Below are 57,671 nucleotides of genomic sequence, written 5' to 3'. Positions count from 1 at the left end.
CCGCACCGACGGCGCCCCCGCCCAGGTAGACGTCGTCGCCGACTTCGTGGCCTCGAACCCGGCGTTGGTCGTGCTGGTCGTCTTCCTGCTCGCTTTCGTCTTCTTTGCGTTCCTCTTCGTCAGGCGAACCCTCAGCGGACTCCGCGAGGGGTTCGACGAGGGCTACCGGGGGAAGTAGCCCGGGATGGTCGCGGCCGCCACCCTGGTTACGCTCGTCGTTGCCGCCCTGGCAAGCCTGTTCATGGCGTGGTCGATCGGCGCCGGCTCCTCGGGGTCGACGCCGTTCGCGCCGGCAGTTGGCGCAAACGCCATCTCGGTGATGCGAGCGGGGTTCGTCGTCGGCGTCCTCGGACTGTCCGGCGCGGTTCTCCAGGGGGCCAACGTCACCGAGGCCGTCGGGACCGAACTGGTGGTCGGGTCGGTGCTCACCGCCACCGCCTCGACGGTCGCGCTCATCGTGGCCGCGGCCCTCGTTGCGGTCGGGGTGTTCGCGGGCTACCCCATCGCGACCGCGTTCACGGTCACCGGCGCGGTGATCGGCGTCGGCCTCGCCAACGGCGGCGGCCCCGCGATCGCGAAGTACCAGCAGATCGCGTCGCTGTGGATCCTCACGCCGTTCGTCGGCGGCGGGATCGCCTTTGTCACCGCGCGACTCCTCCGGAACGAGTCGGTGCCCGAGCGCGTGGCGGTGCCGGCCCTCGCCGGCGTCGTCGGCCTGCTCGTCGCGAACATCCGGTTTGCGGTTCTGGGCGGCGAGTCCGGCCGGTCGGTGGCGGAGGTGGCCGCCGCGACCACCCCGCCGGTCCCGGTGCCCGTCGTCGGGATCGATCTCGGCGTGGTCGCGATGTCGCTGCTGTTCGCGATCGCCGCCTACGCCGCCGTCCGGCGGGAGATCCTGCTCGACCCCGCACGCGGCCAGCGGCGGTTCCTGCTCGTCCTCGGCGGGCTGGTCGCGTTCTCCGCCGGTGGCAGCCAGGTGGGGCTGGCGATCGGCCCGCTGGTCCCCCTGCTCGATGCGGTGGCGGTCCCGCTGCCCGCGCTTCTGGTCGGCGGGGGACTGGGACTGTTAGTCGGGTCGTGGACCGGCGCGCCGCGGATGATCAAGGCGATCTCACAGGACTACTCCTCGCTGGGACCGCGGCGGTCGATCGCCGCGATGATCCCCTCGTTTGCGATCGCACAGACCGCCGTCGCGCTCGGCATCCCGGTGTCGTTCAACGAGATCATCGTGAGCGCGATCATCGGCAGCGGCTACGCCGCGGGCGGCGCGGGGGTCAGCCGGGAGAAGATGGCCAAGACCGTTCTGGCGTGGGCCGGATCGCTGGCGCTCGCCTTCGGGGCCTCGTACGTGGCGTTCCTCGGTGTCGACGCCGCGGTGTAGTCGTTCGGCGCGCGGCGCTCACTCCGCCGGGTCCGACGCTGACTCGGGGGCGGGGGCAGTCTCGGGGGCTTCCGCCGTGTCGGCGTCGCTTTCCTTCCTGTCGGGCTCCTCCGGGATCGTGATCCGGGCCTTCTGGATCCGGGTGTTGTCGACCTGTTCGATCCGGATGGTGACTCCCTCGTAGGCGATCCGCTCGCCCTCCTCGACCAGCCGGCCCGCGCGGTTGAAGATGAACCCCGCGAGCGTCTCGAACTCCTCGCCCTCCGGGAGGTCGAGTCCGAGGACCTCGTTGACCTCGTCGATATTGACCTCGCCGCGGACGAGCGTCTCGCGGTCGTTGAGGTGCTCGAAGGACTCCTCCTCGTCGTCCTCGAGGATGTCGCCGACGATCTCCTCGACCATATCCTCGAGCGTGACGAGCCCCTCGGTGGTGCCGAACTCGTCGATGACGATGACCATCCGCAGCCGGTTGTCCTGGATCTCGGTCAGGAGTTCGTCGACGTTCTTCGACTCGGGAACGTGCAGGGTCGGCTGCACGAGGTCAGTCAACACCAGGTCGCCCTCGCCGTAGTTCCGCTCGCGGACGAGGTCGCGGATCGTGACGATCCCGATGATGTTGTCGAGGTTGCCGTCGTACACCGGGACCCGCTCGTGGTCCGACTGGACGCAGGTCTCGATGGCCTCGTCGATGGTGGCGTCCTTCGGGACGGCGGTCATATCCAGCCGCGGCGTCATCACCTCCTTGGCGATGGTCTGGTTGAACCGGAAGATCCGATCGAGCATCTCGCGTTCCTCCTCCTCGATCACGCCCTCCCGCTCGCCGGTCTGGATGAGGTCTTGGATCTCGTCGCGGGTGATGTAGGAGGTCTCGATCGCCGACCGGCCGCCGGTGACCCTGTTGATCGCGCGGGTCAGCCGGTCGAAGACGACGACCAGGGGGAGCAGCACGTACTCGGAGTACTTCAGCGGGCGGGCGATCCGGAGCGCCCACGACTCGGTGTTCTCGACGGCGTAGGACTTCGGCGCGCTCTCGCCGAACAGCAGCACCAGCGTCGTGATCCCGAACGTCGAGGCCAGCACCGCCGTCCCCGGGTCGAAGTAGATCCCGACGATCGCGGTCGCGATCGACGACATCGCGATGTTGACGATGTTGTTCCCGACCAGGATGGTGATCAGGAGCCGGTGGGGGTTCGCCTTGAGTTGGCTGACCACCTTCGACCCCGGGATGCCGTCCTCGACCATCGAGTCGACCCGGTGTTTCGCAAGCGAGAACATCGCGATCTCCGAGGAGGAGAAGAACGCCGAGAGGCCGATCAGGATGAGGATGACGACCGCGCCGGCGATCGTGACCGTGGCGTCGGTGATCGGGACGATCTGGAGGAGTTCGGCGGCCGATCCCGGCCGCAGGACTGGCGGGGCATCGGCGGCAGCGATCGCCGCGGGAGACCGGACGGTGAGAGGCGTGAGTGGCGGAGATAAGCCCATACAACTAACTCCGTTTGTCCGGCCCCGGAATTAAGCGTTGCCCTCCGCCGTCCCGGTATCGGGACGAACCGGGGGACGGCGGGGGGTCAGTCGTCGGCGACGACGTTCCGATCCGCGGCCGTCATCGCGAGGACGTCGTCGAAAAAGCCCAGCGAGTCGTGGGGGCCGGGGTGGGCCTCGGGGTGGTACTGTCGGGTGATCACGTCGAGGTCCTCGTTTGCGAGCCCCTCGGCGGTGCCGTCGTTGACGTTGACCTGTTTCACGTCGAGTTCGTCGCCGGGTTCGCCCACGGTGTACCCGTGGTTCTGGGTGGTCATCACGACCTGCCCGGAATCGAGGTCACGGACCGGCTGGTTGACGCCGCGGTGGCCGAACATCATCTTCTCGGTCGTGCCCCCCAGCGCGCGGGCGACGACCTGTTGGCCCAGGCAGATCCCCGCGATCGGGAGGTCGCCGACGTACTCCTCGACCAGCGTTTCGGCGGCCTCGAAGTTCGCCGGGTCGCCGGGGCCGTTCGAGATGAAGAGTAGATCGGGATCGAGGTCGGCGATGTCGCCGGGCGTGGTGTCGTACGGCAGCACGTGGACCGTGGCGTCGCGGTCGACAAGCGACTCGACGATCGACATCTTCGCGCCGCAGTCGATCAGCGCGACGTCGACCGCGCCGTCGCCGTAGGTGGTGTGCTCGACGGTGGTGACGCGCTTGCCGATGTCGACGTGTTCGCTCATCCCCTTGCACTCGCTCAGTTCGGCCTTCGCGGCCTCGGGGGTGGCGTCGTCGCCGACGGCGATGCCACACTTCATCGCGCCCTCCTCGCGGATCGAGGTGACGAGTTCCCGGGTGTCGATGTGGTCGATCGCGGGGACGCCCTCCCCTCGGAGCCACTCGGCGACGTCGTCGGTGAACTCGTGGGCGATGCCCGCACGCGGGTGGACGCGGTCGGACTCGAAGCGCTCGGTTCGGACGCCGTAGTTGCCGATCAGCGGGTACGAGAACGTCAGGACCTGCTCCTCGTAGGAGGGATCGGTCAGACTCTCCTCGTAGCCGGTGTACGCGGTCGTGAACACTAACTCACCGCGGGTCCGTCCCGGAGCGCGCCCGCGAGCTTCGATCACGCGGCCGTCCTCCAGGGCCAGATAGGCGTCCGACATTACGAGAAGCGAACGTTTTCCGGGTGCATAAGTGTTGCTTTCGTAGCTGAGTTGCGAATTTCGTAATCCGTAAGCCCCCGGGTCCCGTGGTGAGGGTATGGACGACCTCGACCGCCAGATCCTCGACATCCTGCGGCGCGACGCCCGAACCCCCTACACCGAGATCGCCGAACAGGTGGGGACCTCCGAGGGGACGGTCAGAAACCGCGTCGAGCGGCTGACCGAGGAGGGGGTGATCGAGCGGTTCACCGTCTCCACGCGGACGGGCAACATCAAGGCGATGATCGAGGTGTCGGTGAAGGTCAACGTCCACACGACGGAGATCTCCGAGCGGATGGCCGAGTGGGATCAGGTGGATTTCGTGTGGCAGGTCTCCGGCGAGGAGGACGTGGTGCTGGTGGTCGACGCCGCCGACACCGGGGCCGTGAACGAACTCATCACCCGCGCGCGGGAACTGGAGGAGGTCGAGAACACGAAGACGCGGCTGATCCTCGACGAGCGGCTGGGACGGTCGGCGTAACTAGTGTGTTGTGAGAAGCTCATCGCTCGGTATTACCTGAGAGACTACCTCGGAAGCCCCCGCGCTCTCGACTCGATGGGCTCGCTGCGGTCCTCGGCGCTCATACGTTCGCGCCTGCGGTCCTTGCGTCGCCCGTCTTCGTCGAGAACGCGGCCCCTTCCATTCCCGCCCAGGATAAATTAGCAATCAGCATCGCGCATCCGAACGTAGCCCTCGCCGCGGGAACGAATCGTTTTTGTGCGCGCTGACGGATGTTCGGGTATGGCGATCAAACCCAAATACGTCAAGCAGCTCGGGAAGCTGCTCCTCGAGAAGTATCCGGAGGCGTTCAACACCGACTTCGAGACCAACAAGGAGAGCGTCGCGACGTTGACGAACGTGGAGTCGAAGGGGGTCCGCAACCGGATCGCGGGCTACATCACCCGGAAGAACAGCGGCGGCGAGTCTTCTGCGTAGTCGGGGTCTCGGTGTCGACGACGCCCCCGTGAACGGGAGCAGTATCGGCGGCCGAGTTTGTGAGCAATGCCTTTTCCCCATACGGCCACGAGCCCGAGAACCGGGTCCCGTCCCGACGACCACAACATCCTTGCCAGGGTTGCGTCAACATAAATGACGTGACCGACCCGTCCGACCGGAACTCGTCTCCGCTTTTCGGCGTGAAAGAGTTCGACGAACCGTCCGTGTTCACACCGGAAGCGCTGCTGGACAACGCCCGTCGGCAGAAGGACCTCCCGGACCGTTCGGTTCCGGAGATCTGTATTCTCGATCCGGACGGGGACATCGTCCGCCAGCTACGGGCCACCGGGGAGGCACGGAAGGACGAAGCCTGGCCGGGGTATCACACGGATATCTATCGGTTCGAGCGGGGTAGCGAGGAGTTCGGAATCGTCGGGGACGCTGTGGGGGCATCGTTTGCTGTGCTACTTGCGGAACAGCTGTTCGCTGCCGGTTGTCGGTTCCTCATCAGTGTGACCTCTGCCGGGCAGATCGTGCCGAAGGACGACCCGCCGTACTTCGTCCTCATCGAACGTGCGCTCCGCGACGAGGGAACGAGTCATCACTATCGGCCTACGGGTCGCTATGCGACGCTCGACGACGAACTCGGCGCTTCAGTCGAGGAAGCCTGCGAACCCGTCTCCCGTCCCGTTTATACGGGATCGACGTGGACGACGGACGCCCCGTTTCGGGAAACTGAGACCGCGATCGAGCGTGCACGATCGGAAGAGGTCCTCGCAGTCGAGATGGAAGCGGCGGCGCTGTATACGTTCGCAGCGGTTCGGGAGCAGCCGGTCGTGTGCTTCGCGCACGTGACCAACCAGATGGGACAGACCGCGGACGACTTCGAGAAAGGGAAAGCGGACGGAAGCCGGGACGCGTTGGAGGTGATCGGCGCGGCTGCTACCGCCTGGCGATCCGCTGATTGAACGGTCCTCCCTCCGGACAAGGGCTACTCGAAGTGTGGGTTGCGGCGGTGGAACCCGTCACCGGGTGGATCGCGACGAACCCGGAGGGATCAGAACCGCTCTATGCGCCCCGCAGCCGTCCACTTCTCGGGTGGGGCGCCGTCGGGCACCCGCCGGAGCCGCCGACCGGTCGTGGCGTCGACGCGGCTCGCGAAGGTCCACCTCTCGCCGTCCCACGTCGGCTCCGACTCCCGGGCGGCCGCTGCGGCCGCTGCGGCCCGTTCGGTGTCCCGGAGGTGTGCCGCGACCGCCGCCGCGATCGCTGCGGCCTCCTCGTCGTCGGCGTCGTCGGGCAGCGACAGCCGGTCGGTGAGGTCCGACATCGCGTCAGATCGGGAGGTTCCCGTGTTTCTTCTCCGGGAGGGACTCCCGCTTCGACCGGAGCATCTCCAGGTCGGAGACGAGCCGCGAGCGGGTCTCCGGCGGTTCGATCACGGCGTCGACGAACCCCCGGTCGGCGGCGGTGTAGGGGTTCGCGAACTCCTCGCGGTACTCCTCGATGAGCTCCTCCCGGCGAGCTTCGGGGTCGTCTGCGGCCGCGAGTTCGTCGCTGTAGAGGATGTTGACCGCGCCCTTCGGCCCCATCACTGCAATCTCGGCGGTCGGCCACGCGTAGTTGACGTCGGCGCCGAGGTGCTTCGAGGCCATCACGTCGTAGGCGCCGCCGTACGCCTTCCGCGTGATCACCGTCAGAAGCGGCACCGTGGCCTCGGAGTAGGCGTACAACAGCTTCGCTCCGTGGCGGATGATCCCGCCGTGTTCCTGGTCGGTGCCGGGGAGGAAGCCGGGCACGTCGACGAAGGTGACGATCGGGACGTTGAACGCGTCGCAGACGCGGACGAACCGCGAGGCCTTCTCGGAGGCCTCGATGTCGAGGGTGCCGGCGTTGACGCGGGGCTGGTTGGCGACGACGCCGACCGAGTGGCCGTCGAGCCGGGCGAACCCCACGAGCACGTTCTTGGCGAACTCCTCGTGAACCTCGAAGAACGACCCCTCGTCGAGGACGCCCTCGAAGACGTCCCGCATATCGTACGGCTTCCGCGGCTGTTCGGGGACGACCGTGTTCAGCGACTCGTCGGCGCGCTCGGGGTCGTCCCACGGCTCGACGCGCGGGGGGTCCTCGACGTTGTTCGGCGGGAGGTACGACAGCAGCCGCCGGATGTCGTCTAAGGCCGCCTCCTCGGAGTCGCAGGCGAACTGCGCGACGCCGGAGGTCGAAGCGTGGGTGACCGCGCCGCCGAGTTCCTCGAAGGTGACCTCCTCGCCGGTGACGGTCTCGATGACGTCGGGCCCGGTGATGAACATGTGGCTGGAGTCTTTCACCATAAACGTGAAATCGGTGAGCGCGGGCGAGTAGACCGCACCGCCCGCACACGGCCCCATGATCGCCGAGATCTGGGGGACCACGCCCGACGCCTCGGTGTTGCGCCGGAAGATCTCGCCGAACCCGCCGAGCGACTGGACGCCCTCCTGGATCCGGGCGCCCGCGGAGTCGTTGAGCCCGACGATCGGCGCGCCGACCTCCACCGCAGTGTCCATCACTTTCGCGATCTTCTCGGCGAAGACCTCGCCGAGGGAGCCGCCGAAGACGGTGAAGTCGTGGGCGAACACGAACGTCTTCCGGCCGTCGACCTCGCCGTAACCGGTGATGACGCCGTCGCCCGGGAGCTGTTTCTCCTCCATCCCGAAGTTGTGGTTGCGGTGGGTCCGGAGCTGATCGAACTCGTAGAACGTCCCGTCGTCGAGGAAGTAGTCGATGCGCTCGCGGGCGGTCATCTTCCCCTTGTCGTGTTGGGCGTCGATGCGGTCCTGCCCGCCGCCTTTGAGCGCTCGCTCGCGCTTTTCCCGCAGTTCCTCGATCCGGTCCTCCATCGTCACGTCGGACCACCTCCGATCATTGTCGTGGACGTGCCGACGGGGGGCAAAAGGGTTTCCGCAATCCGACAACCCCGGGTTCGTCGAACGTCGATACTCGTCGCGTCGGCAGGTACCGGTCGAGGAGCGTGCCGCCTCGGTTGACCTCCTCCCGCGGCTGAAGACGCGGGAATCAGAGCAACGCCCGCTCGGTCCTGAGTCCCGCGACGGCCGCCGCGCCGACGACGACGGCGACGAGAACCGTCGGCCAGAAGCCGAGACCGGCGTCGACGCCGACCGTCGTGAGCAGCGTGAAGACGAGAAAGACCGGGAGGACGGCGCCGACCGCGAGGAGCCACGGCGTGGCGACCGCCGCGCTCGGGCCGCCGGCGCCGGAACGGAGTTCCGCGAGTGCGTCCCGGCCCATCACCCACCCGACGAAGAGCAATACGGCGATGAGCCCCACCGTGAGCAGCGTGTCCACGAGCGGCCCGGCAACGAAACCGAAGACCGCCGTGCCCGCGATGGTGGGGTTGAACGCGCAGAGCCCGCCAGTGGCGACGACCCCGGCGGCGACCAGCGCCACGGCGCGCCGACGGCCGAGGCCGTACTCGTCGACGAGAAAGGACACCGGGATCTCGAGCATACTGATCGACGAGGACAGCGCCGCGAGCACGACGACGCCGAAGAACGCCGTCGCGATCACGACGCCGCCGGGGAGTTGTGCGAACGCGCCCGCGAGTCCGACGAACAGCGCCCCGGGACCGGGAGACGTCTGCGCCGGATCGACGCCGAGCGAGAACAAAAGCGGGAACACCACGAGCCCCGCGAGGACGCCGACGAGCGTGTTGAGGGCCGCGATCACCGTCGCGTCGAAGGGCAGCGAGCGGTCCTCGTCGATGTAGGAGGCGTAGGTGATCATCGTCCCCGCGCCGAGCGAGAGCGTGAAGAGCGCCTGGCCGGCGGCCGGCCCGAGCACGTCGAAGAAGTTCGCCCGGACCGTCGCGACGTCGAACGCGAGGTAGAACGCGTATGCCGCGGCCGCGCCGGGGCGTGCGCCGGCCCAGACGGCGAGTCCGACCAGGAGCACGAGCACGGCCGGCATCATCACCTTCGTGCCCAGTTCGATCCCGCGGCGGACGCCGCCGAGGACGACAAGCGCCGTCAGCGCGAGAAAGAGCAGGTGAAAGCCGAAGGCGTCGGGGCCGGCCGCGACGCCGCCGAAGTACTGCCCCGGGGCGGCGAAGTACGCCGGCGGCGCGCCCACGAGCCCCGAGGCGCTCTCGCCGAAGTAGCGGAGGATCCAGCCGCCGACGACGCTGTAGAAGGAAAGCAGCGCGATCGCCGTGATCACGTAGAACACGCCCCACAGTCCCCAGCCCCGCGACCCCGAAAGGTCACGCAGCGCGCCGACCGGGCTCTTCTTTCCGCGGCGTCCGACCACGAACTCCGCGAGGAGCCCGGGGACGCCGACCAGCAGTACGATCCCGAGGTACACCGCGAGAAACGCGCTGCCGCCGTTGTCCGCCGTCACCCACGGGAACCGCCAGATGTTCCCGAGGCCGACCGCAGAGCCCGCGGCCGCGAGGATGAACCCCACCCGCGTCGCCCAGGTCTCACGTGCCATTTCGTCCCAGTCGCCCGTACCCGAGTAAGTGGCTTTCGGACCGCTCATCTCCCGGAGAACGGACACGACTGTGGTTGCTGACGGATCGGTGAATCGCCGGCGAGGTGGTCGGTCGTGAGGGGCGAGCGCCTCCGCGTTCGCCGGGGCGAGAGGGCACTACTCTCGTAGACGTTGGCTGGCTGGAAGGCCGGTATCGGGCGGGACTGGAACGGCCCGCGCTCTCGACGAAGGACGCCGAGGGAAGCCGCGAGGCGGCTTCGTCGCCTCGGCCCGTGCGAACGCTGAAAGCGCCCGTGAGCGGAGACCGCGGGAGTGAGCACAGCGAACGACGAGGACCGGAGCGGGGCCCCGAATCGGGAACGCGGGGGCTTCGGAGGTGTTCTCATACTGTCGGCGATAGTCCCGTGACGGATTTCGACACCCCGGGGTGTCGAAAACCTCCACGTAGTCATAGCCACCAGTATCATAACCGTTTCCAGCGGGTTCACGCCAACCAGTACCGGCGACAAGGCGTGCCACGAGCTACAGCGGCGGCGCGATCGCGCCGTCGAGCAACAGCGTCTGGAGACCGAGCCACAGCGTGAGGAGAACGGCGAGGATCACGACCGTTCGAGCGAGCCAGAGCCACGCAACGCCGACGCCGACGCCGAGCGACGACCCCGAGAGGAGTTCCTCGACCGCGGGGCGTCCGTACACCCAGCCCGCAAAGAGGAGGACTCCGAGCACCGAAAGCGGGAGAAGCAGCTGGTACGCCAGCGTGTCGAACCACGTGAGCCACGCGGTGTCCCACGCCGAGGGGATGCCGAGCAGGAAGATCAGCCCGCCGAGTGCGGCGGCGACCCGCGGCCGGTGGGCGCCGTAGGTGTCGACGACGTAGGCGGTGACGACTTCGAGCAGACTGATGGCCGACGACAGCGCCGCGATGAGGACGACGGCGAAGAAGACGACCCCGACGAGGCGTCCGGCAGGGAGTTCCGCGAACGCCGTCGCGAGGCTGATTAACAGCGCGCCCGCACCACCGCTGCCGGGTTCGATCCCCTGGACGAAGAGCAGCGGGATCACGACCAGCCCGGCGAGTATCCCGACGGCGCTGTTGAACACGACGACCGTGAGACCGTCACCGAAGAGGCTCTGCTCCTCACCGACGTAGGACGCGTAGGTGATCATCGCACCCATCCCGAGCGACAGCGAGAAGAACGCCTGACTGACCGCGAAGGGGATGACTGCCGTGAGGGGACCGCTGAACGATGGAAGCGGGTCGAAGGCGACCGCGAGGCTGAGCGTCGAGAGGTCCGGCGACAGGAAGTAGCCGTAGCCGGGTCCGGCGCCGGCGAGCGTAAACACCCAAACCGCGAGCGCCCCGAGGATGACGACGATGCTCGGGACCATCAGCTTCGTCGCGCGCTCGATGCCGTCCTCGATACCGCCGGCGACGATCGCGACGACGAGGAACATAAACAGCGCGTGGAGCGCCAGCGCGTCGAGGCCAGCGGAGACCGAACCGAAGTAGCTCGCCGGGTCGGCGAAGTACGCGCCGGTGAGGCTCCCGCCGATGTAGCGGAGGACCCACCCGCCCACGACGCTGTAGTACGAGAGGATCCAGAAGCCGATCGCGACGCCGAGGACGCCGACCCACTTCCAGTTCCGGTGCCCAAGCCGCTCGAAGGCGCTGATTGCGTTCAGGTTGCTCTTCCGGCCGATGACGAACTCGGCGAGTATCGTCGGAAGGCCGATGCCCAGGGCGGCGACGAGGTAGACGACGAGAAACGTCGCCCCGCCGTACTCCGACGTCTTGAACGGGAACTGCCAGATGTTCCCCAACCCCACCGCCGAACCGACCGCCGCGAGAACGAACCCCGCGCGCGTCGCCCACGTCTCTCGTTGGCCCATATCCGGACTCGGCTACACGATAATCGGTTGATAAGGGAAGCGATCGTCGCCGACTGTACCGCGAACAGCGGACGTGAAGTGGCTATCCCGGCGGGGTTCGTCCACTCGCCGCCAGGGTCGATCGGTCCCAGCGCCGTCTGATACGGATTATTGTAGTCAGTTACCGGTCATCGCTCACAGGGATCGCCGATGACCGGTAATTCGTTACAGTACTCCGTACGAGACACCGGCAGGCGGACTGGTCGGAACAGGTGTCCACGTGGCGCAGCAGTCCACGTCTCACGGAGGGTCGACGTCGCCCCCGGATTCGGGTCGCCCGACGCCACTACGGCGTCAGCACCAGCTTCCCGAGGAAGCTGTCCTCCATCACGGCGCGTTGAGCCTCGGCGGCCTCGTCGAGGCCGTAGGTCCCGTGGATCACCGGTTCGACTTCGCCGCGGGCGGCGAGGTCCGCGACCCCCGCGAGCACCGCCCCGAGGTCGGCGGCGTTGAACAGCGACATAAACTGGTACTGTACCTCCTTGCCCTTCGTGACGCCGATGTCGTCGAATCCGCCCTCGGCGGTGTCGTTGCCGATGCCGATCACGCGTGCGCCGGTGTTCACGACGTCGGCATTCAACTGGAGGTACTGATCCATGTGCAGGTCGACGACGACGTCCGGCGGGGCAGTCTCCACGATCGCGTCCGCGAGGTCCTCGCGGGCGTAATCGAAGGTCCGCTCGGCGCCGAGCTCCGCGAGCGCGTCGGCGTCGTCCGGCGAAGCCGTGGCGTAGGCGTGGGCGCCCATCGTCTCCGCGAGCTGGATCGCAACGTGGCCCACGCCGCCGGCGCCGCCGTGGACCAGGACGTTCTCGGCGGGGTCGACGTCGGCGTGGTGGACCAAGGCCTGCCAGGCGGTGCCGCCGACGGTGCCGAGCGCCGCGCCGGCCTCGAAGGGGACCGACTCGGGGAGGTGTGCGAGGGCGTCGGCGGGCGCGACGGCGGCCTCGGCGTATGTGCCCGGCCGTCCGTTGCCGAGCCCGGTGCCGAGAACGCGGTCGCCGACCAGGAACTCCTCGACGCCGTCGCCGATGGCGGCGACGACGCCCGCGAGGTCGCCGCCGCCGACGAACGGCAGGTGCGGGACGGGGTAGGCACCCTCCCGGAAGTAGGTGTCGACGGGGTTGACGCCCGCGGCTTTCACGTTGACCACGACCTCGCCGTAGCCGGGTGTCGGCTGTTCGACCTCGTCGACCTGCAGTACCTCGGGACCGCCGTGCTCGTGGAATCTGACTGCGCGCATCGGACGCCGGTTCGGACAGGCGAGTAATAAAGTCGGAGGCCCGACGTGCGTGTGGTCTCCGATCGCCGAGCACCGTGCGTCGACAACCCACGAGAAACTATTTTTAAATCGTCGTCGGTAACTGGGAGTAGTTCACAATGGTCTATCTCCCCGACCGGATCTCCGACATCGAACTCTCCCGACGAGACCGTCTCGTGGTCTACTACCTCTCCGGGCTGCTCGTGTTGATATTCGCGTACACCGTCACGTACAACGTTCTGATGGCGGAGTTGGAGGGAGCCGACCAGTCGATGTTCGCGTCGTTCGAGTTCATCGTCCAGACGATGACCACGACGGGGTACGGCCAGGACTCCGACGTCTGGAGCCACCCGGTGACGTTCCTGTTCGTCGCCGGCACCCAGATCTCCGGCATCGCGCTCGGCTTCTTCACGCTCCGGCTGATCATCATCCCGCTTTTCACCGGCGCCGAGGTGGACCTCGACAACCGGCTCACCCCGAAGTCCGATCACGTCATCATCTGCGAGTACCGGCGCGACTCCGCCGTCCTCCTGGAGGAGCTCACCGAACTCGGCATCGAGTACGTCCTGATCTCCTCCTCCGAGGAGAACGCCAAGGAACTCTCCGACGAGGGCTACTCCGTCATCCACGGGTCCCCCCAGGAGGCGTCGGCGTTCGAGCGGGCCAGCATCGACACGGCGCGTGCGGTCATTACGGACGCGGGAGACGCGAACGTCAACACCATCCTGACCGTCCGATCGATCGACGAGGAGGTCGACATCATCACACTCACCGACGACAGCGATATGCGGGGGATCCTGGTGGAGACCGGCGCGGACTCCGTGCTCTCCCCACACGGAGTGTTGGGGCACCGGCTCGCCGAAAAGGCGATCTCCTCGATCAGATCCGACCTGACGGACACGATCGAACTCGGCGACGAGATCGAGGTGATGGAGGTTCCGATCCAGCCGGGGAACCGCCTGATCGGCACGCGGATCCGTGACTCGAAGATCCGCGAGGAGACCGGCGCGAACATCATCGGGGCGTGGATCGACGGGGAGCTCCAGCTCCCGCCCGACCCGAACGCGGTCATCCGCTCGAACACGGTGCTGCCGCTCACGGGGGCCCACGAGGCGCTGGAAGCGTTCAGCGACTTCGTGCGGCCGGCGCGGACGCTCCGGAACCACGACCGCATCATCATCGCCGGGCAGGGAGAGGTCGGACAGGCTGCCCACGAGGTCGTCTCCGAGGAGCGACTCGACGTCGTAACGATCGATATCGACGACCGCGATGGGGTCGACATCGTCGGCGACGCCGGGTCCGAAGGGATCCTGAGAGAGGCGGGGATCGGGACCGCCGACGCGATCGTCGTCGGACTGCCGAACGATTCCGCCTCGCTGCTGACGACCGTGTTGGCGCGGTCGCTGAACCCCGACATCGAGATCCTCACGCGGGTGAGCGACGCCGGCGCGACCCGGAAGGCGCTGAGCGCCGGCGCGGACTACGTGCTGTCGGTGCCGCGGGTGAGCGCCCGGATGGTCGCCCGGGAGCTCCGCGGCGAGGACGTCCTCGCGCCGGCGAGCCAGATCCGGCTGCTCCGGGTTCCCACGACGCCGTTTGCCGGATCGACGCTCGCCGAGTCGGGCATCTATGAGCAGACTGGCTGTCGCGTCATCGCCGTCGAGGACGACTCGGGGCTCACCAGTTCGATCGACCCCCAACGGCGGTTCACCGGCGAGGAGCGGATCGTCCTCGTCGGCTCCGACGAGGCGGTCCAGCGGTTCGAGAAGCGGTTCGACGTCTCGCCGGTCGCCGCCGAGGGGTGACCGCTGGAAGGTTGTCGGTCCGTCCGATCGGGGCGGCTATCGTCGGGAGTATCCATCAACACAGAGACGGCGATCCGGAACGCCACGAACGACGCGACGCTACTGCTCATCGGGGCGACCGAGGAGGAGTTCCTCCGTCGGCTCGCCTCCGGATCGCTCGTCTTGGACGTCGTCGACGGGGTCGACTGTTCGGTCCTGCTCGTGGAGAAACACCACGACCACGGGCTGATCGAACGGCTGTTCCGGAGCCGTCGGGCGCTCTGTTCACTACGCCTCCGTAACTATCCTTCCAGCGAACTTCGATTAATTCAAGTATCGCGCGCCGGTGCTCTGGTCACCACTCGAACGGGTAGTTGATGTTGTAAACCGTATGATTCGACGGCTCTCGCATACATCAAATTTGTGTCACCGATACAATTAAGTATATCCAAAGGATATACATAGATGTGGCAAATCGCTTTGAAATTAAGGGCGAGGAAGTCCTGGACGGTGAGGTCAAACCGTTCGGGAACAGCGCACACGTCACCGTCCCCAAACGCTGGCGAGGGGCTGACGTGAAAGTTGTCCGCACCTCAAAGCCCACCGAACAAGACAAAGAATGACCGACGTACAGCCTCTCGTCAAGACACTAGACTTCCAACTCGACATCCAGAGTGGCGACGAGAGTCTGTTGTACGACGCCACGCTTGAAGCCCGTTCGGTGTACAACGAAACCATCCGTCTCGCAAAAGACGGCGCAGACTGGGACACCATCCCTGACCGCGTAGCTGACGACGCCGACCTTGTGAAGAATACAACGCAAAGGGTCGTCGCCAAAGCCCTCAGTGCGATGGAGAACTACTACGAGTACGAGGAATTTGGCCAGCCGAGTCACACAAAAGACGGTGCGTATCCGATTCGTGCAAACTTCGAGGAAGGATACAACCTGTCGCTTAACGACGACGGCGACGTGGCGTTCCGTATCAGCGCGAAGCCGTACAAGCACATCAAAGGCGCCCTCAAAGGAAGTGACGCCCACCTCGATATTCTCAAAACCGCTCTCGCCAGCGAAGAGTGGAACATCGGGACTGCGGAGGTCCTGTTCCACAACGACAACTCTGAGTTGCACATCAATGTCACCAACACCGAACAGACTGTTCGAGACAAGCGGGACTCACGGACTGTCGTCGGTGTGGACGTGAACGAGGATAACGTAGCCCTCACCGCGCTCTCGACGGACGGCGTCGAAGACACGTTGGTTATCGACTTTCCGGAGATCAAGTTCGAGCGCCACCGCTACTTTACGATGCGAAAGCGCGTCCAGAATGCGGGGAAAGATGGGACTCACGATACTCTGGAAGGATGTGAGGAGCGGTTCGTCCACGACCGACTCCACAAGGTGAGCCGTCACATTGTGAAGTGGAGCCGTCAGTTCGAGAAGCCCTGCATCGTCTTTGAAGACCTCAAAGAGATGCGTGACAGTATCGACTACGGCACGCGGATGAATCGACGCTTGCACCACCTTCCGTTCCGCGCCCTGCAGTTCTATACGTCCTACAAGGCGTCGTTCAAGCGGATCCCGACTGTATGGATTAACCCGGAGTGCACCAGCCAGCGGTGTCCGATGTGCGGACACACAGAGCGTGCGAACCGCAACAAGAAACGGTTCAAGCGCAAGGACTGTGATCATCAAGACCACAGCGACCGTGGTGCAAGCATCAATATCGCTGTGAAGGGCATCAAAAAGCTCGATTGGAATGTGCCTGCTCTCAACAACCTTCCCGTTGTTCGGAAGGTGCGACGGCAGCCATCGGGGGCTGTGGACGCCCCGACCGTGACCCACCCGACCGTTCGAGGCTAGCAGGCCGATGGTCAAGTGGGAGTGTCCGACTAACCCACGGGAAGCCTCGGAGTCGTACGGAAGATCGCAGATTTTCCGTGACGACGAGAGAGCGTCGCTCTCTTGAAAACTTTGACTCCGGGACAGTTCACAACCAGATGGCCAAGAACACGTATATGAGCGGCGGCAACGTGTCGGTGCCGATGGTGCTGACCGCCGCCGTCGGCGGGACGTACAACGACGCCGCCCAGCACTCCCAGACGCTCTACGGCACGTTTGCTCACGTCCCGGGGATGAAGGTCGTCGTCCCCTCGACCGCCTACGAGGCCAAGGGGCTGATGCACAACGCTATCCGCGACGACGACCCCGTGGTGTATCTGTTCCACAAGCGGCTGATGGGGATCGGGTGGCTCCCCGCGCCCGACGGGCCGAAGACGCCCGTCCCCGAGGACGGCTACACCATCCCGTTCGGCAGCGCCGACGTGAAACGTGAGGGCGAAGACGCCACGATCGTCACCCTCGGCCTCCACGTCCACCGGGCGCTGGATGCGGCGGAATCACTCGCCGAGGCGGGGATCAGCGCCGAGGTGGTCGACCTCCGGTCGCTGGTGCCGCTCGACACCGACACCATCGTCGACTCGGTTGAGAAGACGGGCAATCTCGTGGTCGTCGACGAGGACTACCGGTCGTACGGCGTCACCGGCGAGGTCGTCGCGAGCGTCGCCGACGAGGCGCTCGGCGCGCTCGAGGCGGTCGAGCGGGTGGCGATTCCGGACGTGCCGATCCCGTACTCCCGGCCCCTCGAAAACGAGGTCGTCCCCGACGTTTCCGACATCGAAGCGGCGGTAAAACGGACGCAGTGAGGATGTCGGAGGCGCCGGACCGCGTCGCGGTGACGCTCGGGGAGTGGCCCGACGACGTCGACAGCGACGAGGGCGTCGTGGTCAACTGGTTCGTCCGCGAGGGCGGCCGCGTCGACGCCGACGGGAGCCTGTGTGAGGTCCAGATCGAGAAGGTCAGCCTCGACGTGTACGCCCCGGTCGCGGGGACGCTCACCGAGGTCGTCGTCCGGGAGGACGGCGAGTTCGCGGACGGGGATACCCTCGCGTGGATGGTGGCCGATGAGTGACGACGCCGACGGGCCGGCCGAGCGGACCGTCGCGAGGGAGCGGTCGCTGCGCCCGATGCGGCGAACCATCGCCTCGCGGCTGCAGGAGAGCTACCGGGAGGCGGTCCACGTCACCGTGAGCCGCGAGGTCGCCGCGGGGGCGCTGCTCGCGGCCGCTGACGCCGGCGGCGAGTCCGTCGATCCCTCGGTGACGGACGTGCTGCTGTGTGCGCTGTCGGACGCGCTGACCGAGCATCCGTCGTTCAACGCGACGTTCGAGGACGGCACCCACCGGGTGTACGAGGAGCACAACGTCGGCGTCGCGGTCACGATCGACCAGGGGCTCGTGACGCCCGTGCTCGAAGACGTCGGCGCGAAGTCGCTGGCCGGGATCGCGCGGGAGCGACGTCGGTTGACCGAGCGGATGCAGGCCGGCGAGTACTCGATGCGGACGTTCGAGGGCGGGACGTTCACCGTCTCGAACCTCGGCCCGCTCGGCGTCGACTCCTTCACCCCGATCATCAACCCGCCGGAGGTCGCGATCCTCGGGGTGAACCGGATCCACGAGGAGGTCGTCCCGGACGGCGACGGCGGCGTCGCGGTCGAAACCCGGCTCACGCTGGATCTCAGCTTCGACCACCGCGTCGTCGACGGCGCCGACGCGGCCCGCTTTCTGGGGACGCTCGCGAGGTACATCGACGAGGCCGAAACGTACGTGACGTAAGTCGTCCCGACTGACGTGGTCGGCTCTTCGCCCCACGGCCACCCGCAAGACTAACGTATTACCAGTATGAGCAATGCGACGCGCATCACGGAGAAAGGACAGGCCACGATCCCGAAGGAACTCCGTGAGAAGTACGACCTATCACCCGGTGACGAGGTGATCTGGAAGGATACCGACGATGGAATCGTCGTGAAGAAGCGAACCCGAACGGGAGGGCGGGGGATGCTCGTCCCCGAGGAGGCGACCGACGCGGAGCGCGAGGACGTCGCAGCGGAACTCGAAGAGCGGCTCCGAGGTCGTCGCGACCGTAACTACGAGGACGTGTGAGATGGCGGGGTACACCGCCGACGCGGTCGCGGTGCTCTGCTATCTCGTTGATTTCCTCCCGTCGGAGGCCGATCGGATATTCGCCGGAGCTGAGGCGGGGGAGATAGTGCTCCACGTGCCCGGTACGGCGCTGGCCGAGGTTCTGGATTCAGTTTCACGTGACAAGGACGTGCGTGGAGTCACGCTCAGTGGGACTCCGGCGGAGACCCGGCGAGCGCTCGTCGAGGAGGGGCCGGTCACGGTTGCCCCGACTGACGGTGCCGACCTGCGAGAGTACGCGGCGATGGTAGCGGAGTTCAACATCCACGACGCTTTGCTCGTCGCTAGCCACCGGTCGACGGACACGGACGCGATCATCACGACCGACGCCGCCATCCGCGATGCGGGCTACGAAACCGTCTGGGAGTGACGCCGGCGGTGGATCGTCGTTCCGCGGAACCGATACCGGCGGGCTTTATGCGGCCGCCCGCTCCTTTCTCGGACGATGCGCTTACACGAGTATCAGGCGAAGAACGTCTTCGCCGACGCCGGGGTGCCGGTGCCCGACTCCCGACTCGCAACCACCGTCGAGGAAGTCCTCGAGGCGGTCGAAGCGATCGGCTTCCCGGCAGCGATCAAGGCACAGGTACACGTCGGCGGCCGCGGGAAGGCCGGCGGGATCAGGATCGCGACCGACGAAAGCGAGGCCCGCCGGTACGCCGGGGAGATCCTCGGGATGGACCTGAAGGGCTACACCGTCGAGAAAGTCCTCGTCGAGGCCGGCGTCGACTTCGAGAACGAACTCTACGTCGGGATCACGATGGACCGCGGCGAGGGCGAACCCGTCGCGATGGTCTCTACTGAAGGTGGTGTCGACATCGAATCCGTCGCCGAGGAGACACCCGAGAAGATCGCCCGCGAGCATATCGACCCCGCGTTCGGCCTCCACCCCTATCAGGCCCGGAAGGTCGTCTACGGGGCGGGGATCCCCCGCGACATCGCCGGCGACGTGGCGTCGATCCTTGCGACGCTGTACGACCTCTACGAGTCGAAGGACGCCTCCGAGATCGAGATCAACCCCGTGATGGTCACTAAACAGCGGGAGGTCGTCGCCGCCGACGGCGTGATGAACATCGACGAGGACGCGCTGTTCCGCCAGCCCGACCTCGCGGAGATGGAAGACGAGGCCGCCGGCGACGAACTCGAAGCGAAGGCCAACGAGTACGGCTTCGACTACGTCCGACTCGACGGCAATGTCGGCATCATCGGCAACGGTGCGGGCCTCGTGATGGCGACGCTCGACCTCGTGGACCACTACGGCGGGTCGCCCGCGAACTTCCTCGACATCGGCGGCGGCGCGAAGGCCGAGCGGGTCGCCAACGCCCTGGACATGGTGTTCTCCGACGAGAACGTCGACAGCGTGGTGTTCAACATCTTCGGCGGGATCACCCGCGGCGACGAGGTCGCAAAGGGGATCAACGAGGCCTTGGCGCAGTTCGACGAGCTCCCCAAACGGGTGGTGGTCCGGCTGGCCGGCACCAACGCCGCGGAGGGAATGGAGATCCTGAACGCCGACCTCGTCGACGTCGAGGCGACGCTGGACGACGCGGTACGGCGGGCGGTTGCGAACGCGGAGGGCGCACAATGAGTTACCCGGGAACGTCACTCACTCACGACGGTCGTTCGCTCAGTACTCGTGAACTCACGCTCACCACCGGTGGGCGAGCCCACCGAGGTTCGCCTTACGGTGCTCGGCTCACCACGGGGTGGTTCGCGTGAGCATTTTCGTCGACGACGACACGCGCGTAGTGGTACAGGGCATCACCGGTGGCGAGGGCAACTTCCACACCGAGCAGATGATGGCGTACGGCACCAACGTCGTCGCGGGCGCGGTGCCCGGAAAGGGCGGCCAGGAGGTCTCGGGCGTCCCCGTCTACGACACCGTCGGCGGGGCCGTGGAGGCGGAGGACGCCGACGCGTCGGTGGTGTTCGTCCCGCCGGCGTTCGCGGGCGACGCGGTCTTCGAGGCGCTGGATACGGACCTCGATCTGGTCGTCGCGATCACGGAGGGCATCCCGACCCAGGACATGGCGAAGGTCAAAAAGCGGCTCTCGGAGGTCGACACCCGTCTGATCGGCCCGAACTGCCCCGGGATCATCACGCCCGGCGAGGCCAAACTCGGGATCCTCCCCGGCAACATCTTCGAGTCCGGGAACGTCGGCTTGGTCTCCCGGTCCGGCACCCTGACCTACCAGGTGGTCTCGAACCTCACCGGGAAGGGGATCGGCCAGACCACCGCGATCGGGATCGGCGGCGACCCCATCATCGGGACCTCCTTCGTCGACGCGCTGGAGGCGTTCGAGGCCGACACCGACACCCACGCGGTGGTGATGTGCGGCGAGATCGGCGGCGAGGACGAGGAACGGGCCGCACGGTACATCGCGGCGAACATGGACACCCCCGTCGCGGGCTTCATTGCCGGCCGGACCGCCCCGCCGGGCAAGCGGATGGGCCACGCCGGCGCCATCGTGTCGGGGTCGGGCACCGGCACCGCCGAATCGAAGATCGCCGCGCTCAACGACGCGGGCGTCCCCGTCGGCGACACCCCCGGCGAGGTCGCCGACCACGTCGCGGACTTCCTGTAGCGGTCACGTCGCCGGCATCCCGTAAGCCGGCGACCGTCGCGGACTAAGGGATCACGCCGTCGCCGTCGTCGGGGGTTCGGCCACGAGCAATATTATACAAGCTGATACTCGGGAACGAACCCTTTTGTGAGCGTCGGCGAGAGAATCGCTCAGTTATGGCTGCACCGACGATCGGAAGCGGGGAGACGGGGAGGTCGACCGGCGGGATCGGCGGCTCGATCCGGGAGTTCATCGAGTACACGCCGGACGGGAGCACGATCCCGGCGGACACCTGGCGGCGTCGACACCGGAACATCATCCTCTCGGTGCTCGCGCACGTCCCGCTTCTGTTCCTGCTCGGGGTCTATGAAGGCACCGAGTCGATCACGGGCGCGACGATCCCGTCGACGCCGCTGTCGACGATCCTGCTCGGGACCGGGATCGTCGCCGGGTTCGGGCTGCTCGCGGCGATCCCGCAGTTGCCGCGGCGCGCGCGAACCTTCCTCGCGGTGACCGGGCTGTTCGTCTCTTCCGGCGTCCTGGTCCGCTTTTCGGGTGGGTTCATCGAGGCACACTTCCACTTCTTCGTCGCGGTAGCCGTGATCGCCGCCTACGAGGATTGGCTGCCGTTCGCGTTCGGGATCGGGTACGTCGTGATCACCCACGGGGTCTTCGGGATGATGAACCCGGAACTCGTCTACAACCACACCGCCGCGATCGCCAACCCCTGGGTGTGGGGCGTCGTCCACGGGACGTTCGTGACCGCGCTGGCGCTGGCGCTGATGAGCAACTGGTACTCCACCGAGAAGTCCCGCGAGAAATCGAGGGCGCGGCTGAAGGAGGCCGAACAGAAGGCCCGGGAAATCGAGGACCTCGAAGCCAAAAAGGACGAAATCGAGCAGATGAAGGCCGAAGCCGAGGCCAAAAAGGAGGAGATCGAGGGGCTGAACGCCCACCTCGAATCGAAGGCGGCCGACTACAGCGCGGCGATGCGGCGGGCCGCCGAGGGCGACCTGACTGCCCGGGTCGACGCCGACAGCGAAAGCGAGGCGATGGCGGAGATCGGCGAGTCGTTCAACGAGATGATCGCCGAAACCGAGTCGGCGATGGCGGAGATCCAGTCGTTCGCGGCGGCGGTCGACGAGGAGAGCGGCGCCGCCGCCGCGGGGACCGAGGAGGCAAAGCAGGCAAGCGAGCAGGTCAGCCAGGCGATCCAGGAGATCGCGGGCGGCGCGGCCGAACAGCGGGAGATGCTCGACACCGTCGCCGAGGAGATGACCGACCTCTCGGCGACCGTCGAGGAGGTCGCGGTGTCGGCGGAGGCGGTCGCCGAGACCTCCCGGGAGACCGCCGAGATCGCCGACGCCGGGGAGTCGACCGCCCAGCAGGCCATCGAGGACACCCGCGAGGTCCAGGAGGCCATCGACGCCACCGTCGAGAGCGTCGAGAGCTTAGACGAACGGATGGCGGAGATCGACGAGATCGTCCAGCTCATCAGCGACATCGCAGAGCAGACGAACATGCTCGCGTTGAACGCGAACATCGAGGCCGCACGCGCAAGCAGTGCCGGGAACGGCGGCGACGGCTTCGCGGTCGTCGCCGACGAGGTCAAGACCCTCGCCGAGGAGACCCAGGAGTCGGCCACGGAGATCGGCGACCTTATCGAGGAGGTGCAGACCCGGACCGAGGCGACGGTCAAAGAGACCCGCGCGGCCGAGGAGTCGATGCAGCAGAGCGTCGACGCCGTCCAGGATGTCCTCGACGCGTTCACCCAGGTGGTCACGAACGCCGAGGAGACCGACAGCGGGATCCAGGAGATCAGCAGCACGACCGACGACCAGGCCGCGAGCACCGAGGAGGTGGTGTCGGCGGTCGAGGAGGTCACGGACATCAGCGCGAACACCGCCGACGAGACCGAGAGCGCGTCCGCGGCCGCCCAACAGCAGGCGGCGTCGATGTCGCAGGTCAGCGGCAACGTGGAGTCGCTCAGCGACCAGGCCGACCGGCTCCGGGACCTGATCTCGGCGTTCGAGGTGAGCGAGGGCTCAACGGCGGCGCAGTCGTCGACAGCCGCCGACTGACGGGGCAGCCTCCGGCCGGGGGTCGCAACCGTCATCACCGTCGAGCCCCGACTTTTCGCCGATGACTCCGCCGACCACCACGAGGCGTGCGTTCCTCGGGAGCGTCGCGGCCGGCGGCCTTGCCGCGAGTGCGGGGTGTCTCGGCGCGCTCGGATTCAGCCGGCAGTCGGCGTGGCGCGACCCGCCGCTGGTGGAGGACCGCCCCGAGGCGGTGTACGTTCCTGCCGTGACCGAAGGGATGGGAACCTACGGCCGGACGACCGCCGGCCGGTACGGCGTGGCGCTGACGTACTCGTATCCCCACCGCTTCTGGACGCTGTCGGGGGCCGACCTGACGAAGACGGTGGTCGAAGCCGACGACGACGTTCACCTGATGGTGTCGCTGTGGGACACCGACACTGGGAGAGTGCTCCCGCTGAACTCCGGGGTGACGATCGAGATCCGAAACGGGAACGGCCTCGTCACCCAGGAGGTCGCGTACCCGATGCTTTCGCAGACGATGGGGCTGCACTATGGCTCGAACTACGTCCTCGACGGCGAAGGGGAGTACGAGGCACGGGTGCAGGTCGGCGGCGTGTCGCTCCGCCGGACCGGTGCGTACGCTGGGGCGTTCGAGTCGCCCGCGACCGCGAGGATCGACTTCGCGTTCGACACCCAGGAACTCCACGAGGTGTCGCTATCGCGGCCGGAGAACGCGGGCGAGCGCGGCGCGGTCGCGCCGATGGAGATGGAGGGCGTGCCGGTCGGGCGCGCACCGGCCGTGGAGTCGCTTCCGGGGCAGCACCTGGGACGCGGCACCGCCGGCGACGCGGTCTTCGAGGTGTTCGTCCTCGATACCGAAGACGACCGCTTCGGTTCGGATCCGTACCTCTACGTCTCCGCGCGGACGCCCCACAACGGGATCGTGCTCCCGATGATGGGGCTTGCGGCGACGCTCCGGCGCGACGGGGGGAGCGTGTGGGAGTCGGCGCTTTCGAGCGGGTTGGATTCGGAGATCGGGTACCACTACGGCGCGTCGATGCCGGGCGTGCGCGAGGGCGACGAGGTCGTGATCGAAACGACGGTGCCGCCGCAGGTGGCGCGGCACGACGGCTACGAGACGGCGTTTCTGGAGATGGGCGAGGTGTCGATTCAGGCGTGAGAGTGTGATCGGAGAAGCAGGACTCACTCGGGTGGGGAATCAGTCCCGGAGCCGACCTGTGCCTATTCGAGTGTCCAGCGGACCTCAGGATCGACTACCTCAACCGATCCATCGGTGGCGTCTTTGACGCTGAAATCGAGATCGAACTCGGCAGCGTCGTTCGCAAAGTCAGTAAGAGAGTAATCCACTGTCACGGGATTGCGTTGGTTCCGATGGCAGTTGAGTGTTTCCGGAGACTGATCGGAGACCGCTTCGCTACGCCGCCCGCGCTGCGTCGCCCGCGACCACCGGCTCGCGCAATGACTGGGTCTCCCCGCCCGAGCCGTCCGAACTCCCCGAGTCGCCGCCGGAGTCCCCACCGCCGCCGAGCGTCAGTTCCTGCTCGGTGCGTTCGAGTTCGACGCTGATCTCGCCGTCCGCGTCACCGTTGACCTCGCCCTCCGGGACCGAGAGGTTCGCCCGGTAGGCGACGATCGACCCGTTGTCGCCGAGCGTCGCGGGCGTCGAGACCGTGTAGGGGCCGGTCGCGCGCACGCTCACGTTCGTGTACCCGTTGTCGGGGCCGTACTCGTCGTAGCCGGTGGTTGCGTACGGCAGCGTCAGCTCGAAGTCGCCGTTCGCGTCGGTTTCGGCCCGCTGGGTGTAGGTGAACGTGGAGTTGGTGTTCGGGATCCGGAGTTCCGCGCTCGCGGTCACCGTGGCGTTCGGCGGGGCGCCGCTGCCCGACACGGTCGCGCCGGGCACCCGCTCGAAGGTCTTCACCCACGCGGGACTGGAGGGCACCACCGCCCGCGGGTTCGCCCCCGCGATCTGTGCGTTGCGGCCGACCGTCCGGAGGATCTGGCGGTTCGCGGACGTCTCGCTCACCTGGACGAGGCGGTAGTGTTCCAGCGCCTCGACGCGCTCGGCGGGGAAGGAGCCGACGCCGCCGACCTGGGCGGTGCCGTCCTCCGCGACGTACTCGCGGGCGGCGCTCATATTGTCGAACGTGCGGACGAAGCTGCCCTGGCCCCGGGGGTTCGCATCGAGCGTCACAGCCTCGCCGGCGCCCGTCTGGACCTGGCGGGGCGCCCAGTCGACCACGATCGGCGAGGGACTCCGGGCGCTGCCGTGGTAGTAGTACAGCTTCGTCATCGTGCTGTTGTAGAACCGCTGCGTGCGGAGCGTCGTCGTGCCCACGAAGCGGCCCTGGTTCGCGTCGTCGAAGCGGTACAGCGTCCGGAGGAAGTCCTGCCGGGAGACGTTCTCCTCGGCGTCGTAGAACACCGTGGGCGCGCCGAACTTCGAGCCCGGCGTCGCCATCTGCCAGTCGACCATCACGTAGCGGGTCCGGTTGCCCTCGGTGCTCTGGGCGGTGAGGACGGTTTCCGATTGGGTCTCGTTGGGGGCAAGCAGGAAGTTCGCCGCGGCGGTGGCACCCTCCTGGAAGGGGTTCGCGTTGGGGATCCTGTGACCCTGGACGGTGATCCAGTGGCCGTAGTCCCACCACGATTGGACGCCGTAGGTCCCGTCGGGGTACGCGAAGTCCTCAGTCCGCTCGTAGGTGCCGTAATACTCGAACTGATCGGCGTTGCCCGCGCCGCCGAGGTTCCCCTCCTTTGGGGTGTTCTCCTGCATCCAGCTCAGGGACTCGTCCCAGACGGTGACGGAGCCGGGGCCGACGCCCGGCGCATCGGGTTGGGCCGACTCCCACGCGGTCGACGTCTGTGTGTTTCCGACGGCGACCGGTACGGTGAGCACGGGGCCGAGGATGAGGAGGACCGTCGCGACGACTGCGAGCACCTGGTAGCCGTCGATGTCGGTGCCGATGTCCCGGATCGAGCGGTCGAGGTTGATCCACTGGAGGATCTCCCCGAAGAGATACGCGTTGAAGACTGCGACGACGAGAGCGAGGTAATAATTGAAGCGGACCTGCGTGAACGCCATCGAAGTGATGAAGACGGCCCACACGATCAGGAACAGCTTGTCGGCGTCGTAGTCGGCGAGGAACGTCGCGCCGACGATCAGCGCGGAGATGACGAGGAGGCCGACGACCTGCTCGTCGATGCCGATGACGGATTCGATGCCGCCGAGGACGGCCGGAACGAGGAAGATGAGCGCGATGACGGCGAGCGAGCCCGCGATGTAGCCGTAGGCTCGCGTGGTGCCTTTTTCAACGAGGGGGCGGGCGTGGAGCCAGACGGCCGCCGCGAGTCCAGTGAAGAAGGTGAGGCCGTACTCGATCGCGATGCGGCCGGCCGGTTCGACGCCGAAACGTCGGAGGCTGGAGGGGGCGATGAAGGGTTGGGCTTCGCCGATAGTGCGGGTGGCAGCGTTGGCAGAGAAGCCAACGGTACGGAGAAGGTTTCCAGTGATCAGGTCAAGGAGACCGATCGGGAGAACTGCAAGGATAGCGATACCGACGACCCCGAGACCGGCGACTACGCCGGGGTAAAGATTACTGTCAAGATCAGTACCTTCCCAGGCGCGTGCGAGCCACGAGAGGAACACGGCTGCACCAGCGACGCTCAGTGCGACCACCGGTTGGAGCAGAGAAAGGATGGTCGTATTGAACCCCACATCGTCAAGCGTGATCAGCGACATCAACGCTACGGTGAGCATACTCACAGTGACAACGAAGGCGGTCGGTTCCGGTGTCTGTTGATTGACGACGTCGCTGGCAATCTTGACTACAGTGAAGAGTCCGAGAATACCGACGAGGAATACTGCCGGCGGCCACACCCAAATGTAGATACCGGTGAGAAACCCGGCGAGCAGGCTCCACTTTAGCGGTTCTTCGATAGTCAAGAGCTTGCCGGTCTCGAAGAACTCCTCCCGGACGACTTCCCAGACGGGCAATGTCGCACTGGCCTTTTGAAACGCGATCACGAAGCAGGCGATTGAAATGGCCATTCCGAGCGGTTCGACCGCGTTGTGGTCCGCGACGCCGGCAAGGGTGCGACTCAGAAACGAACCTGGGAGAAGCAGAAGGACGACAGCGCCAAAGAGTCCCGCGATTCGGCCGGAAAGCCGCTTTCCGATGAAATAGACCGGAATAACAGCGAGTGCGCCGGCGAGCGCGGGCGCGACGAGGAGCGTCTTTGCGATGAGTTCAGAGGAGGGAGAGCCAAGGCCTACGACGAGTGCGGCTGTTGCGACGATCTGATCGTAGAGCGTCCCGAACTGGCCAACAAAGGTTCCGTAGGGATAGTTCGTCCACGGATCGAACGGCATCGTAGAAGGCCAGTTCTGTACAGTGTATGTTACTTCTCGGTAGTGGTACCAGGCGTCGTTGCCGGAGAAATATACGTCTCCGTCGCGGATGAAGTCATCATATGATTGGAGCCGTATTGCCGCCATTGTGAAAAATATAACTAAAATAGCGGGGATGTGGTACCAATCTTCGATGAGATCCAACACAGATCGGGAGTTCACCTTCTCACGCTGTTCGCTGTCTACACTCATTAGTGTGGAAATCTTGGATGCGGTGAATAAGCCTTGTGAAGACGGATCTATGACCGCAGTCGGTTAGATCTGTTTAGACTAATTAGATATTATTAGATCATCTGTATGTCCTGTTTATCAAATATCAACTTACGACAGCGGTTTGCCCGTGTGATCTTATTGGACCGTCACTTCTGCTTGATTGGTGGCACAATTGTATAGTCTGACCATCGGAACTCAAGCAGCATCCACAGACACAGTAGGGGAATACTGACGGCTGCCGCCGCCATTCCAGTGAATGAGATTGGATACTTTGAGTTCACGAATGAGATCGCGTTTACGATATTATCGGGGAATATCTGGCGGCCGAGAGCTTTGATTCGTCCGAGGAGTGAATCATCAGCGGACGATTCTGTGGCGGAAGACAGTCCCAGCCGAACGGCCGATTCGCCACCGCTACTCTCCTGGCCGGTCCCGATCCGTTCAGCGTCGTACGGTAGAGGTGCGTTCGCTTGCCAAACAATCTCGTTTCGTTCATTGATTTCGATCACGCGTTTGTTATGACTATCAGTGATCAGGGTGTGGCCGTTCGGAAGTCGATCAGCATCACGTGGCCATCCGAGATTGACGCCGTATTCCCAAGTTTGCGTCCACCCTGATTCAGTACGTTGGAATTCTACGATTCTGTCTTGCTCACTGTCGGCTACGAGGACCGCTGGCCCGCCGTTCTCTGGGGTGATGTAATCAGGATTGTGCTGTGCATACAGTGTCCGGTTAGTTGCCGAGGGATCACGGTCCTCTCCCAATGTCCACGAGTCGTCAACTCCCTCTGATTTGTTAATAAAAATGACCTGGTCCTGGTTTCGCATTGAAACCATTATTCGGTCACCCGGTAGTACCTCGACATCGTTGAGATGTGTCCAGTCCTGTGGATTATCGCCACCGGATGAAGGATCGAATGCTTGCCCAGCCTGCCACTGCCAAGTAATGATTCCTGTGGTTGTGTTAGCGATAAAAACCCGATCTCGGGACATATCGGCGACCACGATCTTACCGTCACCAATGTAGTCGGCATCGTGCCACTGTGGCGCTGTTTCGTCAGGGATCGTCTGTTCGTAGAGCAGTTTGGTTTCTCCGGTCGTGAGGTTGTACGTTTCGACAACGTTTCGCACGCACTTCGATCGCCATCCACACTCGTCCCTCGGAATTATATCGACGGCAGCATACAATACGGTCGCCGACCCCAGCGGCTTGACTCTATCCACATCAAAATACGCGTCGTGGGCAGACATCCGAGCGATAATGGTGCCACCTTTTGACGCAACTGAGAGGCTACCTGATTGTGAAGCGATCAGTGTAGCCCCCTCAAGTTCCGACTCGGAGATAGTACCGGGATAGTTCGAATCCTGTGAACTGCTGCTGGCAGAAACGAGTCCAATGTCCAAACCAACATATACCAATGATGGAACTACCATCAGTGCAAGCGAGATTCGGAGGATTGTCTTCTGTACTTCTTTGTCTATCATTGTTTTTGTTGGTGACTCGGCCGGTTCTAAGCGTTCTGATTAGGACTGAGTCCCAGATATGGCGAGCAAACGCAATAACATCGGTCTAACCTTGGTGATTTTGAAAGCTTGGGAACGGTTCGATCCGGCGTATCCGGAACAGTGCTTACAGGTTGCAGCTGAGCGACCGATAATTGGCTGGTCCTGCCTGTGGTAGTGTACGGTGAATTCTCTTCGCTCCCGGTCAGTATCAGTGATGGCTGTTGATAATTTCAACGGCTTAACATTGGATTTTGATGTAATCGGAGGTTTCATCTAATATTTGCTGCGGATGAAGGACGGTTAGATCATAGGATGCGGTAGTAGGGATGTCGTCGTTCAGTTCTCAGGCCATCATATGGGAACACATCCATATACACCAAATCGACGTATTCTTATCGGCCGTTCACGTCCGTGTTGATAATGCGATGACTGGCCGAGGGATCACGGTAAGACCACGTCCAGTCTTTCTCTACTTTGATCCGCATCCAGTCCACGAGAAGATGGCGAATTTCGTCGGTGCCGAGTTCATCAAGTGTCGTACCAAAGGTATCCGAAGCCGTTTGCAAGGTGCTCATTCTCACTCGTTTGAGGGACGGCCGGTTCTTCTGGAGGGAGGAGTGCCACTACTTGAGGGTATTGCGACGAAGTTTCTGAGCGAAACCGGGCCAATCATCGCATTGGGGGCCGACTCAACGTACGATGACCTATTGGATCCTCTTCCCGGGCGGACAACGAAGAGTAGACTCGCACACCGTGTATCGTTACCCTTTGTAGATGGAACACTTGCTGTCAGCGAGCGGATAGCGACGCTGGCCCAGAGATATTCCGGAGGCCCAGTGCGCATTATTCATCCGTTTGTACAGTCTGATAGATACGAACGACTCCGCGGACTTGATACAACCCCAGAAGGGAACCGGATCCTCTGTGTCGGAAAGTACCGCTCGAAGAACGGACAGGATATACTTCTGGATGCAATTTCGAGGGTTGATGCGGATGTGCGTGTTGATTTCGCTGGTCCTGATACTGAACAGATCACCGAGCAGGGGAACATTCATTCACACGGGTTCGTCTCCGAAGAGAAACTATACGAACTGTTTCGATCGGCGGCGCTCATCGTGTTCCCTGCACCGGTGGGGGCATTTCCGGTCATCACGCTCGAAGGGCTTTGCGCCGGTCTTCCCGTCGTCGTGACATCGCGAATCGGAACAGCGACACTTATCAGGGGAATCGACGGCCGCCTCATCGCAGATCCAACGGCTGAAGATCTTGCCCGCGCGATCCGCTGGTATTTTAAATTGTCTCCGGAAATCAGAGAAGAGTTGGCACAGCGAGCAGATCAACTTGGGGTCGGATTCAGAGAATCGGAAGGGTTAGAGACGTTCGGATTCGAGTTCGCACGCCTGCTCCGTGATGTCGGATTCGAGGGTACAATCAATGACTGACGATCAAAACATCATCCTGGTTTCGTGGGATAGCGTCCGTGCGGATCACCTGCACATATACGGGTACGAGCGTAATACGGCACCACGCCTGAGTGAGATCGCCGCGGATGGGCTTCTGTTCGAGGATGTGCAGGTACCGGCGGTCGGCACACCTGCGAGTTTTACCGGAATGTTCACGGGTGAACACGGATCAGGGAGTATGGAGGAGCCCAATCCGAAACATTGGCAGAAAGCGAACGAGGATAGGGTTATGCTGCCGGAGCTGCTCTCCGAAGAAGGGTACTACACCGGCGGCTTTCATTATAACGCCTTGATGAGCGGTCATTTCGGGTGGAATCGTGGGTGGGACGAGTACGAGGATCACCTCTGGGTAGAGGACAACGATACCGAATCCGGCTGGCGGAGCAAACTGTACGACACCCTCGACGAACTGGGTGTAGCTAACTTCGTTGTCGATCTCAAACGTACCGTTCAGGGAGAGTTGCCCGCTAGGTGGGAAGCAATGTGGGACGATATCCGGGAGTTCATTGACACTGCTCCGGAACCGTTCTTTTTGTGGATTCTTCTTATCGATACGCACCATCCGTGGTACGCACCGCCGGAGTACCACGAGTGGAATCAGCCTGGCGTTCGGACTACGTACGCGCTCAACTACGCAATGCGTCGGTATCGGAACCTCGTCGGGGAACGCCGTCCGTCGATTGTTAACGCGTACGACAATACGATTCGATACGCCGACGAATTCGTTCGCCAACTCGAAACTGAGCTTGAGGAGTCGGGGTACGATGAGGCCCCGCTGATTATACACAGCGACCACGGCGACGAACTCGGCGAACACGGTAATTACGGGCATCGACCGTTGATGTACGATACAGTTACGCGCGTCCCACTCGTGATGAAAAACGTGGGTGAGACAGGCCGAATATTAGGCCCAACGACGCTACTAGACTTGGGCAGCACGATTCTCGACCTTGCGGGTAGCGACCGCCGGATAGCCAATCGTCCGTCATTGTTGGGGGAGGAGCGTATGGATCGAGATTATGTTACTGTTCAGAATATTCTCGATTCGGACCGTCGGACCGCGGCCGCCGTCGGTGAGGAATGGAAGGTCCTGTATCATCCCGAAGGAGACTGGGGAGCGAAGTCGTTCCCTGAGGGGAGTTGGGAGGCGTACTATCGGCCGGACGATCCACTTGAACGGGAGAATCGGTGGGGTGAGCATCCGGAATTTCTCGAAGAGGCACTTCGGGGACAGTTGTCCGGCGAGGTCGCAGCCGTCGACGGCGACGACGAGATGACACAGGAGACGCGGGAACGGCTGCGTGAACTGGGATATATTGAATGAGCTTTATTGACTGGGTGCAGGAGACGAGAGATCGGGCCCGCCAGAATGGTGTCGTCAGCGCAGCCAAGGCTGGCGCATATGAATTCTACGTTGGGGGACTTCGACGAATTAACACTGTCTACTCAAAAGGAGAGAACATCTACGACCGCGACTGGGACCTACTGATCCTGCTTGACGCGTGTCGGGTTGACCTCATTTCTGAGGTCGATAACGACTACGAGTTCCTTGATGCGCCTGGCGAACTGACGTCGGTTGGAAGCTCATCGCTGGAGTGGCTCCAGCGAACGTTTTGCGACGAATACGTCGACGAAATGCAGAAGACAGCGTACGTCACCGGGAATCCATTCAGCTATCGCGTCCTCGATGAGGATGACTTTCTGGTTTTCGACGAGGTCTGGACGTACGCCTGGGATGATGAGGCAGGGACAATCCCTGCTCGTCCCCTGACAGACCGAACAATCGCAGCCGCTCGCGAGCACAGTCCAGACCGTCTCATCGTCCATTATATGCAACCACATCTTCCATCGGTTCCTGATCCGCTGAGCGATGGAATGAACGCTGAAACACTGGGGCAAGGGAAAGGGTGGGAATCGCCGTGGAAACTGCTGCGGAGGGGCGAACTCACGTATGAACGTGTGTGGGACGCCTATCGGGCCAACCTCAATTACGTTCTCAGCGATGTGGAGCTTCTATTAAGAAACGTTGACGCAGAACGGGCAGTAATTAGTGCCGACCACGGGAACGCCGCCGGCGAATTTGGGGTTTACGGACATCCGCGTGTCCCGCTGTCGGTCGTTAGGCAGGTGCCGTGGTATGAGACGACGGCGATTGACGAAGGAGGGTACGAGCCTGACTTTGACCCTGAGACCAATGTCAGCGACACAATTGACGATGTAGAGGATCGACTGTCCGCGCTGGGCTACCGGTGACGAGGGGAGTCAAGTCTACAGCTCACTTCATCCAACCAGGGCTTAGCTCCGGATATAATTATGTCTTCTCGTGGGATCCGTCAGCACATATGATACCAGCAATCTCGTCGGCTGCGTTATCGTGGAGGTAATACTCGTCAACGAACTCCCGCTCAATGTCGGCTAACTCCGCAACCGTCTCGCGGTCCAGGCCGGCGAAGAATTCGGTGACATCATCCCGAGACCGCAGGACGGGAACGGGCCCAGTCGTCGCGTATGGACGAGCGCGTATGAGTGGTGACCACTGAGTGACGCAGACCACCGGCGTCCCTAACACCATTGCCTCTAAGCCGACATTTGAATTGATTGTGACAGCCAAATCAGCCCCGGCGAGCAACTCGTGGAGGTGTGCCTCGGCGACTTGGACAGGATACGGCCGGTCCTGTATCACAGCATCGTAGAATCTTGGGGATTCGTTTGGGTGGATCTTCACAACGACATCAATCGACACGGGTGCCGCTTCGAGACCGTCAAGGACGTCAGTGATGAACTCCTCGCGGTGAGCGTCCGGGAACCGCTGGGTGGCCACTACGACGCGCAGCGCGTCCTCTGCTGAGTCGTCTCGTGGCGCGATGTCTCGATCGGCCACACCGAGCAGCTGCGGGCGGCCCGCTGGAACCAAATTGTCCACACCGGAAGTCTGCGCCGAGCTATCAAGATGATCGACCACGTGTTCGCCGGTCACGAAGTGAACCGTCTCCGTCGGCGGTAGGAGTTCGTACCCTGTCGTGGCGGAGTGGGGAACGTGATACGTGTTCACCCCCACGTCAATGGCGGGGTACAGGATGCTCTGTTGGCGGGAACCAAGCGAACCAACGACCAAGTTCTTGGGCGTTAGCGTTGTGAGCATCTGTTCGGCGACCACCGCATTCGCCAGCGATGGGACGTGGACGGCGAAAAGATTTCCCAGCAGGTACCAGCACGTTCGTGGCATCGTCACGCCGAACGACTCGGCGAGGAACGTCCGAATCCGGGCGTCAAAGCGGCGCGTAACGAGCACCTCGAAGGTGAGCGCAAAGCCACGCCGGAGACTCTCGAAGACCGTCGTAGGGGTGGCGAAGTAATCTAGCGGGGTTGGATCGTAGGAGTGTAACGCCGCGTACCGGTCGGTCCGCGAGCGCAACCACGATACTGTCGCGATGGGAACCACGACTTCGTGAGGTTCGTCGAACGCATCGAGGACCGGTCGGATGCTATCGAACCGGTTTATATGAGGGACGAACACGGTCTCCGTTGGCGTCGGGCCATCTAACAACGGCTTCAATATCAGCGCGACCACCTGGCCGACGACGAGCCGCAGATAGCCCCACATCCCAATCAAGAAGCCGACGACGAGCCGGTGGAAGCCGAAGCGCTCGACACCGCTTACTGCGAGTCCGTGGTCGGCGGCGATGTCGGCGACGACAGCCTGGTAGTCAGGACTGAGATCCTCACAGGCGATGGCCTCGTAGTCGTGTTCGTCGAGGTACTCGTCGAGGAGCCGATAGAGGACGATGAGATGTGTAATCGCCATCGGCGGGTGTTCGTTCTGGGCAAAGAGGAACGCGAAGTGGATGCGTATCGCGCCGTACAACGGGAGGTCAGTGTCGGTCTCGACGTCGGCCTCCGACACTTCGCGGAAGATTGTCTCGAATTTCTGGGCAGGAACCGACCGCAGACGGGGTTCGACGGTGAAGGTGTTTGCGTCGTCGCGGTCGTCGTCGCGTTCGATGACACGCAGCGTTCGTGAGTCTGTCATCGGGAGCGGTCAGGCTACCGTCCTCTCCTCAAGCGTTTCGTCGCCGAGTCCCCACGACTCATTGTTTTCGGGGTTGAACGCTAATGTATTGAGGATCTTCTCCGCCTCCGCGACGAGGCCTTCCTTCTCTATAGCCAGTCGGGGGTCGCGAGCAGATCTGTCGTGCTCCTGGTAATAAGTGTTTAATGATTCCTTCAGGGCGGCCTCTGTTAGCCTGAGTTTCACTGCGGAGACGCAGCCGAACAAATCTGTATGAAGATTCGTGTGTCTCTCGGGATAGCCGTGCATCTCCGCCCAGTTCTCGGCAGTCATAAGGAGGGAATCTCCTGACGAAGTAAAAAAATATCGTCGATGCCGTCGGGTTCTGTAAACACAACTCTGTCTTCGCCTGATCCGTCCTCAGGACTACACCATCCTCGGACGTCTCGGAAAAAACGTTTCCGTAGATTTCACTGAGGAAGTCGGCGACACGGCCGGGGTTCGTGACGAAGAATCGCGCCTTCGATGGGTTCTTCCCCACGATATCGGCCAAGCGTTTCAGCTCCTCTCGGAACATTGTCGTCTGGTTGGTGGCCACATACCCAATATCTACGGCCGAATAATTAAACATGTGCGACTCGGCGAACGGTTCCCGCTCGTCAACAGACGCCTCAAGCGGAACTAACCGGTTGACATTGTATCGGTAGATGCGGTAGAAGCAATTGATGTCAAGGTTGCTGTCCGCAAAGAATTTGACCAGGTCTTCGGAATATACCAAGTCGGGATTCGTCGAGAGGATGAATTCGTCGTTGGCCCGCCGGATACCGTTGTTTTTGGCGATATACTCGAAAGTCGGGAGGTCGTGTTTGGTTAAGTACGAAGAGTGAGGCAGCGTGATTTCTTGATGCTCTATGCCAGAAATCAGCCGCCTCAGCGGATGTACAGACTAGATTGATTTGGATTTTGTGGAACGAGAGCGGACACCCGAGCGTGCGATGAAGCTATGTATTCAACTCAGTTAGCGGGGCTGTCGCTGTCGAATACCGTCTCCGTGCTCGAAGAGTTGGGTGTCGAGCGATCTCGCAAAGCGATCCACGATTGGGGTACAAAAAGCCGAGTTACAGCCCACAGACGGCCGAAATCCGAATCACGTTCCGGTTGACGAAACTGTGATTCGAATCAACGATCAGCAATTCTGGCTGTACGCTGCCGCCGATCCCGACACAAACAAATTGCTCCACTTGCGGCTGTTTACGACGACAACGACCGCACTAACTGAGATATTCTTGCGCGAACTTCGCCAGAAACACGATGTCGAATCCGCTGTGTTTCTGGTCGATAGCGCTCAAAACCTCCAAACTGCGCTGACCAGAGCTGGGCTCCGATTTCAAATTGAACGGAGTGGAAATTGGAACGCCATCGAGCGGATCTTTCGAGAGCTCAAACGTAGAACCTCCTCATTCTCCAACTGTTTCAGCCACGTACGGCCTGAAACTGCTGAAAATTGGCTCCAAGCATTTGCTGGCTGGCTCAATGCTCCAGACTAAACACTACCGGACCGAACAACAATCTCATATTACCGCTTAATACGAATTAGATTATGTATGATTACGATCTTATCGACAGTAGATGGTACCAAAGAGATTATTCAAAACCGATAGAAGCCGAAACAAATATTATATCCTCCCACTACTAAGATTAAAATGCATATACAGCTGTACATTTTATGAAGAGCATTATATGGATTACGATTGATAGTCTCCGAGCGGATCACACCTCGGTGCACGGGTACGACCGAGATACCACCCCGAACCTTGCTCGCATCGGCGAAGAAGGGGCAGTCTTTGAGGAGTGTATCGCCCATAGTGTCGCTACGGCGGCATCAACGGCATCAATCGTTACCGGGACTTACCCCTCACGTCACCAAGTCGCGATGGGTGAGGCCGTTGGGGAGATACCTGAGGAGTTATCGACCGCTGCTGAACTTTTTTCAGCAGCGGGTTACCACACCGGCTGCGTGACAACGAATCCCCGTGTGAGTCTTGTTGGAGCAGACGCCGGATTCGACGAATTCTATGACGTGAGTCGGTCGACGCTGCTACAACTGTCGAACCTGACGACGACAGTCCGGTTTCTTACCAATCTCCGGTCACATTCAGTGGGAGCAACGACCGACAGCCTCGCTCACTCGTTTTCATTGATCCTCAACGACCTAGCGAGGCAGTGGGTTGAGTCAGTACCTGACGATGAGCCGTTCTTTTTATACCTCCACTACAACGAGCCTCACCGGCCGTATTATCCACCGTTAGCGTGGCAGGATCGGTTCGTCGATGAAATCGACGCCTCTACCACAGAAGCCGTTGAAATAGCCATTGACCTCCACGAGAACGCGACTCAATACATTGCCGATGGCCTACCGTTGTCGGATTATGAATGGGAGGCAGTCAAGGCGATGTACGACGCCGAAATTGCGTACACCGATGAGATGATCGGCCGACTACTTGAAATGATTCCCTCGACAGCCGACGAGTCCGCTGTTGTCGTCACAGCCGACCACGGAGAGCTCTTGGGCGAACAGGGACTCTACGGACATCTTCACACTGTCATTGACCCGTTGATTCATATACCGGCAGTTGCTTCGGGAATCCCTGGCGTGTCCGGTCGTCAATCAGATATCGTCCAACACGCTGATTTGATGAAAACGTTATTATCGGCCGCTGGCGCTGAGACCGACCAATTCGATGCCGCGGTCAACGTGGCATCTGAGACTCGAGAGTTTGCCGTCAGTCAGGAACGCGTCGTCGACTACAAAGCGTATACGGATCGGAACCCGTCGTTCGAAGTCACCGGCCGGCCAATCGGAGCGATCAACGGTCTCCGAACACAGAATTTCAAATTGGTGTCACACGGCAGCGGGAGCACTCTATACCGGTTACCAGACGAGAAGCACGATATCTCCGATGAGGAACACGAACAGGTAGAACGGCTGCGAGACGCCCTCTCGGAGTGGCGGACCCGCGCGGGTAAGCCGCTAACAGAGCCGGCCACAGAGGATGACTACGACGAAGCAACCCTTGAGCGTCTAGCTGACCTCGGCTATCGGGAGTAACAGTCGCAGGGGGGCCTGAGGTCAGTTCCGGTGATCAGGCTAAGCCCTCTTCAGTGAGATCGGCAAGGATTCCGCGGGCAGTGACTCTGAGACGCCGGCTAATCATAATCAACACGACAGCGTAGACGACAGCTCCGAAGCCGATGGCGAGGAGCAGAACGAGCCATGACCATTCCTTGACCAGCGGTTTCGCGAATAGGATGGCAGCGAACATAACTGCCCCGGCGGCTATCTGGCGGAGAAATTCCATTGGGACGAGTCCATCTTGGACGACCTGCCTAGTCGCGAGGACCAACAGGACATAGCGGAGCATTTCGGCAACCACCGTCGCGGCGACGACGCCGACGGCGCCGTAACTGAGCACCAGCGCGTATCCTAAGGGGACATTGACCGCGAGTGCGACTGCCGACGTCTTGAACACGGTCTCGGGGCTGTCTGTCGCTTCTAGCGTTCGGACGTGGATCTGGGCTTGGGTATTGACAATGCGATATAGCGCCAGGCCGATCAGCAGGACGGCAGCGCCGCGGTAGTCCGGACCGTACGCCGTGACGACGATACGCTCGGACAACGCGAACGCTCCGAACAGCAGCGGGACCGCGAGAATAGAAGCAAAGGCCTTCGAATTCGCAATATCAGCCGAAATCTCTTTTCCCTGGCTGTGGAGGTTACTCATCTTTGGGAACATCGACTGCTGGATTGAGTTCGAGACAAATACTGCAGGAACAGTCAGCTTCAATGCCACTTCGTATTCTCCGGCGACGGCGGGGGTGAGCACTAGACCCAAAAGCAGCGAATCGAGGCGGCTATACGTTTGGCCGACAATCGAAGCAGGGATAGAGTAGCGGGCGAACTTGGTGATCGAACGCAATGACTCGATGCCAGGGACTGACGGCGTCCGCCCAACGATGTAGAGGTTGATCGCGATTGACGCCAGCGTCGCGCCGACAAGACCATAAATCATCCCCGCTACCTCTAAGCCGATGGCAACGAACAGTAGCTGCAGTCCCAGGGTGAGCACCGACCGCAGTCCATCGACATAATTAGCGACGGCGATCCGACCCTTCGCGGCGACCAGTTGGTCCAGCGGGTGAAAGAAGGCCTCCGCCCCGAGTAACAGCAGGAACAGCAGCGCCGCCCCTTCAACGCCAGTGAACGCCGCCAGCCGCGACCGCAATAGGAACACAAGCGGCGTGGTCACGAGCAATCCGGTGAGGTTGAACACGATAACTGAGCCCAGAATCTCCCGTCGAGGAGCGTCGACCTCGGAGTAGCGTTTTTCTACCGCGGAGGTCCATCCACGAAACGGTCTGTCAGCGACCTGAACGACGGTGTACAAGAGGTAGTAGCCGCCGAACGCGGTGGGGCCAAGTGCCCTTGCGAAGACGATCGTCCCAGCGAAGCCGAAGGCGGCGAGGCCGATCCTGACGAGGAGGGTCTTCGCCACCTGGCCGCCAAGGTTCAACTCACTGAGCCGGGACATCGGTCAAGTCTGCTTTTCGATCGTAGTGTATAAGAATGGATTCTCTCCGCGCCGGTCGCTACTTAAGCAGCGTTGCCACGTCAGCTCGCGATCGCCGCTTAAGGGCGATATTAACGGCGTGGAACAGGAAATACAGCACATAGGCGATAGCATAACGTGCCGACCTCGCGGGCTGCTCAACGAACTCCTCTCGGAGCCGAATCCCATCCTCTGCCTGTAAAAAAAAGCCAGCGACGATCCGGAGCAGTCCGGGGACGGCACTCACCACCCAAGATAGGGGGTAGTTCGTCGCCACGAGGCGAGTCTTGTTACGGACCTGGACGTAATCAAGGTAGATTGGATCAAGCCGGGCGCTGGACTCATTTCTGGAATGTTGCACCTCCACAGCGTCGGTATACGCTACTCGGAAGCCAGCGTCCCAAGCCCGACAGCTGTAGTCGGACTCCTCGCCATAGGCGGGAGAGTACGCCTCGTCCAGCCCGCCGACCGACTCAATCACCGCCGCATCGATCAGGTACACTGCTCCTGTAACGTCGTCTACATATTCGTAACCTTCCGGGGAATAATTACGCTGGTAACGGTTGTACGCGTACCGCTCGGTCAGATCGCCGAACAAATGTTTGGACAAGGGGAAGTGGCGGCCAGCGTAGTGAATCGAGCCATCGGGCTCGCGGACCGTACAGCCCACGATCCCGACGTCTGGGTCGGACTCGGCGACGCCGACCATCGCCCTCAGCCACATAGGATCGGTGATCACGGTATCGTTGTTCAATAGCAATAAGTACTCCGCGCCTCGCTCAAGCGCCAGTTTAAAACTCTGGTTATTCGCCGTAGAGAACCCTTTGTTAGTTTCGTTTTCGACCACTTTGACCCCGGGGAACTGGTCGCGAACCATCTTAACGGATCCGTCTTTGCTTCCGTTGTCAACAACGATAACATCAAAGTTGTCGTAGTCTGTAGTTCCGAATAGCGAAGCGAGACACTCCGACAATATCTCTCGTCCGTTCCAGTTGACGACAGAAATCACCACATAAGGGTCGTCATCCATCGCTCGTCAAAGCCGCCAATCGCGGCGGACTTAACGCTTGCTCCTGTGTCATTCAACAACCCCGGCCAAGACGTACACGTCTTTCTCGACGCAGGCCTCGCGCTGGCCCTCGTCGGCGACGGTTTTGGTGATGATTTCGTATCCCAGTTCCGACAACTCCCGTGCAACGATATCGCTGGGGGCGTCGTAGTGGCCATGTGACTCGACAGCGATTATCCGAGGTTCGATCTCCAGATTCTGGAGAATCTCGATCTCTGCTCCCTCACAGTCCAATATCAGGATATCACAGGCCGGCAGATCCAGCGGGGAGATTACGGCGGCGTCGCCCGGCTCCCCCCGGAGGCTGATCGCTGTTCCAACGATCACGTGTTCGACCTTGACCCTGTCCGCGACGCCGTTCCGTCGGGTTGTCTCTTGGATCTTCTCAACTTCGGCCGCCGACCCCTCGTAGACGACCACGCTTCCTTCGTCCCCCACGCGTTCGGCAGCGTGGGTAGTGGTGACACCCCAGCCACCGCCGACGGCAACGACGTTGTCACCGGGGCAGACGTGCGTGGCGACGATGTCGACGAGCGCGGATTCGTGGTTGGGTTCTGGCCCGTGGTCGATCCACGGCAACAGTCTATCTAGAGGCTTGCCCGGGCAGACTGTCACCCCATTGTACTCAGTCTCGTATACGCGGGGCAAGTGCGGTCGCACGATCCGGTCGTGGACGAACGGGACGCCGTCGTGGACCAGTTGGAACAGATCACCGCGGGCAAGCACCTCTCTGATTTTTCGGAGGTAGTCTCCCGTTGAGTCGAAGCTCTCTGATCTCCCGGTGGACCTATCGCAGTATTCGAGATCCTCTGACTTCACTATGTCTCAGTGTGACCGACAGAGGTATATTATATTTGTCCTACGATTTGTGGGTCGTGTTTGATTAAGGATGAAGAGTGAGGCGGCGTGATTTTGTGGTGGTCTATGCCAGAAATCAGCCGCCTCAGCAGATGTACAGACTGGATTGATTTGGATTTTGTGGAACGAGAGCGGACACCCGAGCGTGCGATGAAGCTATGTATCCAACTCCAGTTAGCGGGACTATCGCTGTCGAATACCGTCTCTATTCTCGAAGAGTTGAGTGTCGAGCGATCTCGCAAAGCAATCCACGATTGGGTACAAAAGGCCGATCTACAGCCCGCAGAAGGTCGAAGCCCGAATCACATTGCGGTTGACGAAACCGTGATTCGAGTCAACGATCAGCAATTCTGGCTGTACGCTGCCGCCGATCCCGAGACAAACGAGTTACTCCATCTGCGGCTGTTTGCGACTACGACGACCGCATTAACCGAGATATTTCTCCGAGAACTTCGTCAGAAACACGATGTCGAATCCGCCGTATTTCTCGTTGATGGCGCTCAACACCTCCAAACTGCGCTGACCAGAGCTGGACTACGATTTCAAACTGAACGAAATGGAAATCGGAACGCCATCGAACGCATTTTTCGAGAATTCAAGCGTCGAACATCCTCGTTCTCCAACTGTTTCAGCCACGCAGAGCCTGAAACTGCTGAAAAGTGGCTCCAAGCATTTGCTGGCTGGCTCAATGCTCCAAACTAAACACGACCGATCTGTGTACCGTCACGCCTGGTACCCCAGGGCCTCAAGCTGATCCTCGATAATTTCGCGGTTCATCTCGATCCCTGCAGGATTCTCCGCGGCCTCGATGTCCCGCCGGCCTTCATAGTCGAGTTCCACCCAAGGAACCTCCACCAACTTCGGAAGGCGGAGATGCGTGAAGTGGGCGTATTTGAATCGGTTGCGGTGAAAGACGCTCCAACGGGGATGTAGGAACTGGTAGTATAGTGGGACCCCCTCACCAAGCATCGTCCCGTGATCAGTCGTGACGACGCTTTTTCCGTCAAGTTCGCTGGTCAGATCGTGGACATACTTGAGGACGTACCGCGTGTTGTCGCGGTAAATCTCTCGGATGGTCTCCGACGACACCTCGTCGCGCCGCGCAGCGGTGAAATCACGGTACTTTGAGCCCGGATCAAGTTTCTCGTCGCCCTTGACGACGAACGGAGGATGGGGTTGCAGGAAGTGCGAAATAATACGCTTGTTAGGATACTCCGCGTGGAGTTCGAGCGTTTTGTCGAGGACCACCTCTGGCGGGACGATGTCTCGGTACTGGCGGTCAAAGTCTGGAAAGTTCTCCTCACCCCAAAGACCGACGAATTTGAAGAACTCTAGGTCATCAACAACATCGCCCGTGGCCGCGTTGCCAGAAACGACGATAGTGTCGTAGTGCGTCTCGCCCTCAAAATTCTCCCGGAAGAACCGCGCAGTCGTCTCACCTCGCGAAGTGCGTGTTTGTACATCCGCCGCTCCGTCCCAGCAGTCCTCAAAGATGTGTAGCGGACAGGCATCGATGATGACGAGGTTGTCCCAATCCTCCTCCATCACGTATATGCCGTCGTTCGTCGGCTGGAGGGCTTTTACCAACTCTTCTTGCATCCACCACTTCGCTCGAACCGAGAGTTCCCGGATCCCTCCGTCGTTGTATGCGTCGCGTGCCCGGGAAAACAGGTCAGCGGACATATCGGTGGTAGGCGGTATTCGGAATGAAAGCCTTTCGTTCGGCAGAATTGGCTGGAGGCGTTGGTCCCAAACGGAAAGATACTCGTGAGGAGGTTACATCAATTGTCTATGATCGATAGAGAAATCCGGACACGGTTCGACTCCGACGTCGCAATTATCACGGGGTCGACTCGGGGGATTGGGGCGGAGACCGCTCGCCGGCTAGCCGTCGAGGGAGCCGCCGTCGTAGTCACCGGACGGACAACCGACGATGGTCAAGCTGTGGTCAAGGATATACAGGACGCGGGGGGAACCGCACGCTTCGTTGAATCCGATCTGCGCGAACCTGACGATATTGCCGCGTTGTTCGAGGCGACCGTCGACGAATTTGGAGGAGTAGACATACTGGTTAACAACGCATCCGTCCAGACCGAAACCGCGGCTGACGAAACCTCTATCCCCGATTGGGAACAAGTCCTCCGGACAGACTTCCGATCGTACTGGCTCTGCAGCAAACACGCCAGCGAGCAGATGGAGACAGGAGTGATTATTAACATCTCCTCGAACCACGCGTTTTCGACGATGCCAGCCCACTTCCCGTACAATGCGGTCAAGGCAGGTATCAACGGTATGACTCGCGCGATGGCGGTGGATCTCGGTCCGGATATCAGGGTGAATACCGTCAACCCCGGTTGGGTCGCCGTCGAGCGAACCCTCGAAGATATGGACGACGGCTACCGCGATCACCTCGAAAAGATCCATCCCGTCGGACGGATCGGTCACCCTGAAGATGTTGCCGGTGCTGTCGCCTTCCTTGCCAGCGACGACGCCGCGTTCATTACTGGTGAGAGCCTCCTCGTCGACGGCGGGCGCGGTGCTGTTATGCAAGACGACACAGTTCCGGATTACAGCGAGCAACGAGGTGACGGAGCGTGGTGAGTCCGAACTTCAGCCTTCGACAACACCTTCGATGAGATTCTGCACAGCGCGATCGTTGACGCGAGAGACCGCCTCCGCAGTGTTCTGGGCGTTGTGCGATCCGAGGATGACGTTGTCGAAGTCCGCCAACGGGTCATCTGCCGGTAGTGGCTCCGTCTCGAACACATCCAAGGCCGCCCCGGCTATAGTCCCAGAGTCCAGTGCGTCAACGAGTGCTGGCTGATTCACAAGCTCACCGCGAGAGGTATTAATTAGATAGCCAGTCTCCCCGATACGATCCAGTTCCTCCGAGCCGATCATCTTCCGAGTCTCCGGTGTCAGCGCGCAGTTGAGACTGACAATATCCGACCGGTCCAGCAGTTCGTCGCGATCGACCCGTTCGATATCTATCTCTGATTTCAGACTCTCGGGGAACGGTCGTACGTCGTTACCGAGAACGTTCATACCTAGCGCGTGTGCACGCTTGGCAACAGTCGAACCAATATTACCGACCCCTACGACACCAAACGTCTTTCCAGCCAGCGAAACACCCCGCGGACAGATCCAATCACCGTTTCGAACAGCACGATCGATGTGGTGGAGCTGTCGGGTAAGCATAATCGCATAACCGATCACCACATCAGCCACCTCGTCGTTGAATGCACCGGGTGTGTTTTCGACAGCAACGCCGTGGTCGGCCGCGGCATCGGTATCGATGGCATCTATACCGATCCCCCACTTTGCGATGATCTTCAGTCGGTCGCCAGCGGCGATGACTTTACGAGTGAATTCGTCGTCGCCGGCCAACACTCCGTCGTACTTATCAATGATATCGAGTAGCTCATCCTCGCTGAGCTGCTGGTCAACATTCGCGACATCGTACGCTATGTTGTACTCTGCGAACAAATCCGCGTATTGATCGATATCATCGGTGATCAACGGGCAAGAAACTAGGACACGATAGTCACTCATCACAATATCTTGTAATCGCCTGTTCGGAGAGTGTTTCGCTTTGTCGGGCACCGAAAACCGCGGCCCATATCACTATCGTGGTTCCTCTTCCGGACTACCGGGATACAGCCCGGCATCAGAGTAATCGATATAGTTGCCCTCGCGGTCGTCAGACGGGTCAGGGCGGTCAGTTTTGACTTCACGATCTGGATCAGGGTAGGAGTCTCGGTCAGGGTAATAAAATCGCTGCCAGAGTCGGTCAGAGATCGGCCCATCCTGCGAAAATCCTCGGTAAGTCCCCCAGAACTGTAGGAGGCGGAACTTTGGGACTTCGAATAAATTGTCGGAAAACACCCCTTGTTTTAGTGCTGCGTTCCAGTCTGAGACGATGTTCGTCGCCGACAGTCGGAAGAAGTCCCACAGTGAGAACGACTGGTTCGGGAGAATCTGCTTGTGGGCGTACGCTTCTCGTCGGTATCGGTTGAGAACCTCCCCTGCGGACTCGTCGTGAACGTGAATGATCTCCGCATCGGCGGCGTAGGAGATATCATACCCGTCTTTCTGGACGCGCTTGGCCCAGTCGACATCCTCAAGACCGGTTAACTGCTCGTCGTACGGGTACTCTTCCCACAGTTCGTGTCGAATAGCTGCATTGGCGTTGTTACAGAACGGATGATCCTGCCGTTCGATGTCTCGCTCGGGAAACCACTGCTTGAAAATCTGATTTTCGGAGAACGTCGTCGTATCGTTCCCACGCTGTTTCCCGTACACCAATGCAATGTCGTTCTCAAATTTCTCCAGTAAACACTCGATCCAGTCATCGCGCTTCGGATATACGTGTGCACTTGCGATGATACAGAACTCCCCGCGGGCAGCGTCACAACCGTAGTTCAGTGCACGGCCGAACGAGAAGTTCTCCGGATCAATGTACTCAATCGTTTCGACGCCGTATTCATTGGCAATTTCGAGCGTCCCATCCGTAGAACCGGAGTCAACCAGGACGACTTCAAAATCCTGGAAGCTCTGCTTTTCGAGCCCGTGAAGTAGTTTGCCTAGGTGTTCTGCCTCGTTGTAAGACCGAACGATAATTGAGGCACGTGGCGATTCCATCAATCGATTCTAACATAGTCAGGACACAAATCTGTTTCTGCTTCGCCATCACTCAACTTGTCTGCAACGGTATTAAAGGAACTTTTTTATTTAAGTAAGAGATTCGGTGGGTATGAGCGTTGCTGCTATCATCCCCGCCAGGATGGGATCGACGCGGTATCCCGGGAAGCCGCTATGTGATATCCACGGGGTGACTATGATCGAGCACGTATATCGTCGGACTCGGATGAGCGACGCCGTGGATCAAACCTACGTCGCTACCCCTGACGAGGAGATTCGCAAGGAAACGGAGTCTTTCGGCGGTGAGGCCATTATGACTGGCCAACATCCTCGTGCTACCGATCGCGTGGCAGAAGCAGCAAAGAGCCTTGATGCAGATATCGTGGTTGTGATGCAGGGCGACGAGCCGTTGGTGTATCCAGATATGCTTGACGACGCTATCGCACCGGTTCGGGATGAGGATGGTGTCAAAGTGACTAACCTCGCCAGGCCGATTCCTAACAAATCCGAGTATGAAGATCCGAACAATGTGAAGGTTGTTGTCGACGAGAACTGGGACGCCCTGTATTTCTCACGGTCGCCAGTTCCGTATATACAAGCCGGGAACTATGAGAAGGCTCCGGTGTACCACCAGGTCTGTGTAATCCCCTTCGAACGGGAATTCCTCTTCGAATTCACGTCGATGGCGGAGACTCAGTTGGAGCGGGTCGAATCAATCGATATGTTGCGACTGCTCGAAAATGGGCACAACGTTCGGCTGATCAGGACCGACCGGGAGACATATCCTGTTGATACACCCGAAGACCACCAGAAGGTAAACGAAATGATGGCCAATGATCCGCTGTTTGAAGAGTACCACTAAGACCGAACGAGGTAGTCTCGGAGGACAACGCGACGTATTTTCGACTAATCGTAATGTGATAATAACTCGGTAGTGGTTTCATTCCAGGTAGGAAGCCTCCGAGGTGAAGGCTCACGAGTTGCCGCTGTGTGAACAGATTCCGTAATTACTTCCGGTGTTAGTTCCTCAACACCAACTACACAATCCTTCTTATTCCAGTTCCGCAGACCAGCCGCCTGGCGGACCACACACGGCGTGCCTGCCGAGATAGCTTCTGAAACAGTCATTCCATAGGACTCGAATTCGGAGAGAGTAAGATATACCTCTGCACCGGAGTACAACCCCGGCAACGTATCGGCGTCAACGTATCCCATAAATTCCACTCGGTCTTCGACCCCACTCTCACTAGCGATCTGTTCCAATGTTTCTCGGTATGGACCACTCCCAATTACGAGTAGATCGTACTCCGGAAGGTTGGGCAACGCCCTAATTGCGTGCTGAATACCTTTGTACGCTTCCAGCCGACCAACCGTCAACATGTATGGCCGCTCCCGTTCAACCGGCTTCGCCTTCGCGAACCGGTCCACATCTACCCCGTTGGGGATCACCGTCGCATTTGTATCAAAATCGGACCTCAACTGCTCTCGTTCCCATTCACTGACCGCAACAATCACATCTGCACGCCGAACCGCCCACCGACCGAGTGGGTGATACAGCGACAACAGGTGATCTCGCACAGAATTTGCGCTGCCGCCGTGATAATGAGTTGTCACTACAAACCGATGGTCACCGATACCCAGTGCAGCAAAAAACAATGGAAATGAGTGGTAGTTGTGTGCGTGTACCACGTCCGCTTCCGATTCCCGAACAGCCATTACGATCTGCGGACAGAGATGCATCGCGTCGTTCGGGGCGATGCTTCGATACCGGCGAACAGTAACTCCGCTCCGTCGCTCGCGACGTTCGCCGTCCTTCCCTGCATCCGCAGTGACCACGGTCACCTCGTGACCGCGTTTAACAAGCCGCTCAGAGATCTCTTTGACGTGTGTCTCTACGCCACCGGACTGCGGCGGGTACCGCGGCGTCACCTGCAAGATCTTCATTACTCTCTCACCCACTAGTCACTCGTAAACGTCTCGCAGTTCCTCATCCACTTCCCACGCTGCAGACCCCTCACCACGCCGCAACTTTACTGCAGCAAACAACAGTGACACCTGCGTATCGAACACCGCGTATACTGACTGTAGCGGTCCAAGCTTATCACGGGAACCTAAAACCGTGAATATGCTAATGCCTGACGGAATGATCAGTCCGAGCGGCCCAGCGGTAGCTAGCCCCAGAACCGTTGTAAGCCCGATCGAAGCGGCCAACAACCACGGCGAGACCAGCATAAACCACCAGTTGAACGGCAACACCACACCGCCATACAACCCATACCGCCCCAGCATATCCCGATGCTGCAGCAGCAACCGAATCAACCCCATCGCTCGGCGATCCTTCTGCGTTCGACGCTTTCCAAACGCCGAATGTGACGCCTCCTTGTACCGAATCTCCGGGTCGAACACCACCCGCTTCCCGTTCTTCCGGATCTTCAGCGCCAACTCCGTGTCGTCGGCGATCGAGTCAGGATCGATCGGGACGATCTCGTCGTTCTCGAACGCGGAAAACGGCCCGTGGAAGATGAGCGTCGAATCGAGATGCGACTCCAACGTCTGAATCGTCGCCTGCACGTCCCGGTATCCCTCCTCAACGTCGCTGCCGCCGAGCACGTCGACGTTTCGTCCCGTCACGGCACCAACGTCCGAGTCCGCGAGGTTCGCGGCGGCCTCCCGAAGCGCGTCGGGGGCGAGCTTCGAGTCACAGTCGGTCTTGACGACCATCTCGTTCGACGCTGCCGCATAAGCGTCATTCAACGCTGGTGCGAGCCCTCGGCGTTCGTCTTCCTCCAACAGCGTCAATTCGGGCGCCTCTCGGTCCGCGAAGAACTCCCGAACGATCTCTCGCGTATCGTCGTCGCTGGAATCGACGACGACGACCTCGATCTTCGCCATCGGATAATCGAGCGAGACGATGTCGCGGAGTTTGTTCTCGACGATCCGCTCCTCGTTGTAGGTCGGCAGCACGATGCTCACCGTCGGCTCCGCTCGACGCTTATCCGCGGGCGACCCGTGTGGGTTCCACACTTTCGCGAGCAGGAGATAGACCACGTAGGGAAGCCCCGTGAGCGAGAGAAGAGCCACCACAGAGCCGAGGAAACGCCGAACGAGTCTTCGCATACGCGGGCTTTCGGTGACCGAAGTAAAAACACCCGTGATCCGCGGGTAGGACGGGGATTCGATATTCGTCGGCGGTTTCGGTCAGGATATCGGAATCTACCACCATCGTAGAACAGCCGTTCGCAATTCAACGTGACTCGGCCACTCGCAATTACTCATCGTTCGCCCGCTCGCACACGCGAACGCCTCCCGCTGGTTTATACACTTCCGCCCGGATTGTGTGTGAACCGTTCGCAAGAGATTCCGGGGGTTGTGGGAACTCTCACAGCCGTTTAGCGTCAGACAACTACACAAAGTATTTACCGGGCGTGGTGCACGTTTGTGACGTACCCCTACCTATGGTGGCAGAAGCGAGTACCGCAAGCCGAACTCGGATGCCCGAATCGGTCGGGCGCCTCGGTGCGCGCAAAGCTGGTGTCGCCGATCGATGCGATCCAACCAAACTATGACAGGAAACACAAAGAAAGTCCGCGCGGTGTTCCTCGCGGCGCTCATGATCTTCAGCGTCTTCGCTGGGACCGTGGCGTTCTCGGGGAGTGTCGCTGCGGAAGAGCCGACATATGGCGGCAATGCCGTCCACTACGTAAACGAGAGTGGCGGCGGCGACCCAGTAGTCGAAGTACCGTTCGAAGGCAACGTTGAAGCTGCGTCGCTGGACAGAGATAACTTCACGATTCTGGATGATGGCGACAACACGTCATCAATCCAGAATTTCCGGCAACGGAACGCGACTGTTATCCTCACTCTGGATCGGGCCTACCCATCCAACGATCTGGAGGTTTCGCTGAGCGAGAACATTCAGTCGCCGGGTGGCGACACGATCACCAACGACGGTGACAAGACCGTCGTCTTCGCCGGTCAGACGCTTGAATACGAAGGTGACGCCAACGGTGGCGGTACCGACGTGCAGGCCAACACCGCGACCAACGTGACGGCGTATCAAGGCGTTACCATCGCAATCAACGTCTCAAAGTACAACAACATCAGCCGGACGAAAGCCGCCGGCGGCGACGTCCCGGTGACTGTTGAGGGCGAGGACAACACCTACTTCCAGGAAGGGAGTACCGGTGTGAACAGTTCCGTGTACACCTTCAACACGGGAGACCGCGAGCTCGGCGAGTACCGGGTCTTCATAAACAATAGTGACAATCAAGCCAACCGCGCGTTCATCAACGTCCGCGATCTGCAGTTGGACATCGAGGCCGACGACCTGAACGTCTCGACCGACGACACGATCGAGACCACCGTCTCGGCCGTGGCCGGCTCGCGAGACATTGAGGCTGAGTTGCTGGATAACACTGGTGACAGCATCAACACGACGCAGGCTACCCTTGACGGTCAGGGTGAGGCCGACATCGACTTCAATGCTGGCTCCGCTGATGATGGCGATACGCTCGATCCCGGCACGTACACGGTTGAGGTAACCGATAATGCGACCGGCGTCACGGTCGAATCCTCGGAGATCACCGTCTCTGAAGCAGAGGATGAGGATGTCAGCTTCGTCAGCACCACCATCACCGACCAGCGTGGAGATATCCTTGAGGCCACGATCGAGATGACGGAGACCTCCGAAGCAACGGTTACCTTCGGCTCCAAGGACGACGGTGTCATCGCGAACGCCACCTTTGAGGATGACAACGGTGATGATCAAGTCACCTTCTATGTCAACACGTACAATTTCGAAGACGATCAGGCCAACGTCTTCGCGCTGGACTCCGACAGCGACGATGTCCTGCTTGACCAGACCCAGAACAACAACCCGGCCAACGGTCCGAGCGCCGACGGTCTAGGTGAGCTTCTTGACGCCGGCGACTACGATCTCGAAGCCGAAGCCGGCGATCAAGGTGTTACCACTGGAGTCACCCAGTCCGACGACATTGCGACTGTAACGCTAGAGGACCGTAGCACGGAGAACATTCGGATGTGGACCGGAAGCAAGGAGGCCATCGGTAGCGTCTCTGATCTTGAGGACGTGAACGAGGCCATCGAAGAAGGCCAGATCACGCAGTCCTCCGAGGTTGCTGTCGGTGACTTCGCGGTGCACCAACTCGAAGCGTCCGGCTTCGAGGGAGCACTCAACGCACGTGAGGATGAGGACGTTAGCCAGGCGTTCAGTACCCTTAACGCAACTGGCCCGATCAACCTGACAATCGAGGAAGCTAGTCCCGGTGCGAACCAGGATGCCAGAGAACTCGACCTCGATTACACCGGCAGCAACGCTAACGTGACCGTCATCGCTGACGGTCCGAACGACACATACTTCGTCATCGTCGACACCGCTTCGGTAAACTACAAGAACGGAGACACGCTCCCGAGCGACAGCGACACGGCTCTGGAGACGAACTTCACCGTTCTGAACCGTGACTCGCCGTTCGGACAGGACTTCGTGCCTGAAGACGACTTCGACGACGACGAGAACTCCGAGACGCTCGTCACATTTAACGCCAACGAGCCTGAAGTGACGATTCAAGAACCGTTCAACGTCTCGCAGGCGTCCGGGCAGACCATCAGCGCCACGACCAACATTGCTCCGGGCACGGAAGTGCGTCTCCGCGTCCGCAGTGACGATGGCGTGAGCCCGAGCTTCCTGAAGACGGCGACGCCGGTCGTTGGTTCGGATGGAAGCTTCGGTGCAACGTTCGACTTCAGCGGGCAGAACGTCGGTGACACCTACGAGATCACCGTCAGCAGCACGGGCATTATCCTCGCGAGCGACGAAACCGAGGATGGTACAGTCGTCGAGGCTGTCGCAACCGACACCGCGACGCCCGAACCCGACACGGACACGCCGGAGCCCGACACGGATACTCCGACGCCGGAGCCCGACACGGACACGGCAACGCCCGAACCGGACACCGACACGCCGATGCCGGACACCGACACGCCGACCTCCACTCCGACCAGCACGCCTGGATTCGGTGTGGTCGTCGCGCTGACGGCGCTCCTGGCCGCGGCGCTGCTCGCCATCCGGCGAGACTAACGTAGCCAACTAACCACCGGACTTCGTCCGGTCCTTCCGTTTTCCACTTTCTTTCGCGCGCTCCACCGAATAGCGACAGCGCTACCCACGGAGAGAGCAACTGGTGGTGGACATCGGAGGTAGGTCTAACCTCATCATCAGCGGAGTGGTGAGCGTGTCAGTAGATTCCTTTCCTGCCGACAGAAGCGTGGAGTTCCCACTTGACTGCAGATCTCCGACGCAATACTACACTGACAAGACGCACTCTCAGTCAAATCCTTCCGTGTTACATAAACTAACTGGGTATTTCACGAGTACTAAGCTTAGTCGTGATACAGGAGACATACAGCTTATATCGGATTTTGGATCCACAGACTCGTTTCCTATCACGGAGTAAATATATTAAGAACTCACCGCCTGGTCTACAGCGACCAGGCGAGTTTGACGGACGAAACCGAATGTGGTTTGGTAAGAATGGCCGAGTTGAAGTATCCGTTTTGAGGACTTATAATATGTGTCCGAATCTAAGTCCTATCCTCAGATAGACTCCAGGCCGTATTCCCAGTGGAAGGACAGCTGGCGGCTCTGTGCGTGAGACCTGTCGTTCGCGGTCGGCGCGTCACTAAACGGAGTTGGTGAATGGGTGGAGGCCCACAGAAGATGGTGTAGACGGGACCGAATACGGGGCCATATATGAGCAGTGCAGCAAGGCCGCCCCAGTGAAATACCGGAGGCGACCGATCGCTGAGGAGTGGGATAATGAGGAGTGCGTCAGCGAGCCATACTACAGGACCAAGACTGCACCCGATGAGGACTCTCATAACCGGATACAAGGGACGAGATTCCGGGACAGCGAGTTCGAGCGTGAGAGTCAGAAGTACCCCGGAGGAGATCCCAGACATCCCCACGGACTTAGCCGACAAAGACGTCGGAGCGCTCGAACGACGCAGCGATGGCAGGCAGGAGGTTCTGCACGCTGAGCACGGCGCCGAAGGCGACCTCGCAAGCCCAGTGGGGAGCAGTGTGGCAAGATACACAACCGCCGCCTGGCCTCTGAAAGAGGCTATGGATCGTGTTGCTATGCTGTACCGGGCGGAGAAGCAAAACGAGGCGATAGCAATCGCAAAGAGAGCAATCAGGGCGAAGATACTCTCGTGGTACAGGAGGCGGATTCCTAGTCAATCAAGCGTAGTGGAGTTCGAATGTTTCCACTAGCGGGCTGCTGTGGAACGCATACAATGTGGTTTTGTATCTCCCCGCGATGTGATGGAAGTCAGGCGTGAGGGCCCAGGTACCGCCGATCGGGACCATCCATAACGTGTGCTCGATAGGAAACTCATATCCGGGTGGAATTAACAGATACAGATACGGAAGAGGCGCCCCAACGATGACAGGTGGCCAACTCCGGCTTACCTACCTCCTGTACCGGGGGGATTCCGCCACAGCAATCAACTGTCGACTCGGCGTACCAGAAGCTTCATTCCTGGGTGAACATTTCCGCACCCCACCAGTGACCATCCGACAAGAGTGATAGGACGGACGACTGAGTTGAACTCCCGGCAGACGACCCACTTATCGACCTTGCTTGGTATCGCCCTTGTTGAAGCACACACTACGTGTGTGTTCGTGAGTTCGGGGTTCTCTGATCGAAACAACTCGGACAAGGTATCACAGTGTGATGGAGTGGGCATTGTTCCGCTACGCACGTCTTCCTATGCTGTGCGTATCCCACGAACGGGTCGGACTCCGAACGCAGTATTCACTGCTTAAAGGGTGAGCGAGTCGAGAACGGCCACTAGGTCGTCGATGAGGGCGTATGTGTCGCCCGCAGCGTCGCGGCCGTCGGCGTACGCGGCGTCGACATCCTTCCTGAGGCGGTTGACAACCGCCTCGGCACGGTACCTCCCGGTGCCGTCGGGGACCGCCGCTCGAAACACGAAACGCATTTATCGGATACGTCAGAACGGTGATCAATGGCAGACCAGCGGACCCGTGCCCGCGTCGCCGCACTCGTTATCGTGGCCCTCCTGTTCACCCCGGTCGTGACCAGTGCCGTCACTCACGACGACATCCGGTCGGAGCGAACGGCCGACGACACGAACGCCGATGAACTGGTGGTTGTTACCGCACAGGGCGACGACCTCGGGAACGGACGGGACTCCCGGCTCGTCGTCGTTGAACCGGACACGGAGCGAACGGTGCACCAGAACACGACGTACGCGACGTACTTCGACGTGGATCCACTCAACGACACGACGTTGCTGTACGCCGCCAAGAACGGAGCGGGCGAGTCGTTCGCGGTCGTACAGAACTGGCGGACCGGGGCAGTACACGCGAAGTTCAGGATCGCAAACGGGACCCACGACGTCGACAGACTCGGCGACGGGCGGTACGCGTACGTCGACGGTACGAGCCATCAAGTAATTGTCATTGACCGCTCGAACGGGACTCGCGAGCGGGTGTGGACGTACAACTTCACCGATCGGTTCCCGCCGGACGTCGGCGGGGGCGATCCAACCAGTTATGCCGGGGACTACACCCACCTCAACGACGTCGATGCGGTCAACAATGCCTCGGCGTTTCTCGTGAGCCCACGCAACTTTGATCGGGTTATGTTGATCAACCGCTCGACGAAGGAAATTAGGTGGACACTGGGGGAGGAGGACAACTACAACATTCTCTACGAGCAACACAACCCCAACCTTATTTCGCGGGACCCGCCAACCGTGCTCGTCGCGGACAGCGAAAACGACCGGATCGTCGAATATCGGCGCACCGACACGGGGTGGGAACTCACCTGGGAGTACGACCAGGACCTCGTGTGGCCGCGCGACGCCGACCGGCTTCCGAACGGAAACACGCTGCTCGTCGACAGCCGGTTCGTTATGGAGGTGACCCCGTCGCGGGAGACCGTCTGGAAGATGCGGATCTCGAAGTTTCCGTACGATGTCGAGCGGATCGGACTCGGCGACGAGCCCGACGGGCCGCCGATGACCGAGTTCCGCGACGAGTTCGAAACCGCGCGGATGCCGGACACGGCCGGTGGTCCCGTTGACGCGCTCACCAGTCCGGTTACCGACGCCTACCAGCTCTCGCGGTGGATATTCCCCTTCTGGGTGTCGGTATATGACTTCGTGTCGGGAGGACTCGGGCTCGTCGTCTTAGTGGTGTGGGGCGGGTTCGAGGTCGACCTGTTCCGGCGTGGCTCCCGGTTCGATGCGCCGGACCTCGGCGCCCGGATCGGACCGCTCACCGGCGGTCTGCTGGCCGCCGCCGTGGCGCTCGGCGGCGCTGCGACCCTCTGGACCAGCGTCGAGCCAAGTTTACAATTCCGCGGCGGGTTCGCCGTCGAGTGGTGGCGGTGGGATCCGCTGTACCACACCCTCGGGATCCTGGCGATGGTCGAGAGCCTCCGGTATGTGTGTGACCGACACCTCGCCCCGGCGGACAACCGGCGCCGGCGACTCGTTCGGATTGCTTACGTGGGCGGCCTCCTCGCGCTGATCGGGTTGGGCGCGGGCCTGCTCGCATTGACGCTTGGTGTCGGCGGGACGACCATCCGGATCCCGAACCCGGCAGCGTTGCGCGCGACCGGCGCCGCGGCGCTGGCGTTCGCCGTCTGGCGGCTGCTCCACACCAGAGGGGCGACGCTTCTCCCGTCGCCTGGCGGCCGCAGCGTCGGCGGCCTCGGCTTACTTCTGGTCGCGCTCTGGGCGCTCGCCGTCGGAGCTAGTTCGGCCGCGACTCCGGCCGGATTCTTGGGTATCGGCCTCGTGCTCGCGGTTTCCGGGCGCGCAGCGGTGCTCCGGCTCGACGGCGCCAGATCACTTCCGCCGGCTCGCCGGAGCACATACGCTTTCCTGGCCGCGTGGTACCTCCTCCGTGTCCTCCTCGTCGCCGCGGCGGCCGCGACCGCGCTCCGGATCCTCGGCCTGGGTTCGATAGCCGGGCTGGCGCTCTCTCCGGCGGTGATCACGCCGCTTCTGTGCACCGCGGTGCTGCTCGCCACCCTAGAGTGGGTCCTCTTGTGCGACCCGACGGCGTCGCAGCAGGTGTAGGATCGCGACGGGGGGTGTAGCATCCCTCGCGTTCGCCTCCCCAGCCGCGGCGGTAGGCACGCTACGCCAGGGAGGCGCGTCGCGGGCGGTTGGCCAGCGCGTCGGGGCCCCACTCGAGAATCTCGCCGAACTGGTCAGACCCGAAGAAGGCCATCGCGTTCTCGCGAGTGTCCCACTGGCTGGAGATAAAAATGTCATCGCTCTTGTGGCGTAGATTGTTGATGAGTCAGAGTACTGTTTCGAGGATGGTTTTCAGCGCTTCTTTCCCTTGGTTTTCGGAAGACCTCACGTCGGAGTTGGAACGCTCTGAGATACGGCTTACGCTCTTGTGGCGTAGATTGTTGGTGAGCAGAGTGCGGTTTCGAGGATGGTTTTGAGTGCTTCTTTCCCCGGTTTTCGATAGACACGACGACGGAGTTGGAATACTCTGAGATACGGCGTCAGTTTGTCCTCTGAGATGCCTCGATGCGGCGAGAGCCAGGATCGCGCCAGCGATCCGTGGCTCTCACAGGTATTGACGTGGACATCTCCGTCGCCGTGGACGACGTATTCGCGGGTGAATGTGTCGTCCTCATCAAGCGGATCGTACGCTCGAAAGCCGTCGGTGTAGACGACTAACGACTCCTGCTGGCCGACCGCCAGCAGGAGTCGAATCGTCGATTCGTCGGCGGCTTTCGCTGGGAGCACATAGTGGTCACCGCTTCCACGATCAGCGAGAATGAACACCGGTGGCTTGTCCTGTTCGTACGTCCCTCGTCCACGCGTGGACAGGCCACGCGAGCGCGACCGGGAGTCGCGCTCGCGGCCTTTGAGCCCAGATTTCACGCACAGTTCGTCAATTTTGACCGGGCCTTCGAGGTGTAGTTGAGGCGCGTCCAGCGCTCGCAGGAAGCACTGGACGCGCCGGTACACCGACTTGTAAGAGACTTCTATTTCCACGTCTAACTGTCTGAGACTCGTGTTGAAACGGATATAGGTGTAGACGGCGAAAAACCACTTGCTGAGAGCGACTGGTGAGTGTTCGAAACCGGTGCCTGTCTGATCGTTGAACGTGCGGTCGCAATTCTTACAGCGGTATCGCTGGAAGACCCGATAGCTGCCGTACCGAATCACAGATTCGGCACGGCAGCGCGGGCAATAGACGCCGTCACGCCAGCGAATCTGTGCCAGCAGATTCGCGGCCCGACGCTCCGAGACGAACGTCTTGAGTGGAATCATCGTTTGTCGGGTGGCGCGTCGCGCCACCCTTGCCCGCTACGACTCCTAGCTACTGCTGAGATCCGACCAACAATCTGCTACCCAAGAGCGCAAAAGTAAGTACTGATAGTATATAATTTCCAGGTGGATGAGATTATCCCAACCAACTGGCTTCCTGATTTTGGAAGAGTTGTCCGACGGTGAGTGGGATACCGCGGCAAACTTAGCGAGACGGATTGGGAAGGACCGTAATTACATCAATGCAGAATTACCGAAACTTGAGGATCAGAGGTTCGTAAAGAAGATCGGCCCGCTTGAAGCGGTCGCGTTAATTTAGAGGATGAGGCGGACGAGTTCTGAGTGTCTATGACAGAATTCGACCGCCTCAGTCAGTGTATCGAGTGGATTGACTTGTCGTTTGTGGAGCGCAAGCGGACTCCCGAG

General features: G+C 61.3%; 49 protein-coding genes and 3 pseudogenes (1 of these 52 running past the window's edge). 29 read left to right on the top strand and 23 right to left on the bottom strand.

The window, feature by feature from the left end; genetic code table 11:
• Both H5V44_RS00250 and H5V44_RS00245 read left to right on the top strand, forming a co-directional pair.
• Positions 1-178: the 3' portion of a DUF7859 family protein gene (locus H5V44_RS00250; RefSeq protein WP_185192039.1), read on the top strand. The gene continues 44 nt to the left of window position 1, outside the view; only the last 178 of its 222 coding nucleotides appear in the window; its start codon lies off the left edge, out of view; the stop codon is at positions 176-178.
• A 6-nt stretch (positions 179-184) separates the two neighbouring features.
• Positions 185-1,381 (top strand): inorganic phosphate transporter, encoded by a 1,197-nt coding sequence (locus H5V44_RS00245; protein ID WP_185191139.1) that lies wholly within the window; start codon positions 185-187, stop codon positions 1,379-1,381.
• An 18-nt stretch (positions 1,382-1,399) separates the two neighbouring features.
• Here H5V44_RS00245 and H5V44_RS00240 read toward each other — a convergent pair whose 3' ends face one another.
• Positions 1,400-2,866: a hemolysin family protein gene (locus H5V44_RS00240; RefSeq protein WP_185191138.1), complete on the bottom strand. Its 1,467-nt coding sequence runs from the start codon at positions 2,864-2,866 to the stop codon at positions 1,400-1,402.
• A gap of 86 nt (positions 2,867-2,952) precedes the next feature.
• A complete protein-coding gene (gene carA, locus H5V44_RS00235) occupies positions 2,953-4,017 on the bottom strand; it encodes a glutamine-hydrolyzing carbamoyl-phosphate synthase small subunit (protein ID WP_185191137.1) in 1,065 nt (354 codons plus the stop codon).
• Between the two features lie 97 nt (positions 4,018-4,114).
• Between carA and H5V44_RS00230 the strand changes: the two genes are divergently transcribed.
• From H5V44_RS00230 to H5V44_RS17340, 3 genes are all read left to right on the top strand, one after another.
• Positions 4,115-4,537, top strand: coding sequence for an Lrp/AsnC family transcriptional regulator (locus H5V44_RS00230; protein ID WP_185191136.1), 423 nt, complete (start codon positions 4,115-4,117; stop codon positions 4,535-4,537).
• 261 nt (positions 4,538-4,798) lie between these two features.
• Entirely contained in the window at positions 4,799-4,993 is a 195-nt protein-coding gene (locus tag H5V44_RS00225; RefSeq protein WP_185191135.1) for a 30S ribosomal protein S17e, read from the top strand.
• 158 nt (positions 4,994-5,151) lie between these two features.
• Complete coding sequence (locus H5V44_RS17340) at positions 5,152-5,961, top strand: phosphorylase family protein (protein ID WP_185191134.1); 810 nt, start codon at positions 5,152-5,154, stop codon at positions 5,959-5,961.
• Positions 5,962-6,050: 89 nt separating this feature from the next.
• Here H5V44_RS17340 and H5V44_RS00215 read toward each other — a convergent pair whose 3' ends face one another.
• The 5 genes from H5V44_RS00215 to H5V44_RS00195 form a co-directional block, all read right to left on the bottom strand.
• Entirely contained in the window at positions 6,051-6,323 is a 273-nt protein-coding gene (locus H5V44_RS00215; protein ID WP_185191133.1) for an acc operon protein, read from the bottom strand.
• A gap of 4 nt (positions 6,324-6,327) precedes the next feature.
• Positions 6,328-7,872, bottom strand: a complete 1,545-nt coding sequence (locus tag H5V44_RS00210) for an acyl-CoA carboxylase subunit beta (RefSeq protein WP_185191992.1) — start codon at positions 7,870-7,872, stop codon at positions 6,328-6,330.
• A 175-nt stretch (positions 7,873-8,047) separates the two neighbouring features.
• Positions 8,048-9,481 (bottom strand): sodium-dependent transporter, encoded by a 1,434-nt coding sequence (locus H5V44_RS00205; protein WP_185191132.1) that lies wholly within the window; start codon positions 9,479-9,481, stop codon positions 8,048-8,050.
• 522 nt (positions 9,482-10,003) lie between these two features.
• On the bottom strand, positions 10,004-11,371 hold the full coding sequence (locus H5V44_RS00200) for a sodium-dependent transporter (protein ID WP_185191131.1): 1,368 nt from the start codon (positions 11,369-11,371) through the stop codon (positions 10,004-10,006).
• A gap of 325 nt (positions 11,372-11,696) precedes the next feature.
• Complete coding sequence (locus H5V44_RS00195; protein WP_185191130.1) at positions 11,697-12,653, bottom strand: NADPH:quinone reductase; 957 nt, start codon at positions 12,651-12,653, stop codon at positions 11,697-11,699.
• Between the two features lie 137 nt (positions 12,654-12,790).
• Here H5V44_RS00195 and H5V44_RS00190 point away from each other — a divergent pair, with 137 nt between their 5' ends.
• The 12 genes and pseudogenes from H5V44_RS00190 to H5V44_RS00135 all read left to right on the top strand — a co-directional run bounded on the left by H5V44_RS00190 (position 12,791) and on the right by H5V44_RS00135 (position 24,279).
• Entirely contained in the window at positions 12,791-14,476 is a 1,686-nt protein-coding gene (locus H5V44_RS00190; RefSeq protein ID WP_185191129.1) for an NAD-binding protein, read from the top strand.
• A gap of 446 nt (positions 14,477-14,922) precedes the next feature.
• Positions 14,923-15,078, top strand: a complete 156-nt coding sequence (locus H5V44_RS00185; RefSeq protein WP_185191128.1) for a DUF2080 family transposase-associated protein — start codon at positions 14,923-14,925, stop codon at positions 15,076-15,078.
• Complete coding sequence (locus H5V44_RS00180) at positions 15,075-16,316, top strand: RNA-guided endonuclease TnpB family protein (protein ID WP_185191127.1); 1,242 nt, start codon at positions 15,075-15,077, stop codon at positions 16,314-16,316. Before H5V44_RS00185 ends, H5V44_RS00180 begins: the two co-directional genes overlap by 4 nt.
• A 125-nt stretch (positions 16,317-16,441) precedes the next feature.
• Positions 16,442-17,158 (top strand): annotated as a pseudogene (locus tag H5V44_RS00175) (alpha-ketoacid dehydrogenase subunit beta); the annotation flags it as partial.
• 2 nt (positions 17,159-17,160) lie between these two features.
• Entirely contained in the window at positions 17,161-17,424 is a 264-nt protein-coding gene (locus H5V44_RS00170; RefSeq protein WP_185191126.1) for a lipoyl domain-containing protein, read from the top strand.
• Positions 17,417-18,127: a 2-oxo acid dehydrogenase subunit E2 gene (locus tag H5V44_RS00165; protein ID WP_185191125.1), complete on the top strand. Its 711-nt coding sequence runs from the start codon at positions 17,417-17,419 to the stop codon at positions 18,125-18,127. The genes H5V44_RS00170 and H5V44_RS00165 overlap by 8 nt, the downstream gene beginning before the upstream one ends.
• Positions 18,128-18,193: 66 nt before the next feature.
• A complete protein-coding gene (locus tag H5V44_RS00160) occupies positions 18,194-18,454 on the top strand; it encodes an AbrB/MazE/SpoVT family DNA-binding domain-containing protein (RefSeq protein WP_185191124.1) in 261 nt (86 codons plus the stop codon).
• Position 18,455: 1 nt separating this feature from the next.
• Positions 18,456-18,863, top strand: coding sequence for a hypothetical protein (locus tag H5V44_RS00155; protein WP_185191123.1), 408 nt, complete (start codon positions 18,456-18,458; stop codon positions 18,861-18,863).
• A 75-nt stretch (positions 18,864-18,938) separates the two neighbouring features.
• Positions 18,939-20,081, top strand: coding sequence for an ADP-forming succinate--CoA ligase subunit beta (gene sucC / locus H5V44_RS00150; RefSeq protein WP_185191122.1), 1,143 nt, complete (start codon positions 18,939-18,941; stop codon positions 20,079-20,081).
• A gap of 127 nt (positions 20,082-20,208) precedes the next feature.
• On the top strand, positions 20,209-21,078 hold the full coding sequence (gene sucD, locus H5V44_RS00145) for a succinate--CoA ligase subunit alpha (RefSeq protein ID WP_185191121.1): 870 nt from the start codon (positions 20,209-20,211) through the stop codon (positions 21,076-21,078).
• Between the two features lie 155 nt (positions 21,079-21,233).
• A complete protein-coding gene (locus tag H5V44_RS00140) occupies positions 21,234-23,138 on the top strand; it encodes a methyl-accepting chemotaxis protein (protein WP_185191120.1) in 1,905 nt (634 codons plus the stop codon).
• A gap of 61 nt (positions 23,139-23,199) precedes the next feature.
• Positions 23,200-24,279 (top strand): DUF7350 domain-containing protein, encoded by a 1,080-nt coding sequence (locus H5V44_RS00135; protein ID WP_185191119.1) that lies wholly within the window; start codon positions 23,200-23,202, stop codon positions 24,277-24,279.
• Positions 24,280-24,341: 62 nt separating this feature from the next.
• Here the strand turns inward: H5V44_RS00135 and H5V44_RS17725 are convergent, their stop codons facing one another.
• From H5V44_RS17725 to H5V44_RS00120, 4 genes are all read right to left on the bottom strand, one after another.
• Positions 24,342-24,473, bottom strand: a complete 132-nt coding sequence (locus tag H5V44_RS17725; RefSeq protein ID WP_281381222.1) for a hypothetical protein — start codon at positions 24,471-24,473, stop codon at positions 24,342-24,344.
• Positions 24,474-24,534: 61 nt separating this feature from the next.
• Positions 24,535-27,723, bottom strand: coding sequence for an oligosaccharyl transferase, archaeosortase A system-associated (locus H5V44_RS00130; RefSeq protein ID WP_185191118.1), 3,189 nt, complete (start codon positions 27,721-27,723; stop codon positions 24,535-24,537).
• Positions 27,724-27,890: 167 nt separating this feature from the next.
• The gene (locus H5V44_RS00125) at positions 27,891-29,228 is read right to left on the bottom strand and encodes an arylsulfotransferase family protein (protein WP_185191117.1); all 1,338 of its coding nucleotides are present in this window, start codon (positions 29,226-29,228) and stop codon (positions 27,891-27,893) included.
• Between the two features lie 413 nt (positions 29,229-29,641).
• Positions 29,642-29,824 carry a hypothetical protein gene (locus H5V44_RS00120; RefSeq protein WP_185191116.1) on the bottom strand — a complete coding sequence of 61 codons (183 nt, stop codon included), beginning with the start codon at positions 29,822-29,824 and terminating at the stop codon, positions 29,642-29,644.
• A gap of 42 nt (positions 29,825-29,866) precedes the next feature.
• Between H5V44_RS00120 and H5V44_RS00115 the strand changes: the two genes are divergently transcribed.
• From H5V44_RS00115 to H5V44_RS00105, 3 genes are read left to right on the top strand one after another with little or no spacing between them, the layout of a single operon-like run.
• The gene (locus H5V44_RS00115; protein ID WP_185191115.1) at positions 29,867-30,691 is read left to right on the top strand and encodes a glycosyltransferase; all 825 of its coding nucleotides are present in this window, start codon (positions 29,867-29,869) and stop codon (positions 30,689-30,691) included.
• Positions 30,684-32,036: a sulfatase gene (locus H5V44_RS00110; protein WP_185191114.1), complete on the top strand. Its 1,353-nt coding sequence runs from the start codon at positions 30,684-30,686 to the stop codon at positions 32,034-32,036. The genes H5V44_RS00115 and H5V44_RS00110 overlap by 8 nt, the downstream gene beginning before the upstream one ends.
• Positions 32,033-32,965 carry a hypothetical protein gene (locus tag H5V44_RS00105; protein ID WP_185191113.1) on the top strand — a complete coding sequence of 311 codons (933 nt, stop codon included), beginning with the start codon at positions 32,033-32,035 and terminating at the stop codon, positions 32,963-32,965. The genes H5V44_RS00110 and H5V44_RS00105 overlap by 4 nt, the downstream gene beginning before the upstream one ends.
• 58 nt (positions 32,966-33,023) lie before the next feature.
• Here the strand turns inward: H5V44_RS00105 and H5V44_RS00100 are convergent, their stop codons facing one another.
• Both H5V44_RS00100 and H5V44_RS00095 read right to left on the bottom strand, forming a co-directional pair.
• Positions 33,024-34,742, bottom strand: a complete 1,719-nt coding sequence (locus H5V44_RS00100) for a hypothetical protein (RefSeq protein WP_185191112.1) — start codon at positions 34,740-34,742, stop codon at positions 33,024-33,026.
• 9 nt (positions 34,743-34,751) lie between these two features.
• Complete coding sequence (locus tag H5V44_RS00095) at positions 34,752-35,054, bottom strand: hypothetical protein (RefSeq protein WP_185191111.1); 303 nt, start codon at positions 35,052-35,054, stop codon at positions 34,752-34,754.
• Between the two features lie 617 nt (positions 35,055-35,671).
• Here H5V44_RS00095 and H5V44_RS00090 point away from each other — a divergent pair.
• Together H5V44_RS00090 and H5V44_RS00085 are read left to right on the top strand one after the other, a co-directional pair.
• Positions 35,672-36,268: pseudogene (locus tag H5V44_RS00090) on the top strand (IS6 family transposase).
• A gap of 179 nt (positions 36,269-36,447) precedes the next feature.
• Positions 36,448-37,830 carry a sulfatase gene (locus H5V44_RS00085; RefSeq protein WP_185191110.1) on the top strand — a complete coding sequence of 461 codons (1,383 nt, stop codon included), beginning with the start codon at positions 36,448-36,450 and terminating at the stop codon, positions 37,828-37,830.
• 34 nt (positions 37,831-37,864) lie between these two features.
• Here H5V44_RS00085 and H5V44_RS00080 read toward each other — a convergent pair whose 3' ends face one another.
• From H5V44_RS00080 to H5V44_RS00070, 3 genes are read right to left on the bottom strand one after another with little or no spacing between them, the layout of a single operon-like run.
• Complete coding sequence (locus tag H5V44_RS00080) at positions 37,865-39,310, bottom strand: lipopolysaccharide biosynthesis protein (RefSeq protein WP_185191109.1); 1,446 nt, start codon at positions 39,308-39,310, stop codon at positions 37,865-37,867.
• Between the two features lie 58 nt (positions 39,311-39,368).
• Positions 39,369-40,358, bottom strand: coding sequence for a glycosyltransferase family 2 protein (locus tag H5V44_RS00075; protein ID WP_185191108.1), 990 nt, complete (start codon positions 40,356-40,358; stop codon positions 39,369-39,371).
• A 48-nt stretch (positions 40,359-40,406) separates the two neighbouring features.
• The gene (locus H5V44_RS00070; protein ID WP_185191107.1) at positions 40,407-41,216 is read right to left on the bottom strand and encodes an FkbM family methyltransferase; all 810 of its coding nucleotides are present in this window, start codon (positions 41,214-41,216) and stop codon (positions 40,407-40,409) included.
• A 105-nt stretch (positions 41,217-41,321) separates the two neighbouring features.
• Here H5V44_RS00070 and H5V44_RS00065 point away from each other — a divergent pair, with 105 nt between their 5' ends.
• Entirely contained in the window at positions 41,322-41,957 is a 636-nt protein-coding gene (locus H5V44_RS00065) for an IS6 family transposase (protein ID WP_185191106.1), read from the top strand.
• A 21-nt stretch (positions 41,958-41,978) separates the two neighbouring features.
• Here H5V44_RS00065 and H5V44_RS00060 read toward each other — a convergent pair whose 3' ends face one another.
• On the bottom strand, positions 41,979-42,938 hold the full coding sequence (locus H5V44_RS00060) for a hypothetical protein (RefSeq protein ID WP_185191105.1): 960 nt from the start codon (positions 42,936-42,938) through the stop codon (positions 41,979-41,981).
• Between the two features lie 108 nt (positions 42,939-43,046).
• Between H5V44_RS00060 and H5V44_RS00055 the strand changes: the two genes are divergently transcribed.
• Entirely contained in the window at positions 43,047-43,856 is an 810-nt protein-coding gene (locus H5V44_RS00055; protein WP_185191104.1) for an SDR family NAD(P)-dependent oxidoreductase, read from the top strand.
• Positions 43,857-43,865: 9 nt separating this feature from the next.
• Here the strand turns inward: H5V44_RS00055 and H5V44_RS00050 are convergent, their stop codons facing one another.
• Entirely contained in the window at positions 43,866-44,774 is a 909-nt protein-coding gene (locus H5V44_RS00050; protein ID WP_221625509.1) for a phosphoglycerate dehydrogenase, read from the bottom strand.
• Positions 44,775-44,879: 105 nt separating this feature from the next.
• On the bottom strand, positions 44,880-45,896 hold the full coding sequence (locus H5V44_RS00045) for a glycosyltransferase family 2 protein (protein ID WP_185191102.1): 1,017 nt from the start codon (positions 45,894-45,896) through the stop codon (positions 44,880-44,882).
• A gap of 112 nt (positions 45,897-46,008) precedes the next feature.
• On the opposite strand from H5V44_RS00045, the gene H5V44_RS00040 reads away from it, so the two are divergent.
• Entirely contained in the window at positions 46,009-46,758 is a 750-nt protein-coding gene (locus tag H5V44_RS00040) for a 3-deoxy-manno-octulosonate cytidylyltransferase (RefSeq protein WP_185191101.1), read from the top strand.
• A gap of 44 nt (positions 46,759-46,802) precedes the next feature.
• Here H5V44_RS00040 and H5V44_RS00035 read toward each other — a convergent pair whose 3' ends face one another.
• Together H5V44_RS00035 and H5V44_RS00030 are read right to left on the bottom strand one after the other, a co-directional pair.
• Positions 46,803-47,840, bottom strand: coding sequence for a glycosyltransferase family 4 protein (locus H5V44_RS00035; RefSeq protein WP_185191100.1), 1,038 nt, complete (start codon positions 47,838-47,840; stop codon positions 46,803-46,805).
• An 18-nt stretch (positions 47,841-47,858) separates the two neighbouring features.
• On the bottom strand, positions 47,859-49,013 hold the full coding sequence (locus H5V44_RS00030; protein ID WP_185191099.1) for a glycosyltransferase: 1,155 nt from the start codon (positions 49,011-49,013) through the stop codon (positions 47,859-47,861).
• A 445-nt stretch (positions 49,014-49,458) separates the two neighbouring features.
• Between H5V44_RS00030 and H5V44_RS00025 the strand changes: the two genes are divergently transcribed.
• Both H5V44_RS00025 and H5V44_RS00020 read left to right on the top strand, forming a co-directional pair.
• Entirely contained in the window at positions 49,459-51,993 is a 2,535-nt protein-coding gene (locus H5V44_RS00025) for a DUF7827 domain-containing protein (protein ID WP_185191098.1), read from the top strand.
• Between the two features lie 843 nt (positions 51,994-52,836).
• Positions 52,837-53,187, top strand: coding sequence for a hypothetical protein (locus H5V44_RS00020; RefSeq protein ID WP_185191097.1), 351 nt, complete (start codon positions 52,837-52,839; stop codon positions 53,185-53,187).
• Between the two features lie 551 nt (positions 53,188-53,738).
• Here the strand turns inward: H5V44_RS00020 and H5V44_RS00015 are convergent.
• Complete coding sequence (locus H5V44_RS00015; RefSeq protein ID WP_185191096.1) at positions 53,739-53,918, bottom strand: hypothetical protein; 180 nt, start codon at positions 53,916-53,918, stop codon at positions 53,739-53,741.
• Between the two features lie 27 nt (positions 53,919-53,945).
• On the opposite strand from H5V44_RS00015, the gene H5V44_RS00010 reads away from it, so the two are divergent.
• Positions 53,946-56,030: an aryl-sulfate sulfotransferase gene (locus tag H5V44_RS00010; RefSeq protein ID WP_185191095.1), complete on the top strand. Its 2,085-nt coding sequence runs from the start codon at positions 53,946-53,948 to the stop codon at positions 56,028-56,030.
• 318 nt (positions 56,031-56,348) lie between these two features.
• Here the strand turns inward: H5V44_RS00010 and H5V44_RS00005 are convergent, their stop codons facing one another.
• Entirely contained in the window at positions 56,349-57,248 is a 900-nt protein-coding gene (locus H5V44_RS00005) for an IS1595 family transposase (protein WP_185191094.1), read from the bottom strand.
• Between the two features lie 345 nt (positions 57,249-57,593).
• Here H5V44_RS00005 and H5V44_RS18250 point away from each other — a divergent pair.
• A pseudogene (locus H5V44_RS18250) lies at positions 57,594-57,671 on the top strand (IS6 family transposase); the annotation flags it as partial.

The organism is Halobellus ruber (assembly GCF_014212355.1).
Lineage (GTDB): Archaea > Halobacteriota > Halobacteria > Halobacteriales > Haloferacaceae > Haloquadratum > Haloquadratum rubrum.
The sequence above is the reverse complement of the archived record's forward strand: the minus strand, read 5'-3'. Positions and strand labels throughout refer to the sequence as shown.

Excerpts from the sequence above, each read along its gene's own strand:
- H5V44_RS00180 (WP_185191127.1), top strand. The coding sequence starts at position 15,075 with ATGACCGACGTACAGCCTCTCGTCAAGACACTAGACTTCCAACTCGAC.
- H5V44_RS00245 (WP_185191139.1), top strand. The coding sequence starts at position 185 with ATGGTCGCGGCCGCCACCCTGGTTACGCTCGTCGTTGCCGCCCTGGCA.
- carA (WP_185191137.1), bottom strand. The coding sequence starts at position 4,017 with ATGTCGGACGCCTATCTGGCCCTGGAGGACGGCCGCGTGATCGAAGCT.
- H5V44_RS00095 (WP_185191111.1), bottom strand. The coding sequence starts at position 35,054 with ATGACTGCCGAGAACTGGGCGGAGATGCACGGCTATCCCGAGAGACAC.
- H5V44_RS00125 (WP_185191117.1), bottom strand. The coding sequence starts at position 29,228 with ATGATAGACAAAGAAGTACAGAAGACAATCCTCCGAATCTCGCTTGCA.
- H5V44_RS00135 (WP_185191119.1), top strand. The coding sequence starts at position 23,200 with ATGACTCCGCCGACCACCACGAGGCGTGCGTTCCTCGGGAGCGTCGCG.
- H5V44_RS00140 (WP_185191120.1), top strand. The coding sequence starts at position 21,234 with ATGGCTGCACCGACGATCGGAAGCGGGGAGACGGGGAGGTCGACCGGC.
- H5V44_RS00030 (WP_185191099.1), bottom strand. The coding sequence starts at position 49,013 with ATGCGAAGACTCGTTCGGCGTTTCCTCGGCTCTGTGGTGGCTCTTCTC.
- H5V44_RS00205 (WP_185191132.1), bottom strand. The coding sequence starts at position 9,481 with ATGGCACGTGAGACCTGGGCGACGCGGGTGGGGTTCATCCTCGCGGCC.
- H5V44_RS00230 (WP_185191136.1), top strand. The coding sequence starts at position 4,115 with ATGGACGACCTCGACCGCCAGATCCTCGACATCCTGCGGCGCGACGCC.
- H5V44_RS00100 (WP_185191112.1), bottom strand. The coding sequence starts at position 34,742 with ATGACAGACTCACGAACGCTGCGTGTCATCGAACGCGACGACGACCGC.
- H5V44_RS00075 (WP_185191108.1), bottom strand. The coding sequence starts at position 40,358 with ATGGATGACGACCCTTATGTGGTGATTTCTGTCGTCAACTGGAACGGA.
- H5V44_RS00035 (WP_185191100.1), bottom strand. The coding sequence starts at position 47,840 with ATGAAGATCTTGCAGGTGACGCCGCGGTACCCGCCGCAGTCCGGTGGC.
- H5V44_RS00025 (WP_185191098.1), top strand. The coding sequence starts at position 49,459 with ATGACAGGAAACACAAAGAAAGTCCGCGCGGTGTTCCTCGCGGCGCTC.
- H5V44_RS00080 (WP_185191109.1), bottom strand. The coding sequence starts at position 39,310 with ATGTCCCGGCTCAGTGAGTTGAACCTTGGCGGCCAGGTGGCGAAGACC.
- H5V44_RS00015 (WP_185191096.1), bottom strand. The coding sequence starts at position 53,918 with ATGCGTTTCGTGTTTCGAGCGGCGGTCCCCGACGGCACCGGGAGGTAC.
- H5V44_RS00165 (WP_185191125.1), top strand. The coding sequence starts at position 17,417 with ATGAGTGACGACGCCGACGGGCCGGCCGAGCGGACCGTCGCGAGGGAG.
- H5V44_RS00225 (WP_185191135.1), top strand. The coding sequence starts at position 4,799 with ATGGCGATCAAACCCAAATACGTCAAGCAGCTCGGGAAGCTGCTCCTC.
- H5V44_RS00215 (WP_185191133.1), bottom strand. The coding sequence starts at position 6,323 with ATGTCGGACCTCACCGACCGGCTGTCGCTGCCCGACGACGCCGACGAC.
- H5V44_RS00195 (WP_185191130.1), bottom strand. The coding sequence starts at position 12,653 with ATGCGCGCAGTCAGATTCCACGAGCACGGCGGTCCCGAGGTACTGCAG.
- H5V44_RS00210 (WP_185191992.1), bottom strand. The coding sequence starts at position 7,872 with ATGGAGGACCGGATCGAGGAACTGCGGGAAAAGCGCGAGCGAGCGCTC.
- H5V44_RS00110 (WP_185191114.1), top strand. The coding sequence starts at position 30,684 with ATGACTGACGATCAAAACATCATCCTGGTTTCGTGGGATAGCGTCCGT.
- H5V44_RS00190 (WP_185191129.1), top strand. The coding sequence starts at position 12,791 with ATGGTCTATCTCCCCGACCGGATCTCCGACATCGAACTCTCCCGACGA.
- H5V44_RS00085 (WP_185191110.1), top strand. The coding sequence starts at position 36,448 with ATGAAGAGCATTATATGGATTACGATTGATAGTCTCCGAGCGGATCAC.
- H5V44_RS00055 (WP_185191104.1), top strand. The coding sequence starts at position 43,047 with ATGATCGATAGAGAAATCCGGACACGGTTCGACTCCGACGTCGCAATT.
- H5V44_RS00010 (WP_185191095.1), top strand. The coding sequence starts at position 53,946 with ATGGCAGACCAGCGGACCCGTGCCCGCGTCGCCGCACTCGTTATCGTG.
- H5V44_RS00200 (WP_185191131.1), bottom strand. The coding sequence starts at position 11,371 with ATGGGCCAACGAGAGACGTGGGCGACGCGCGCGGGGTTCGTTCTCGCG.
- H5V44_RS00160 (WP_185191124.1), top strand. The coding sequence starts at position 18,194 with ATGAGCAATGCGACGCGCATCACGGAGAAAGGACAGGCCACGATCCCG.
- H5V44_RS00005 (WP_185191094.1), bottom strand. The coding sequence starts at position 57,248 with ATGATTCCACTCAAGACGTTCGTCTCGGAGCGTCGGGCCGCGAATCTG.
- sucC (WP_185191122.1), top strand. The coding sequence starts at position 18,939 with ATGCGCTTACACGAGTATCAGGCGAAGAACGTCTTCGCCGACGCCGGG.
- H5V44_RS00040 (WP_185191101.1), top strand. The coding sequence starts at position 46,009 with ATGAGCGTTGCTGCTATCATCCCCGCCAGGATGGGATCGACGCGGTAT.
- H5V44_RS00120 (WP_185191116.1), bottom strand. The coding sequence starts at position 29,824 with ATGAGCACCTTGCAAACGGCTTCGGATACCTTTGGTACGACACTTGAT.
- H5V44_RS00065 (WP_185191106.1), top strand. The coding sequence starts at position 41,322 with ATGCCAGAAATCAGCCGCCTCAGCAGATGTACAGACTGGATTGATTTG.
- H5V44_RS00045 (WP_185191102.1), bottom strand. The coding sequence starts at position 45,896 with ATGGAATCGCCACGTGCCTCAATTATCGTTCGGTCTTACAACGAGGCA.
- H5V44_RS00240 (WP_185191138.1), bottom strand. The coding sequence starts at position 2,866 with ATGGGCTTATCTCCGCCACTCACGCCTCTCACCGTCCGGTCTCCCGCG.
- H5V44_RS00170 (WP_185191126.1), top strand. The coding sequence starts at position 17,161 with ATGTCGGAGGCGCCGGACCGCGTCGCGGTGACGCTCGGGGAGTGGCCC.
- H5V44_RS00130 (WP_185191118.1), bottom strand. The coding sequence starts at position 27,723 with ATGAGTGTAGACAGCGAACAGCGTGAGAAGGTGAACTCCCGATCTGTG.
- H5V44_RS00105 (WP_185191113.1), top strand. The coding sequence starts at position 32,033 with ATGAGCTTTATTGACTGGGTGCAGGAGACGAGAGATCGGGCCCGCCAG.
- H5V44_RS00155 (WP_185191123.1), top strand. The coding sequence starts at position 18,456 with ATGGCGGGGTACACCGCCGACGCGGTCGCGGTGCTCTGCTATCTCGTT.
- H5V44_RS00060 (WP_185191105.1), bottom strand. The coding sequence starts at position 42,938 with ATGTCCGCTGACCTGTTTTCCCGGGCACGCGACGCATACAACGACGGA.